The 55,899-nt window shown below is 70.7% G+C and carries 53 protein-coding genes (2 of these 53 cut by a window edge); 25 read left to right on the top strand and 28 right to left on the bottom strand.

Annotated elements, in window-relative coordinates:
- A protein-coding gene (locus ACWC1K_RS17975; RefSeq protein WP_450832389.1) for an ABC transporter family substrate-binding protein crosses the window boundary here: on the bottom strand, window positions 1–828 show its start. 1,323 nt of this gene lie to the left of the window's left edge; 828 of the gene's 2,151 nt are visible here — the first part of the coding sequence; its start codon is at window positions 826–828; its stop codon lies off the left edge, out of view.
- A gap of 332 nt (window positions 829–1,160) precedes the next feature.
- Here ACWC1K_RS17975 and ACWC1K_RS17970 point away from each other — a divergent pair, with 332 nt between their 5' ends.
- The 4 genes from ACWC1K_RS17970 to ACWC1K_RS17955 are packed head-to-tail and all read left to right on the top strand — an operon-like array spanning window position 1,161 to window position 5,019.
- Window positions 1,161–1,451: a hypothetical protein gene (locus ACWC1K_RS17970; protein ID WP_115906133.1), complete on the top strand. Its 291-nt coding sequence runs from the start codon at window positions 1,161–1,163 to the stop codon at window positions 1,449–1,451.
- A 19-nt stretch (window positions 1,452–1,470) separates the two neighbouring features.
- The gene (locus ACWC1K_RS17965) at window positions 1,471–2,292 is read left to right on the top strand and encodes a hypothetical protein (protein WP_099931099.1); all 822 of its coding nucleotides are present in this window, start codon (window positions 1,471–1,473) and stop codon (window positions 2,290–2,292) included.
- A 16-nt stretch (window positions 2,293–2,308) separates the two neighbouring features.
- Window positions 2,309–4,252, top strand: coding sequence for a fumarate reductase/succinate dehydrogenase flavoprotein subunit (locus tag ACWC1K_RS17960; protein ID WP_450832387.1), 1,944 nt, complete (start codon window positions 2,309–2,311; stop codon window positions 4,250–4,252).
- Entirely contained in the window at window positions 4,249–5,019 is a 771-nt protein-coding gene (locus ACWC1K_RS17955) for a succinate dehydrogenase/fumarate reductase iron-sulfur subunit (protein ID WP_450832385.1), read from the top strand. Before ACWC1K_RS17960 ends, ACWC1K_RS17955 begins: the two co-directional genes overlap by 4 nt.
- Before the next feature lie 22 nt (window positions 5,020–5,041).
- Here the strand turns inward: ACWC1K_RS17955 and ACWC1K_RS17950 are convergent, their stop codons facing one another.
- Window positions 5,042–6,199 carry a hypothetical protein gene (locus ACWC1K_RS17950; RefSeq protein WP_450832383.1) on the bottom strand — a complete coding sequence of 386 codons (1,158 nt, stop codon included), beginning with the start codon at window positions 6,197–6,199 and terminating at the stop codon, window positions 5,042–5,044.
- A gap of 101 nt (window positions 6,200–6,300) precedes the next feature.
- Between ACWC1K_RS17950 and ACWC1K_RS17945 the strand changes: the two genes are divergently transcribed.
- Window positions 6,301–7,824, top strand: a complete 1,524-nt coding sequence (locus tag ACWC1K_RS17945) for a hypothetical protein (RefSeq protein ID WP_450832382.1) — start codon at window positions 6,301–6,303, stop codon at window positions 7,822–7,824.
- A gap of 82 nt (window positions 7,825–7,906) precedes the next feature.
- On the opposite strand, the gene ACWC1K_RS17940 is transcribed toward ACWC1K_RS17945, so the two are convergent.
- The 7 genes from ACWC1K_RS17940 to ACWC1K_RS17910 form a co-directional block, all read right to left on the bottom strand.
- Window positions 7,907–10,573: a SpoIIE family protein phosphatase gene (locus ACWC1K_RS17940; protein WP_450832380.1), complete on the bottom strand. Its 2,667-nt coding sequence runs from the start codon at window positions 10,571–10,573 to the stop codon at window positions 7,907–7,909.
- 273 nt (window positions 10,574–10,846) lie between these two features.
- Window positions 10,847–11,278 carry an ATP-binding protein gene (locus tag ACWC1K_RS17935; protein ID WP_450832378.1) on the bottom strand — a complete coding sequence of 144 codons (432 nt, stop codon included), beginning with the start codon at window positions 11,276–11,278 and terminating at the stop codon, window positions 10,847–10,849.
- Between the two features lie 106 nt (window positions 11,279–11,384).
- Entirely contained in the window at window positions 11,385–11,825 is a 441-nt protein-coding gene (locus tag ACWC1K_RS17930) for a (deoxy)nucleoside triphosphate pyrophosphohydrolase (protein WP_450832376.1), read from the bottom strand.
- 18 nt (window positions 11,826–11,843) lie between these two features.
- The gene (locus tag ACWC1K_RS17925; protein ID WP_351462159.1) at window positions 11,844–12,044 is read right to left on the bottom strand and encodes an SPOR domain-containing protein; all 201 of its coding nucleotides are present in this window, start codon (window positions 12,042–12,044) and stop codon (window positions 11,844–11,846) included.
- A gap of 352 nt (window positions 12,045–12,396) precedes the next feature.
- Window positions 12,397–13,149, bottom strand: a complete 753-nt coding sequence (locus tag ACWC1K_RS17920; protein WP_351462160.1) for a GntR family transcriptional regulator — start codon at window positions 13,147–13,149, stop codon at window positions 12,397–12,399.
- 147 nt (window positions 13,150–13,296) lie between these two features.
- Window positions 13,297–14,415 (bottom strand): DUF4190 domain-containing protein, encoded by a 1,119-nt coding sequence (locus ACWC1K_RS17915; protein WP_450832375.1) that lies wholly within the window; start codon window positions 14,413–14,415, stop codon window positions 13,297–13,299.
- Between the two features lie 113 nt (window positions 14,416–14,528).
- Window positions 14,529–14,975 carry a MarR family winged helix-turn-helix transcriptional regulator gene (locus ACWC1K_RS17910; RefSeq protein ID WP_450832373.1) on the bottom strand — a complete coding sequence of 149 codons (447 nt, stop codon included), beginning with the start codon at window positions 14,973–14,975 and terminating at the stop codon, window positions 14,529–14,531.
- Between the two features lie 137 nt (window positions 14,976–15,112).
- Between ACWC1K_RS17910 and ACWC1K_RS17905 the strand changes: the two genes are divergently transcribed.
- Window positions 15,113–16,093 (top strand): SMP-30/gluconolactonase/LRE family protein, encoded by a 981-nt coding sequence (locus ACWC1K_RS17905; RefSeq protein WP_450832371.1) that lies wholly within the window; start codon window positions 15,113–15,115, stop codon window positions 16,091–16,093.
- 16 nt (window positions 16,094–16,109) lie between these two features.
- Here the strand turns inward: ACWC1K_RS17905 and ACWC1K_RS17900 are convergent, their stop codons facing one another.
- Window positions 16,110–16,934, bottom strand: coding sequence for an oxidoreductase (locus ACWC1K_RS17900; RefSeq protein WP_450832369.1), 825 nt, complete (start codon window positions 16,932–16,934; stop codon window positions 16,110–16,112).
- Between the two features lie 112 nt (window positions 16,935–17,046).
- On the opposite strand from ACWC1K_RS17900, the gene ACWC1K_RS17895 reads away from it, so the two are divergent.
- Both ACWC1K_RS17895 and ACWC1K_RS17890 read left to right on the top strand, forming a co-directional pair.
- Complete coding sequence (locus tag ACWC1K_RS17895) at window positions 17,047–17,967, top strand: LysR family transcriptional regulator (RefSeq protein WP_450832453.1); 921 nt, start codon at window positions 17,047–17,049, stop codon at window positions 17,965–17,967.
- A 110-nt stretch (window positions 17,968–18,077) separates the two neighbouring features.
- A complete protein-coding gene (locus tag ACWC1K_RS17890; RefSeq protein ID WP_450832367.1) occupies window positions 18,078–18,659 on the top strand; it encodes a Uma2 family endonuclease in 582 nt (193 codons plus the stop codon).
- A gap of 70 nt (window positions 18,660–18,729) precedes the next feature.
- On the opposite strand, the gene ychF is transcribed toward ACWC1K_RS17890, so the two are convergent.
- Window positions 18,730–19,818, bottom strand: coding sequence for a redox-regulated ATPase YchF (gene ychF / locus ACWC1K_RS17885; RefSeq protein WP_450832365.1), 1,089 nt, complete (start codon window positions 19,816–19,818; stop codon window positions 18,730–18,732).
- Window positions 19,819–20,018: 200 nt separating this feature from the next.
- Between ychF and ACWC1K_RS17880 the strand changes: the two genes are divergently transcribed.
- Window positions 20,019–20,606, top strand: coding sequence for a DUF6542 domain-containing protein (locus tag ACWC1K_RS17880; RefSeq protein WP_450832363.1), 588 nt, complete (start codon window positions 20,019–20,021; stop codon window positions 20,604–20,606).
- A 44-nt stretch (window positions 20,607–20,650) separates the two neighbouring features.
- On the opposite strand, the gene ppgK is transcribed toward ACWC1K_RS17880, so the two are convergent.
- Together ppgK and ACWC1K_RS17870 are read right to left on the bottom strand one after the other, a co-directional pair.
- Complete coding sequence (gene ppgK, locus ACWC1K_RS17875) at window positions 20,651–21,394, bottom strand: polyphosphate--glucose phosphotransferase (protein ID WP_450832362.1); 744 nt, start codon at window positions 21,392–21,394, stop codon at window positions 20,651–20,653.
- 29 nt (window positions 21,395–21,423) lie between these two features.
- Window positions 21,424–22,434, bottom strand: a complete 1,011-nt coding sequence (locus ACWC1K_RS17870; protein ID WP_450832361.1) for a 4-hydroxy-3-methylbut-2-enyl diphosphate reductase — start codon at window positions 22,432–22,434, stop codon at window positions 21,424–21,426.
- Window positions 22,435–22,548: 114 nt separating this feature from the next.
- Between ACWC1K_RS17870 and xseA the strand changes: the two genes are divergently transcribed.
- The 3 genes from xseA to ACWC1K_RS17855 all read left to right on the top strand — a co-directional run bounded on the left by xseA (window position 22,549) and on the right by ACWC1K_RS17855 (window position 24,787).
- Window positions 22,549–23,766 (top strand): exodeoxyribonuclease VII large subunit, encoded by a 1,218-nt coding sequence (xseA, locus tag ACWC1K_RS17865; protein WP_450832360.1) that lies wholly within the window; start codon window positions 22,549–22,551, stop codon window positions 23,764–23,766.
- 39 nt (window positions 23,767–23,805) lie between these two features.
- Complete coding sequence (locus ACWC1K_RS17860) at window positions 23,806–24,036, top strand: exodeoxyribonuclease VII small subunit (protein WP_115906151.1); 231 nt, start codon at window positions 23,806–23,808, stop codon at window positions 24,034–24,036.
- 160 nt (window positions 24,037–24,196) lie between these two features.
- Window positions 24,197–24,787, top strand: coding sequence for a malonic semialdehyde reductase (locus ACWC1K_RS17855; protein WP_450832358.1), 591 nt, complete (start codon window positions 24,197–24,199; stop codon window positions 24,785–24,787).
- Between the two features lie 98 nt (window positions 24,788–24,885).
- Here the strand turns inward: ACWC1K_RS17855 and ACWC1K_RS17850 are convergent, their stop codons facing one another.
- The gene (locus tag ACWC1K_RS17850) at window positions 24,886–25,407 is read right to left on the bottom strand and encodes a DUF4245 domain-containing protein (RefSeq protein ID WP_450832357.1); all 522 of its coding nucleotides are present in this window, start codon (window positions 25,405–25,407) and stop codon (window positions 24,886–24,888) included.
- 127 nt (window positions 25,408–25,534) lie between these two features.
- Between ACWC1K_RS17850 and glpX the strand changes: the two genes are divergently transcribed.
- Entirely contained in the window at window positions 25,535–26,569 is a 1,035-nt protein-coding gene (glpX, locus tag ACWC1K_RS17845) for a class II fructose-bisphosphatase (RefSeq protein ID WP_344405575.1), read from the top strand.
- Window positions 26,570–26,654: 85 nt separating this feature from the next.
- Here glpX and ACWC1K_RS17840 read toward each other — a convergent pair whose 3' ends face one another.
- Together ACWC1K_RS17840 and ACWC1K_RS17835 are read right to left on the bottom strand one after the other, a co-directional pair.
- Window positions 26,655–27,032 carry a WhiB family transcriptional regulator gene (locus tag ACWC1K_RS17840; RefSeq protein WP_115906155.1) on the bottom strand — a complete coding sequence of 126 codons (378 nt, stop codon included), beginning with the start codon at window positions 27,030–27,032 and terminating at the stop codon, window positions 26,655–26,657.
- A gap of 174 nt (window positions 27,033–27,206) precedes the next feature.
- Entirely contained in the window at window positions 27,207–27,908 is a 702-nt protein-coding gene (locus ACWC1K_RS17835; protein WP_450832356.1) for a DUF1707 SHOCT-like domain-containing protein, read from the bottom strand.
- Between the two features lie 179 nt (window positions 27,909–28,087).
- Here ACWC1K_RS17835 and ACWC1K_RS17830 point away from each other — a divergent pair, with 179 nt between their 5' ends.
- From ACWC1K_RS17830 to ACWC1K_RS17805, 6 genes are all read left to right on the top strand, one after another.
- Window positions 28,088–29,755 (top strand): fumarate hydratase, encoded by a 1,668-nt coding sequence (locus tag ACWC1K_RS17830; protein ID WP_450832354.1) that lies wholly within the window; start codon window positions 28,088–28,090, stop codon window positions 29,753–29,755.
- A gap of 716 nt (window positions 29,756–30,471) precedes the next feature.
- Complete coding sequence (locus ACWC1K_RS17825) at window positions 30,472–30,990, top strand: SH3 domain-containing protein (protein ID WP_450832352.1); 519 nt, start codon at window positions 30,472–30,474, stop codon at window positions 30,988–30,990.
- Between the two features lie 233 nt (window positions 30,991–31,223).
- Complete coding sequence (locus tag ACWC1K_RS17820) at window positions 31,224–32,024, top strand: DUF2690 domain-containing protein (RefSeq protein WP_450832350.1); 801 nt, start codon at window positions 31,224–31,226, stop codon at window positions 32,022–32,024.
- 78 nt (window positions 32,025–32,102) lie between these two features.
- The gene (locus ACWC1K_RS17815) at window positions 32,103–33,491 is read left to right on the top strand and encodes a class II fumarate hydratase (protein ID WP_450832348.1); all 1,389 of its coding nucleotides are present in this window, start codon (window positions 32,103–32,105) and stop codon (window positions 33,489–33,491) included.
- A gap of 72 nt (window positions 33,492–33,563) precedes the next feature.
- Complete coding sequence (fomD, locus tag ACWC1K_RS17810) at window positions 33,564–34,265, top strand: cytidylyl-2-hydroxypropylphosphonate hydrolase (protein WP_450832346.1); 702 nt, start codon at window positions 33,564–33,566, stop codon at window positions 34,263–34,265.
- A 307-nt stretch (window positions 34,266–34,572) separates the two neighbouring features.
- Window positions 34,573–36,669: a SpoIIE family protein phosphatase gene (locus tag ACWC1K_RS17805; RefSeq protein WP_450832344.1), complete on the top strand. Its 2,097-nt coding sequence runs from the start codon at window positions 34,573–34,575 to the stop codon at window positions 36,667–36,669.
- Between the two features lie 64 nt (window positions 36,670–36,733).
- Here the strand turns inward: ACWC1K_RS17805 and ACWC1K_RS17800 are convergent, their stop codons facing one another.
- A complete protein-coding gene (locus ACWC1K_RS17800) occupies window positions 36,734–39,109 on the bottom strand; it encodes a transglycosylase domain-containing protein (protein WP_450832342.1) in 2,376 nt (791 codons plus the stop codon).
- Window positions 39,110–39,383: 274 nt separating this feature from the next.
- Between ACWC1K_RS17800 and ACWC1K_RS17795 the strand changes: the two genes are divergently transcribed.
- From ACWC1K_RS17795 to ACWC1K_RS17775, 5 genes are all read left to right on the top strand, one after another.
- The gene (locus tag ACWC1K_RS17795; RefSeq protein WP_450832340.1) at window positions 39,384–40,301 is read left to right on the top strand and encodes an SPFH domain-containing protein; all 918 of its coding nucleotides are present in this window, start codon (window positions 39,384–39,386) and stop codon (window positions 40,299–40,301) included.
- Entirely contained in the window at window positions 40,298–40,540 is a 243-nt protein-coding gene (locus tag ACWC1K_RS17790) for a hypothetical protein (RefSeq protein ID WP_450832339.1), read from the top strand. The genes ACWC1K_RS17795 and ACWC1K_RS17790 overlap by 4 nt, the downstream gene beginning before the upstream one ends.
- A 128-nt stretch (window positions 40,541–40,668) precedes the next feature.
- A complete protein-coding gene (locus tag ACWC1K_RS17785) occupies window positions 40,669–41,193 on the top strand; it encodes a PadR family transcriptional regulator (RefSeq protein WP_351462185.1) in 525 nt (174 codons plus the stop codon).
- Entirely contained in the window at window positions 41,190–41,876 is a 687-nt protein-coding gene (locus tag ACWC1K_RS17780) for an ABC transporter ATP-binding protein (protein ID WP_450832337.1), read from the top strand. Before ACWC1K_RS17785 ends, ACWC1K_RS17780 begins: the two co-directional genes overlap by 4 nt.
- Window positions 41,873–44,206: an ABC transporter permease gene (locus tag ACWC1K_RS17775; RefSeq protein WP_450832335.1), complete on the top strand. Its 2,334-nt coding sequence runs from the start codon at window positions 41,873–41,875 to the stop codon at window positions 44,204–44,206. Before ACWC1K_RS17780 ends, ACWC1K_RS17775 begins: the two co-directional genes overlap by 4 nt.
- 50 nt (window positions 44,207–44,256) lie before the next feature.
- Here the strand turns inward: ACWC1K_RS17775 and ACWC1K_RS17770 are convergent, their stop codons facing one another.
- The 7 genes from ACWC1K_RS17770 to ACWC1K_RS17740 all read right to left on the bottom strand — a co-directional run bounded on the left by ACWC1K_RS17770 (window position 44,257) and on the right by ACWC1K_RS17740 (window position 51,163).
- Window positions 44,257–44,685 (bottom strand): hypothetical protein, encoded by a 429-nt coding sequence (locus ACWC1K_RS17770; protein ID WP_351462188.1) that lies wholly within the window; start codon window positions 44,683–44,685, stop codon window positions 44,257–44,259.
- 4 nt (window positions 44,686–44,689) lie between these two features.
- Window positions 44,690–45,082 (bottom strand): roadblock/LC7 domain-containing protein, encoded by a 393-nt coding sequence (locus tag ACWC1K_RS17765; protein WP_450832333.1) that lies wholly within the window; start codon window positions 45,080–45,082, stop codon window positions 44,690–44,692.
- A 58-nt stretch (window positions 45,083–45,140) separates the two neighbouring features.
- Entirely contained in the window at window positions 45,141–45,965 is an 825-nt protein-coding gene (locus tag ACWC1K_RS17760; protein ID WP_450832331.1) for a MarR family transcriptional regulator, read from the bottom strand.
- Between the two features lie 154 nt (window positions 45,966–46,119).
- On the bottom strand, window positions 46,120–47,472 hold the full coding sequence (locus ACWC1K_RS17755) for an AI-2E family transporter (protein ID WP_450832329.1): 1,353 nt from the start codon (window positions 47,470–47,472) through the stop codon (window positions 46,120–46,122).
- Window positions 47,473–47,631: 159 nt separating this feature from the next.
- Window positions 47,632–48,315: an aggregation-promoting factor C-terminal-like domain-containing protein gene (locus tag ACWC1K_RS17750; protein ID WP_450832328.1), complete on the bottom strand. Its 684-nt coding sequence runs from the start codon at window positions 48,313–48,315 to the stop codon at window positions 47,632–47,634.
- Between the two features lie 419 nt (window positions 48,316–48,734).
- Complete coding sequence (locus ACWC1K_RS17745; protein WP_450832326.1) at window positions 48,735–50,060, bottom strand: PhoH family protein; 1,326 nt, start codon at window positions 50,058–50,060, stop codon at window positions 48,735–48,737.
- 329 nt (window positions 50,061–50,389) lie between these two features.
- The gene (locus tag ACWC1K_RS17740; RefSeq protein ID WP_450832324.1) at window positions 50,390–51,163 is read right to left on the bottom strand and encodes an isoprenyl transferase; all 774 of its coding nucleotides are present in this window, start codon (window positions 51,161–51,163) and stop codon (window positions 50,390–50,392) included.
- A gap of 648 nt (window positions 51,164–51,811) precedes the next feature.
- Between ACWC1K_RS17740 and ACWC1K_RS17735 the strand changes: the two genes are divergently transcribed.
- Entirely contained in the window at window positions 51,812–52,966 is a 1,155-nt protein-coding gene (locus ACWC1K_RS17735; RefSeq protein WP_450832323.1) for a winged helix DNA-binding domain-containing protein, read from the top strand.
- A gap of 3 nt (window positions 52,967–52,969) precedes the next feature.
- Here ACWC1K_RS17735 and ACWC1K_RS17730 read toward each other — a convergent pair whose 3' ends face one another.
- From ACWC1K_RS17730 to ACWC1K_RS17715, 4 genes are all read right to left on the bottom strand, one after another.
- Entirely contained in the window at window positions 52,970–53,761 is a 792-nt protein-coding gene (locus ACWC1K_RS17730; protein ID WP_450832321.1) for a methyltransferase domain-containing protein, read from the bottom strand.
- 111 nt (window positions 53,762–53,872) lie between these two features.
- A complete protein-coding gene (locus tag ACWC1K_RS17725; protein ID WP_450832319.1) occupies window positions 53,873–54,745 on the bottom strand; it encodes an LLM class flavin-dependent oxidoreductase in 873 nt (290 codons plus the stop codon).
- A 41-nt stretch (window positions 54,746–54,786) separates the two neighbouring features.
- Window positions 54,787–55,365 carry a dihydrofolate reductase family protein gene (locus tag ACWC1K_RS17720; protein WP_450832317.1) on the bottom strand — a complete coding sequence of 193 codons (579 nt, stop codon included), beginning with the start codon at window positions 55,363–55,365 and terminating at the stop codon, window positions 54,787–54,789.
- Between the two features lie 95 nt (window positions 55,366–55,460).
- A protein-coding gene (locus ACWC1K_RS17715) for a prepilin peptidase (protein WP_450832315.1) crosses the window boundary here: on the bottom strand, window positions 55,461–55,899 show its 3' portion. Its footprint extends 323 nt past the window's final position; only the last 439 of its 762 coding nucleotides appear in the window; the start codon falls outside the window, past its right edge; the stop codon is at window positions 55,461–55,463.

Raw genomic sequence — 55,899 nt, 5'->3', positions numbered from 1 at the left:
GCCGTCGGTGAGCGCGGCGGGCCGCTTGTCGAGCGGTACGGCCTTCAGGTCGATCTCGGAGAGCTTGGCGGGCCGGCCCCACCAGCGCGGGTTGCGGACCAGGCTGACCTGGTTGTTCTTGTGGTCGACCGCCTTCACGGCGAAGGGCCCCGCGGTGACCTTGAGTGTCCTGCGCGCCCCGTCGTTGAAGGAGTCCGGCGTCCCCATGACGTCCTTGGGGTACAGCGGCGAGAACAGCGACTGCCAGTCGGCGTAGGGCCGCGCGAAGGTGACCTTGACCTCGAGGTCGTTCGCGCCGCGCTCGATCTTCTCGATGCGGTCGTAGCCGGCGTTGCGTGCGGTCCAGTAGGCGGTGTCCTTGCCGGACAGGGCGCGCCACTGGGCGGCGAAGTCGGCGGCGCCGATCTCGCGGCCGTCGCTCCAGACGGCCTGCTGGGCGATCTTGTAGAGCACGACCTGCTTGGGCTCGGTCTGGACGACCCTGGCGGACTCCAGGTAGTCGGAGTTGCGCTCCGGCCGCCCGTTCCGGTCCAGCCGGTACAGGGACGGGAGGACGGCCTGCGCGACGCGGTTGGTGACCGCGTCGGCGTCCGACTGGAACGTGTTCAGGGTCTCGGGCACGTCGTCCACGGCCCACCGCAGGGTGCCGCCGTCGGCCACCAGGTCCCGCCCGGCGGGCGCGATGTCGGGCCCGGCGAGCGGCTTGCCCGCCTCGTCCTCGGAGGCACAGCCCGCCAGCACGGGCACCACGAGCACGCCCGCCGCGAGGAAGGCGACCGAACGCGCGACCGCGCCGGGCCTGGTCCTCAGTCTCCCGTGGTGGGACATCTTCGCTACCTCCGAGGCCGCTCCAGCCGGTGACACGGGTGGGGGTCTGATCACATTTGGGCGTATTTTGGAGTTGATCAGATCTACGGCCCCACTGAAGAGGAAAGGGTTCGCCCACCGGGGGTGACACGGCGGCACAGCCGGGCAACCCCACTCGTACGGCCCAATGTGCGCCCCCGGCGCACACAGAGCGCTTGCAGGCGTGCACTGGAGGCGTGCAATCCGCCAATCGCTGCACATCCCTTCCCACCGACAGGTGTGACGCGCAACACTCGCAGGCGCATGAACGTTGCCACCTGGGGCCTGACGGCCCATGGAAGTGAGGTCACGTCATGTCCGTGCAAGACGACCTGACGACAATGCAGCGCTGCCTGGACGACCTGTCCCGGTCGGTCGGCCGCCTGGAGAAGCAGCTGGGCAGTGGCGGCCTCGACATACGCCGTGTCCGCGCCGACGCCGATCACCTGCGGGAGAGCGTCGCGCTCCTGCGCGAGGCGGCGTCGAGTCCGAGCGCACCGCGCAAGCCGGAACTCGTCACCATCCCCGACACCCCGTACGACCCCTCGCTGTGGATCGACACGGACGACGAAGGACTCGGCGCCCGCGACCGCCACGCCCCCTGAACCCGACCGGAGTCATGAGTTGGCCACTGGTACGGAACCACATCTGAACAGCGGCGGTGTACGCACCGGTACGCGCGCCGCGATCGACGCCCCGCATCTGCGGACCGACCGCTGGTGGCTGGCTCCGGCCGCCACCGCGGCCGGGTTGCTGGCCTTCATCGTGTACTCGACGTGGCGGGCCTTCGCGAACGCGGACTACTACTCGGCGCCGTATGTCTCCCCGTTCTACTCGCCGTGTCTTGCGGAGAACTGCAAGAACATGCCGTCGGGCCCGAACGCCGACCTCTTCGGGAGCTGGTGGGGCATCTCCCCCGCCATCATCATCCTGATCTTCCCGCTCGGCTTCCGCCTGACCTGCTACTACTACCGCAAGGCCTACTACCGGGGCTTCTGGGCCTCGCCCCCGGCCTGCGCGGTGGCCGAGCCGCACAAGAAGTACACCGGTGAGACCCGCTTCCCGCTGATCCTGCAGAACATCCACCGGTACTTCTTCTACGCGGCGATCCTGGTCGCGGGCGTGCTGACCTACGACACGGTGCTGTCCTTCCGCGACACGGACGAGAACTGGGGCCACATGGGCCTCGGCACCGTCGTGTTCCTGGTCAACATCACACTGATCTGGGCGTACACGATCTCCTGCCACTCCTGCCGGCACATCGTCGGCGGCAAGCTCAAGCACTTCTCCAAGCATCCCGTGCGCTACAAGGCGTGGCAGTTCGTCGGGAAGCTGAATGCCCGTCACATGCTGCTCGCCTGGGCGTCGCTGGTGAGCGTGGCGCTCGCCGACTTCTACGTCTATCTGCTGGCGTCCGGCGCCTTCGACGATCCGCGATTCTTCTGATGAGGGGTGCCTTCTGATGTCCGTGGTCGACCGCCAGGAGTGGGACGTGGTCGTGGTCGGCGCCGGGGGCGCCGGGCTGCGTGCCGCCATCGAGGCGCGCGAGCGGGGCGCCCGTACGGCCGTGATCTGCAAGTCGCTGTTCGGCAAGGCGCACACGGTGATGGCCGAAGGCGGCATCGCGGCGGCGATGGCCAATGTCAACGAGCACGACAACTGGCAGGTGCACTTCCGCGACACCATGCGCGGCGGCAAGTTCCTCAACCAGTGGCGGATGGCCGAGCTGCACGCGCAGGAGGCCCCGGACCGGGTCTGGGAGCTGGAGACCTGGGGCGCCCTCTTCGACCGTACGAAGGCGGGGAAGATCTCCCAGCGCAACTTCGGCGGCCACGAGTACCCGCGCCTCGCGCACGTCGGCGACCGTACCGGCCTCGAACTCATCCGCACGCTCCAGCAGAAGATCGTCTCCCTCCAGCAGGAGGACCACCGCGAGACCGGGGACTACGAGTCGCGCCTGAAGGTCTTCCAGGAGTGCACGGTCACGAGGGTCCTGAAGGACGGCAGCCGGGTCTCCGGAGTCTTCGCCTACGAGCGCGAGACCGGCCGTTTCTTCGTCCTGGAAGCCCCTGCCGTGGTGATCGCGACCGGCGGCATCGGCAAGTCCTTCAAGGTGACGTCGAACTCGTGGGAGTACACCGGCGACGGGCACGCGCTCGCGCTGCTGGCCGGGGCACCCCTGCTGAACATGGAGTTCGTGCAGTTCCACCCGACGGGGATGGTCTGGCCGCCGTCGGTGAAGGGGATCCTCGTCACGGAGTCCGTCCGCGGCGACGGCGGGGTGCTCAGGAACTCCGACGGAAAACGCTTCATGTTCGACTACATCCCCGACGTCTTCAAGGAGAAGTACGCGGAGTCGGAGGAGGAGGGCGACCGCTGGTACGAGGACCCGGACAACAACCGGCGCCCGCCCGAACTGCTCCCCCGCGACGAGGTCGCCCGCGCGATCAACTCCGAGGTGAAGGCGGGCCGCGGCTCCCCGCACGGCGGGGTCTTCCTTGACGTCTCGACGCGTATGCCCGCCGAGGTCATCCGGCGCCGGCTGCCCTCCATGTACCACCAGTTCAAGGAGCTGGCGGACGTCGACATCACCGCGGAGGCGATGGAGGTCGGGCCGACCTGTCACTACGTGATGGGCGGCATCGCGGTCGAGTCCGACACGGCCGCCGCGCGCGGGGTGCCCGGGCTGTACGCGGCCGGCGAGGTGGCCGGCGGTATGCACGGCTCCAACCGGCTCGGCGGCAACTCCCTCTCCGACCTGCTGGTGTTCGGACGCCGGGCGGGCTGGCACGCGGCCGAGTACGCGGCGGCCCTGGCCTTCGAACGCCCCGCCGTCGACGAGGTCCAGGTCGACACGGCGGCCGCCGAGGCGCTGCGCCCCTTCTCCGCCGAGGGCCCCGCGCCCGGCGCGGACGAGGGCCGCCCGCCGGAGAACCCGTACACCCTGCACCAGGAACTCCAGCAGACCATGAACGACCTCGTCGGCATCATCCGCCGCGAGGGCGAGATGGAGCAGGCACTGGAGAAGCTGGCGGATCTGCGGGTACGGGCCCGCCGGGCCGGTGTCGAGGGGCACCGCCAGTTCAACCCCGGCTGGCATCTCGCGCTCGACCTGCGGAACATGCTGCTGGTCAGCGAGTGCGTGGCCCGGGCGGCCCTGGAGCGCACCGAGTCCCGCGGCGGCCACACCCGCGAGGACCATCCGACGATGGACCGCAAGTGGCGCAACATCAACCTGCTGTGCCAACTGATCGACCCCACGGGCGGGCTGGCGGCGACGGACCCCGTGCAGGGCCAGATCGCCCTCTCCCGTGAGACCACCGAACCCATCCGCGCCGACCTGCTCGCCCTCTTCGACAAGGAGGAGCTGGTCAAGTACCTCGCCGAAGAGGAGCTGTACGAGTGAGCAGCTACGAGGCCCGCTTCAAGGTCTGGCGGGGCGATGTGAAGGGCGGCGGCCTGGAGGACTTCAAGGTCGACGTCAACGAGGGCGAGGTGGTGCTCGACATCATCCACCGCCTCCAGGCCACCCAGGCCCCTGATCTGGCGGTCCGCTGGAACTGCAAGGCGGGCAAGTGCGGTTCGTGCTCCGCCGAGATCAACGGGCGGCCACGGCTGATGTGCATGACACGGATGTCGGTGTTCACGCAGGAGGAGACGATCATCGTCACGCCCCTGCGCGCCTTCCCGGTCGTACGGGATCTGGTGACCGACGTCGGTTTCAACTACACCAAGGCGCGCGAGGTCCCCGCGTTCGTGCCGCCGGAGGGTGTGGGGCCCGGCGAGTACCGGATGATGCAGGAGGACGTGGACCGCTCGCAGGAGTTCCGCAAGTGCATCGAGTGCTTCCTGTGCCAGGACACCTGCCATGTCGTGCGGGACCACGAGGAGAACAAGACCGCGTTCGCGGGGCCCCGCTTCCTGATGCGGGTCGCGGAGCTGGACATGCACCCGCTGGACGCGGCCGCCGAGACCGGCCTGGACCGCAAGAAGACGGCCCAGGACGAACACGGCCTCGGCTACTGCAACATCACCAAGTGCTGCACCGAGGTCTGCCCCGAGGGCATCAAGATCACGGACAATGCGCTGATCCCCTTGAAGGAACGGGCGGTCGACCGCAAGTACGACCCGTTGGTGTGGCTGGGGTCGAAGATCAGGCGGCGGTCTTCGTAGGCCTCGGGCGGGACGGCCGGGTTCAGCGGACCCAGCCGTCCCGGTACGCCCTCCAGTCCGCCTCCGTCGCCGCGAAGTCGACGTAGAGCGCCACGCCGAAGCGGGCTCGGTCCGCGTCCGTGCGGGACAGGCCGAGGCGCACGCCGCGCACGGCGGCCGGGACGGTCTCCGCATGGTTCCAGTGGCCGAACCGGTTCTCGTGGTAGAAGGGCAGGCCCATCAGCAGGTCGGTGGAGGGTGGGGTGACCTCCAGGGCGAGCGAGGTCTGCTCGGCGACGTAGCCGCCGTACAGGCTCTGCAGCGGCTGCATGGTGTCGTACGACATCACGGCGATCTGGTCGACCCTGCGGGCGACCTGGCCGAAGAACCTCTGCGACCACCACTTCGGGTGTCCGGCGACCGTGCCCCAGAAGGCGTGGAAGCCGGGGAGCGGGTCGATCTGGTGGGCGGCGACGGACAGCAGGGCGTGGTGCGCGCGGGTGACGGAGCGGAGGGAGTCGAGGAGGGTGAGGTAGTCGCGGTCGCCGGAGTGGAGGGGCTCCAGGTCGAAGTGGACGCCGTCGAAGCCTGCCGCCAGGATCTCGCGGGTGGAGGCGACGACGGCCGCGCGGGTCGCCGGCCGTTCCAGGCGCATCCCCGTCGGGCCCTCGGTCGCGAGTACGTCGCCCAGCCAGGCCTGGACGCGGAGCCGCGGCGCTCGGCCGTGCAGGGTTTTGATGAACCAAGTCGCCTTGTTGTAAGCGGACTTGGGGAGGGTGCCGTTGTGCTCCAGCGGGCCTGCGTGCACGTACAGGTCGCGGATGCCGGTGGTTTTCAGGCGGTCGGCGAGGGCTGTGACGTCGGCGTCGGTCCTGCGGCCGTCGACCCAGGCGTGGCCGAGCCAGATGGCGTCGCGGTTTCGGGTGTACGTGCCCTTCCCGGGGTCGCCGGTGTAGTTCAGGCGCAGGGCGGATTCGGCGGCGAGGAGGGGGACGAGGAGGGCCAGGACCACGGCGAGGGTCAGACGTCGCCATCGGCGGGACGGCGGCTTTGCCGCCCCGGCTTCGCCAGGTGGCCCCAGTGGGGGGTTCTCGCCGTCGGCGGCTGCGGGGGTGTGCGTGGTCGCCGGCGGGTCCGCCAGGGTGGTTTCCTCCGTTCCGCTGCCCTTGTGGGCCCCCGTCCCGTTCCCCACGCGCTCCATCCCAGCTCCCCCTCGTCGAACCCGTCCCGTCCCGCCCCACCTCACCCACCCCTGACCCACCCCGGTCGCGCGGCCGCATTCCTGCTCATACGCTCCGAAATGTGACGTCACCCTTGATCCGGGGCCGGCCGCGGCGGGCCACCGCTCACATATCCGTGCGGGTGCTGCACACCGTGGTGGGCGGACTGGCCGCGGTGGTGTGGCTGGTGTTGCCATGGATGACGATCAACAGTGATGCGCCGGTTCCGGCCGCCCGTGCGCATCCGGCCGCCGCGAGCGCCGCCGCACCGGAGCAGGACGAAACGTCGGCCGCCGATCTGGTGCTGCCGCTCGTCGCGCTGGGCGCGGTGGTGGCTGTCGCGGGGTACGGCTTTGTGCGGCGCACCCGGCGCGCCCGGACGCGTACGACGCCCGGTGGTGGCGCGGCGCCCGCCGGGCCCGCCGCACCGCCCCTCTCCGAACTCGACGAACGGGTACGGGCCTTGCTCGTCGACGCCGACGACTGGGTGCGCACCAGCCGGGAGGAACTCGACTTCGCCGAGGCGCGGTCCGGGGCGGATGCCGTGGCGCCGTTCGTACGGGCCGTGCGGGACGCCGAGGCCGAGCTGTCCGCCGCCTTTCGGATGCGGCAGCAGTACGACGACGGTGTCCCGGAGGACGAGGCGTCCCGGCGGCATGCGCTCGCCGGGATGATCGGGCGGTGTCAGGAGGCGGGACGGCGGCTGGACGCGGAGTCGGCGGGGTTCGACCTGCTGCGTGCGCTGGGGACGGAGGAGGGCCTGGGCGAGGCGCTGGAGGCCGCGGAGGACCGGTTCCGTGCGCTGGCCGCGCGTACCGCGGGAGCCGGGGCGACACTGGCCGGCCTCGGCAGGCGGTACGGGTCCGCCGCGGTCGACGCGGTCACCGGGCGTGCCGAACAGGCCAAGGACCGCCTGGTGTTCGCCACGACCCGGCTGAACCAGGCCCGCCAGGCGGCCGACATGGGGGAGGCGGCGGATGCGGCACGTCATCTGCGGGCCGCCGAGGGCGCGACGGCCCAGGCCGAGGTGTTCGTGGCCGCCATCGAGCGGCTCGCGGCCGACCTGGCCTCGGCCGCGGAACTGGTGCCGGCGGCCCTGACCGGGGCGGAGGCGGAGCTCGCGGGCGCACGGACGGGCGCGGGGGACGTCCCCGCCGGGGAGCTGCACGCCCGTGCCGCGCACGCCGACCTCGTCCTGACGGCCGTACGGGAAGAGCTGACGGCCGGCCCGTACGACCCGCTCGACGCCCTCCGGCTGCTCGTACGGGGGCTCGCGCCGGTGGGCGCGGGGCGGACCGGGGTGCTGTCGGCCGCCGCGTCGCTGGTCGCCCGCAGTGCCGTGGCCGAGGCCGACGCCTTCGTCACGACACACCGGGGAGCCGTCGGCAGCACGTCGCGCACCCGCCTGGCGGAGGCGAAGCGGCTCCTCACCGAGGAGCCCTCGGCCCTGCTCACCGCCGACGCCCTGGCCCGCCGGGCCCGCGAACTCGCCGAACGCGACGTACGGCTGCACGGCAACCCGGCGACCGGGGCCGCCGAGCACGAGAGTGTGAGCTACGGCGGCCCACACACCCGGGCCCGAAGAGGGCGCGGCAGCGCCCTCTAGGGGCGCGGGGAACTGCGCGAGCAACCACAACGCACCGGCAGTCGCCGACAACAGGTACCCCACACCCCATAGGCGCCCCCGCTCAAAACAGACTCAGCAACGCCTCCGCCGGATCCGTCAGCCCCGCCTCCCCGTCCGGCAGCGGCAGTTCGAACCACACCGTCTTGCCGCGTGGTGTGCGGCGGGAGCCCCAGGCCGCGCTCAGGAGGCCGACCAGCTGGAGACCCCGGCCGCCCTCGTCGGTGTCGCGGGCGCGGCGGCGGCGGGGCTGGACAAGGCCGGAGTCCCAGACCTCGCAGACCAGGGTGCGGTCCAGCAGCAGCCGCAGTCTTATCTCGCCCTCGCCGTACCGCAGGGCATTCGTGACCAGCTCGCTGACCAGCAACTCCGTGGTGTCGACGAGGGGTTCGAGGTCCCAGGACAGCAGCTGGCCGCGGGCGTACTCGCGGGCCCTGCCCACGCTGCGCGGCTCGCGCGGCAACGTCCAGTCGCCGACGGAATCGGCGGGCAGGCCCTGGACGCGGGCCATCAGCAGGGCGATGTCGTCCTCGCCGTGGTGGGTGTCGAGGGTGTTGAGGACGTGGTCGCAGACGTCCTCCAGGGGCGCGGAGGGGTCCGTGAGCGCGCCGACGAAGGCCTGGAGGCCCTCGTCCAGGGGGTGATCGCGGCTTTCGACCAGTCCATCCGTGTAGAGCGCCAACAGTGCACCTTCGGGTAGTTCGACCTCCACCTCCTCGAAGGGCTCCCCGCCCACGCCCAGCGGCATGCCCGGCGGCACGTCGAGCATCAGCGCGTCCTCGCCGGGTTCGACCAGCACGGGCGGCAGATGGCCCGCGTTGGCGAAGGTGCAGCGGCGGGTGACGGAGTCGTAGACCGCGTAGACGCAGGTGGCGAGGTACACCTCGGAGAGGTCCGCCTCGCGGGGGCGGCGGGCCGCACGGGTGGCCTGCTGGACGCCGCCGGGCGCGCCGAGGCCCCGCGCGATCTCGTCCAACGCGCTCAGCACCTCAGCCGGTTCGAGGTCGAGGAGCGCGAGCGTCCGTACCGCCGAGCGGAGTTCGCCCATCGCCACCGCCGCCCGCAGACCGCGGCCCATGACGTCCCCGACCACCAACGCCGTGCGGTGGCCCGGCAGTTCGATCACGTCGAACCAGTCGCCCCCGACCTCGCTGGGGCGGTCGGCGGAGGAGTTGCCGGGCAGATAGCGGCAGGCGATGTCCAGGCCGGAGGCGACCGGGTCGCCCGGCGGGAGCAGCGAACGCTGCAGTATCAGGGCCCGTTCGTGCTCACGGCGGTACAGGCGCGCGTTGTCGATACAGACGGCGGCGCGCGCCGCGAGCTCCACCGCCAGATCCCGGTCCCGGTCCCCGAACGGCTCGCTGCCCTTCGTACGGGCGAACTGGACGAGTCCTACGACGGTGTCGTGGGCGACCATCGGCACGGCCAGCGTGGACTGGACGAGGCCGCCCTCCTCGGCGGGCACGAGCTGGGTGCGGGCGGTGCGCAGGGCATCCGCACAAGGGGAGTTGAAGGGGTAGTGGTGGACCGCGCCCACGGCGACGGGTGCGCCGCCCCCGACGAACGGCGCGTCGGAGACCGCGCTGGCGAAGGCGACCCGGCGCAGCTGCGCGCTGCCGTCGGCGAGGCCGGGCGGGGTCTCGTCGCCCGCCAGCAGCCCCTGGTAGAGGTCGACCGTGGCGAGGTCGCAGAAGCCGGGGACGACGACGTCGAGGAGTTCGCGGGCCGTGGTCTCCAGGTCGAGGGAGTTGCCGATGCGGGCGCCGGCCTCGTTCAGAAGGGCGAGATTGCGCCGCGCGGCAGCGGCCTCGCGGGCCGCCGCGCGGCGGGAGGTGATGTCGGTTCCGAGCCATGCGACGCCGATGGGGCGCCCGGAGCCGCTGTGCACGCGGTACAGGTTGATGGACCAGTGCCGGCGCTCCTCGGAACCGGGCACGAAGCCTGTGACGTGCATGTCCGTGATGGAATTGCCGGTCTCCAGGACCCGGCGCAGGGTCGCCGCGACCCGCTCGGCCTCGGGCCGCTGCAGATAGTCGTGGACGCCGCGGCCACGGTGGTCGTCGGGAGTGCCGCCGAAGGTGTTCGCGAACTGCTCGTTCACACGGCGGACCCGCAGGTCGGGGTCGATCAGCAGGAAGCCGAAAGGAGATTGACCGAAAATCGACTGCGAGGCGGCAAGATCGGTCTCGATGCTGCGCAGGGTGCGTACGTCGACCACGATGCAGACGGCGGCCTTCTCGCCCTCCTCGGTCCGCGTCGGCATCACATAGACCTCGGCGAGCCCCTCCCGCCCGATCTCCCCCGCCACCGCACCGGGCTGACGGAACGGGACCACTCCGGTCCACTCCCGCCCGTCGAGGATCTCGGCCATCTTGCGCTGACCCTGCTCCCGCAGATCGGGGTCGATGAACGCCTCGATGGGGTCCATGCCGACCGCGCGCTCGGCGGGGATCCCGAAGAGCTGCTCGGCGCGCAGACTCCACTGGTCGACCAGCCCGTCCGGGCCGATGGAGAAGGACGCGACCTTGATGTAGTCGTAGATGGAGCCGGGCGGACTGCTCTGCCACATCGCGTCACCGTGAGGTGTTCCCTCGGTCCCGTCGAAGGAGGACAGGCCCGCCCCGCCCGCCGTCCCGCTCGTCGCATCGGCCGCGGCATCACCCGCGGCCTCTGCCCTCGCGCCGTCCGACGGGTCCTCGGACTCCGTGGCCTTCGCTGGTATCTCGCTCACGCGAACCGTCCCCTCCAGCTCACCGCGTCCGGCACCGGTCACCGGGTGCGGCTGCCCGCAGTATCCAGCACTACGGCGCCGCACAACACGGTGTTCACGATCACAGCACGGTCCCGACGGTTTTCGGTCCCGGCTGCGACAACACTTCCAGTCTTCTAACCAGCAGACACCTCGTCGAATCACGTACGCGGGACACTGCCACCGGCCTGAACCGGTCGGTCTACAGGGCGGGGGTTCGCGTACAGCGTCGGGGGCCGGACCAGGGGGGTCGGGTCAGCCGGGCAGGGTGAGTTCGAACCACACCGTCTTGCCCGCCTCGCCGGGCCGGGTGCCCCAGCGGCGCGAGGAGTGGGCGACCAGTTGCAGCCCGCGGCCGCTCTCGTCCTCGGGGCGGGCGACGCGTTCGCGCGGCAGGTCGGGGAGCGGGTCGGAGACCTCCACCAGCAGGACGTCCGCCAGGCCCGCGGGCCGTACGAGGCGTACGCCGATGGGTCCGGTGGCGTGCCGCAGCGAGTTGGTCACCAGCTCGCTGACCAGCAGGGCCGTGAGGTCTCCGAGGGCGTCGAGCTCCCAGGCGCGCAGCTGGCCGCGGACGGCGGCGCGGGCGCTGCGGGCGGCTCCCGGTTCCGCGGGGAAGCTCCACTCGACGCAGTCGCCTTCGGTGTCGATCACGCCGATCACTTCCCAGGCCAGAAGCCCACCCATGTCCGGTTTCGTGGGGTTAATGGGCACATACCCGATATCAGGGATGCAGTACCGCCCACGACGGGAGCTTGCTCCGCGGGGGTGCTCCGCTGCGGGGGCGGGGCGCCTATGGGCTCGGGGGTACGTGCCTGTCGGCGACTGCGGGTCCGCGCCCCTGGGGGGCGGTCAGCTCACGGACCGCCGGGATGTCCTGGTCCAGCCAGGGCACGTCCCACAGTTCGTCCCGCGTGAGCCAGCGCAGTTCGTCGTGGTCCTGGAGGGGTTTGGGGTCCGGGGAACCCGGGCGCAGTCGGGCCGTCCACACCTGGAGGACGTACGGCGGCTTCAGGGGCCACTCGCCCGGTACGCGGGCCACGGGGTCGGCGTCCACGCCGAGTTCTTCGTGCAGTTCACGGGCGAGGGCCGCCTCGGGGGTCTCACCCGGCTCGACCTTGCCCCCCGGGAGCTCCCAGCGGCCGGCGAGTTCGGGAGGCGCGCTGCGGCGCGCGGCGAGCAGGCGGTCGCCGTCGTACAGGGCGGCGCCCACCACCACGATCCGTTCCGTCATGCGGGGAGCCTACGGGAGTCAGTTGACCGTGGCCGTTCCGTTCTGCCCGTTCTGGCCTATGCGCTCGACCCAGTACAGCTGCTTGTGCCCGCGGTCGTCGAGGCTGTCCGCGATCTTCTGGGCCTCGGCCCGGGTCGCGTACCGGCCGACGCGGTAGCGATTGCCGTTGTCGTCCTGCCGAATGACGAGCCAGGGAAGCGTGATCGTGCCGTCATTCATCGCGCCCCACCGCTCCTTCCCACCGCGGCCCGACCGCTCTTCGCCCGCGGTTCGTGCCGTGCCCCACCCTCTAAGGAAACCGCAATCCGCATATGCCCGAGCCTACGCCTTACCTTTACGCAGCGAACACGCCTTTTCACAAAGAGGTACGCAACCGGCCAGAGCGAGGGGGGCGCACGGACTCGGATGCGCCACGCGCGGGCATCGACGCATCCGGTCAGCGGCACGGCGGGCATGCGTGAGGCGACCTGCGAGAACGGCCAGATTCCAGCGGCGGACGGACAGGCTCCGAGGGCGCGCGGAAGGGGCCGCGGCGAGGGGGCGGCGGGGCCAACTGCCGTAAAGGTGTGCGCTACTTCACTGGGAGGTGGTACGCCACGCGGTAGCGATCGGCGGGGATGACCACGTCGGCCGTCTCCACGGGGCGGCCCGAGGCGAAGAACGTGCGCTGGATGACCAGCACGACATGACCGGGGACGCCGCCGAGGGTCACGAGTTCCTCGGCGAGGCCGGGGCGGGCGCCGACCTCCTCCGTGACGTTGTCCACGATCACGTCGATCGCGGCCATGCGCTCGACGACGCCCATGCCTCCCAGCGGGCCCTCCTCGGGGAGCATCACGGGGGTGCGGCCGGTGACCGCGAGGGGCTCCCAGGAGGTGGAGAGCATCATCGCCTCGCCGGCCTCGCGGAAGACGTACCTCGTGCACATCACGCGGTCGCCGGGCTTGATGTCGAGCCGCTCCGCGACGGAGCTGCTCGCCTCGGCCTGGGCGCTGCTGGACTCCCAGGTGCCGCGCCCCTCGCCGTCGGCCTGCTCCTGGCGGAAGGGGGTCGCCCCGCCGGCCGGGCGGAACCCGGAGCGGGCCACACTGCGGGGCACGGGGCGCTCGCGGACGTACGTCCCCGATCCGGAGCGGCCCTCGACCAGACCCTCCGCCATCAGCACCTTGCGCGCCTCCAGCGCGACGGTGTCCGAGACGCCGTACTCCTCGCGGATCCTGGCCTGTGAGGGCAGTCGGGTGTGCGGTGGCAGCGAACCGTTGACGATCTTCTTGCGGAGATCACCCGCGACACGCAGGTACGCCGGCTGCTCACCGAATGTCACTGGCCGCTCCCATCAGGTTGTACAGACAGCAACAGCGTGGCAACCGTAGGTTGTGCCATGCAAGCAAAGGCCAGAGAATCACTCGATGTGATGACATGTGCCCCCGGAGGGCTTTACGCAGGCACTTTCTCCCCGCTATAGCCGTGGTCACACCTCGAACTCGGTGCCACCTCCGGCACTGGTCCCGTCGTCGTCCGCGTCCCGGGATTCCGGAGGGACGGCGGCCAGGCCCAGAGCCTTGCGGGCGGTGACGGCGCGGTCGGGCGTGGAGAGCGCCATGACAAGGTCGTAGTGCTCGTAGAAGCCGTTGGCGTCACCGGCCTTCGCGGCGCGCGCCCACTCCTCCTGTCGCGCCTCGACCTCCTTGGCGACCTTCGCGACCGGCCTCCTCGCACCCGCCGGCCACGGATGGTCGTGCAGCATCCGGGCCTCCTCGGTGAGCGCGGCCGACATCTGTCCCGCCCACCTGCGGCTGGCCCGCAGATCGTCGTCGGGGCTGTCCGGCGGCTGCCGGTCAAGGGCCGCGTTCTCGACGTCGACGGCCTGGAGATAGGCGGCCTGGTCGGCGTCGAGGGTCTGCTTGTCGTTGCGCAGCGAACCCTTCAGGCCGGCCTTCTCGTCGGTGTTGCCGAACAGACAGGTGACCTCGCGGTCGCCGTAGCGCCAGCTCTGGCGGCTCGGCGTCAGGTAGTACACGTCGACGTCGTCGGGCACGGCCCAGACGTCCATGGCGTAGCCGTAGCGCAGCGCGTAGCACCTGGTGTCGGCGGCGTCCGTGATCTCGCCGTCGCCGGGGTAGTCGGCGCCGCCGGGCATCTTGAAGGTGGCGAAGACCTCGGCGTCGTGCAGGCCGGCGCAGGGCACCTTGTCGACGTCGTAGGCCATGCCCTCCAGGGATCCGCTCGGGGAGTCGAAGCACTCGCCCTTGGTGAGGGAGTAGGCGCTGCCGTGGTCGCGTGCGGCGTCCTTGACCCAGCCGTCGAGCGCGGCACCGCCGACCGGCACCGCCACCCACAGCACGAGCCCGAGGCCGGAGAGGACCGCACCGGTGACGGCCATCGCGCGTCCCCGCTCGCCGGTCCTCCTGATCTGGCGCAGCGCGACCAGTCCCAGCAGCAGCCCGAGGGCCGGAACACAGCAGAGGATGCCGAGGACCAGGGCGGCGATGGCGACCCCGTTGACCGGCGCGGGAGTGTTGTAGGGGCGGTAGCCCTGCCCCCAGGGCTGGTACGGGTACGGCCCGGGAGGCGGGGGTGGTGTGGACACGGCTACCGTGCTCCTGGTTCGGATGACTGACGCACAGAAACGGCGCACAGAACTGGCGTACGACTGGGCGCATGGTAAGCGTGCGGTGAGGAAAAGAGGACCCCCGGCCTCCGTTACGCCCGCCCGCGCTCCGTCTCCAGCAGGGCCACGCACCGCCCCAGCAGCCCGGCCAGCGCCTCGCGCTCCTCGTCCGTGAACTCGGCGGCCAGGGCCCGCTCGACGCGTACGGCACGGGCGTCCGCGTCGGCCATCACCGCACGGCCCTCGTCGGTGAGGCGGGTCTCCAGGACGTTCCTGTGCCACTCGTGGGGGGTGCGTTCGATCAGGGCGCGGTCCTGGAGGTTGTTCAGGACCGTGTTCATCGTCGGCGGGGTGACCCCGCACAGGCGGGCCAGGGCCGCGGCCGAGATGCCGGGGTTCTCGGAGAGGTGCAGCAGTGCCGAGTACTGCGCCACCGTCACGCCGGCCGGTTTGAGGACGGCCGCCTTGGTCGCGCTGAGAGCCTGTTCGGCCCGCTTGAGGTGGGAGCCGAGGCGCTCGGACACGGGCATGGACGTCATCTCCGCATGATAGCGGCCCCTTTCAACGATCAACATGCAGCCAACTGTTAATACATTGACGAGCATTAGAGTTCTAATCTACGTTCCTGCACACAAGCTAGTGAGTACCGAGTCGACCCGAAACGAGAGGCACCGACGTGTCCCGTTCGATCCACCGCCGTACCTTCCTGACCACCGCCGCCACGCTGGCCGGCGCCGTGGCACTCCCCGCGGCGGCCGCCCGGGCCGCCGCCGCGCCCCGTATCCGCACGGCCTTCACGCTTCCCGAGAACCGCGCCTACCCCGAAGGCATCGCGCTGGACGCGCGCACCGGTGACGCCTATGTCGGCTCGTACACGACGGGTGCGGTGTACCGGGCCCGGCGCGGCAGCCGTACGGCCGAGGTCTTCCTCCCGTCCGGCACCGACGGCCGTACCACCGCCAACGGCCTGAAGGCCGACCGGGCCGGGCGTCTGTGGGTCATCGACTCCACCGCCGGGGTGGACGTCTACGACCTGCGGACCCGCACCCTGCTCGCCCGCTTCACCGTCCCCGGCGGCGGCCCCTCCTTCGTCAACGACCTGGCCCTCGGGCCGGACGGCACGGCCTACCTCACCGACAGCTCCCGCCCGGTGGTCTACCGCGTCACCCCGGCCGACCTGGGCCGCGCCCGCGGCGGCAGCGCGACGCTCGACGCCGCCTACGACCTGAGCGCCGTGGCCCCCTCAGGGGGGCTCCTCCTCAACGGCATAGTCGCCGACCCGTCGGGGCGGTACCTGCTCGCCGTCGACATGACGGGCGGCGGCCTGTACCGGGTGGGCACAGCCACCGGATCCGTACGCCAGGTCGCACTGGACGGCGGCGACTTGAAGCACGGCGACGGTCTGGAGCTGGCGCACGGCACGCTGTGGGCCGCGCACAACGCCACCAACACCCTCAGCCGCTGGCGGCTGTCCCCGGACGGCACCTCGGCCCGCCTGGAGCGGCAGTTCACGGACCCCGCGCTGCAGACCCCGACCACCCTCGCCCGCACCCACGGCCGGCTGCTGGTCGTCCGCTCGCAGTTCGACAAGGGCGGGCCGATGGGCCCGGGGGTGCCCGAGGAGCCGTTCACCGTGGCGTGGGTCGACGGGATCTGAGAGCCGGTCGGGCGCGTCAGTCGCGGAAGCCCGTGCGGCGGGTGCGCTTCTCCCAGGCGAGGACGTCCTCGCGTACCTGGTCGAGGTGGTCGAGGACCGCACTCACGCCGTCGTCGCCGAGCGGCAGGCGCAGCGGTGGCTGCCCCGACTCCAGCGCGGCCAGGATGAGCGCCGCCGCCTTGGCCGGGTCGCCCGCCCGCTCGTCGAAGCCGGCGTCGACCATCGCGCGCGTGCCGCCGACGGTGGCGTACGCCCCGCCGTCGGCACTCGCCTGCGTCCCCTCGTACAGCGCCGTGCGGAAGGCGCCCGGCTCGACGACGAGGACCTTGATGCCGTACTCGGCGACCTCGCCGGCGAGCGCCTCGGACATGCCCTCCAGGGCGAACTTCGTCCCGCTGTACGCCGAGAAACCGGGGTAGGACGTCTGCCCGCCCATGCTGCTCATCTGCACGATCGCGCCCGAGCGCCGTGAGCGCATGTACGGCAGCACGGCGCGCACCAGGGCGGCCGGGCCGAAGACGTGCACGTCGAACAGGGCGCGCAGCTCGTCCTCCGTGGTCTCCTCGAAGGCACCGACATGGCCGCGGCCGGCGTTGTTGACCAGGACGTCGATGCGTCCGTGCCGCGCCACCACGTCCCGTACGGCGGGTTCGGCGGCAGCCGTGTCCGCGACATCGAGCCGCAGCGCCTCGACCTGGTCGGGATGGGCGGCCACGAGGTCGTCCAGCCCCTCGGGCCGCCGCGCGGCGCCCACCACGACGTCCCCGTCGGCGACGGCCGCCTCGGCGACGGCCCGCCCGAGTCCGCTGCTGGCACCGGTGATCAGCCACACCTTGTTCACGACAACCCACCCTCTCCGAGCAACGCTCCGAGTGCCTCCCTGAGCAACTCCTGAACCAGGCTGCTCCTGTGGCGAGTTGCCCGTCCAAGACCTACGGTGACAACCGATGGCTATGACGGCTGACGTACATGTGCGGGACCTGCGGTACTTCGTCACGGTCGCGGAGGAGCTGCACTTCACGCGCGCGGCCGAGCGGTTGTACGTCTCGCAGCCCGCGCTGAGCAAGCAGATCCGGGCGCTGGAGCGGCAGTTGGGGGTGGAGCTGCTGCGGCGTGACCGGCACGGCGTGGCGCTCACCGCGGAGGGCGCGGCGCTGCTGCCGCACGCCCGGCGGGTGCTGGACGCATGGGCGCAGGGTGCGTCGGTGGTGGCCCAGGCGCGGGCCGCGCAGCGCAGCACGCTGGTGGTGGGCATGAGCACCAGCCCCGGCCGCGGCGGTCTGCTGCCCGCGATCCGCTCCCGTTTCACGGCCTCGCATCCCGAGGCCGCCGTCCGCCTGCGCCAGGTCAGCTGGGACGACCCGACCGCGGGCCTGGCGGACGGCGACACGGACATGGCCTTCGTCTGGCTTCCCCTGCCCGGCCAGGACCGCTACGCCTGGACGGTCGTCGCCGAGGAACCCCGCCTGGTCGCCCTCCCGGACACCCACCCGCTCGCCTCCCGCCCCGAGATCGACTTCACGGACCTGGCCGGGGAGCCCTTCCTGGCCCTCCCGAAGAGCGCGGGACCGTTGCGGGACTACTGGCTGGCGGCCGAGGAACGTGACGGGCGTCTCCCCCGCATCGGCGCGGAGATCGCCAGCACGGAGGAGACCTACGAGGCCCTGGTCGCCGGCCTGGGCGTCTGCCTGGTGGCGGCGGGCAACGTCCCGCTGGTCACCCTGGGCGGCGTGGTGACCCGCCCGGTCCGCGGACTCGCACCCAGCCGCTATGTGCTGGCCTGGCGGAAGGGGGACCGCAGACCGCTGGTACGGGCGTACGCGGAGGCTTGCCGACAGGTGACGGAGCGGACCGGCGGCAATGAGACCGCGTGAGCGCCTGGACCCTCCGTATGCACACAGGGTCGCTGCCCCGTGGCAGGTCCGGGGGGTCACCCCTTGACGACCTCGTGGCCCGGGCCTCGCCGAGCCACTACGGTTTAGCCATGACCGGACTGCCCGACTGGATGCGCCCGCCGCGCGAGGAAGGCTGGTTCGCGGAGGACCTGGACCGACTCCCCGAGGCGCCCCGCCACACCGAGCTGATCGACGGAGCTCTCGTCTTCATGATGTCGCCCCAGCGATGGTGGCATGGCCACCTCGTCACCATGCTCACTGTCGCCCTCATGGGGCAGGCACCCAGCGATGTCAGCGTCGGCCGCGAGATGACCATAAAACTCGACGAGCGAAACCGGCCCGAGCCCGATCTGCTCCTGACGACGGCCGCCTACGACGGCGACCGCACATGGTTCACGCCTGATGAGGTGCGGCTCGTCATCGAGGTCGTCTCACCCGAGTCCGCGCACCGGGACCGCACGATCAAGCTCCGCAAGTACGCGGAGGCCGGCATCCCGCACTACTGGTGCATCGAGGACGAGAACGGCGCCCCGGTCGTGCATGTCTACGAACTCGACGAACCGACCGGCGTCTACGCGCCCGCCGGCATCTTCCGGGGCACCCTGAAGCGGCCTGTGCCCTTCGAGATCAGCCTGGATCTCGACCAGCTCACCCCGCCGAAGCGCAGGTAGCAGCCGGCTCAAGGTCGGCACGGGAACGCGGAAGGGGCCGGGCTCACGGAGCCCGGCCCCTTCCGGCCGCTCACACGTTGAAGCGGAACTCCACCACGTCGCCGTCCTGCATCACGTAGTCCTTGCCCTCCATCCGCGCCTTGCCCTTCGCGCGGGCCTCGGCGACCGAGCCCGTCTCCACCAGGTCCGCGAAGGAGATGACCTCCGCCTTGATGAAGCCCTTCTGGAAGTCGGTGTGGATGACACCGGCGGCCTCGGGGGCGGTGGCGCCCTTCTTGATGGTCCAGGCGCGGGATTCCTTGGGGCCGGCCGTGAGGTAGGTCTGCAGGCCGAGCGTGTTGAAGCCCACGCGCGCGAGGGTGGTGAGGCCCGGCTCCTCGGCGCCGACGGACTCCAGGAGCTCCATGGCGTCCTCCTCGTCGAGCTCGGCGAGGTCCGCCTCCAGCTTGGCGTTGAGGAAGATCGCCTCGGCGGGGGCGACCAGGGCGCGCTGCTCGGCCTTGAAGTCCTCGTCGACCAGCTCGTCCTCGTCGACGTTGAAGACGTAGAGGAAGGGCTTCGTGGTCAGCAGGTGCAGGTCGTGGAGGAGCTCCTCGTTGCCGGAGCCCTGGACGATGCCCGCCGAGAACAGCGTGTCGCCCTTCTCGAGGATCTCCTTCGCCGCCTCGACCGCAGCCACCTTGGGAGCCACGTCCTTCTTGATGCGCGACTCCTTCTGGAGGCGCGGGAGGACCTTCTCGATGGTCTGGAGGTCGGCGAGGATCAGCTCGGTGTTGATCGTCTCGATGTCGTCCTTCGGCGAGACCTTGCCGTCGACATGCACGACGTTCTCGTCCTTGAAGGCGCGGATGACCTGGCAGATCGCGTCGGACTCACGAATGTTCGCGAGGAACTTGTTGCCCAGGCCCTCACCCTCGGACGCGCCCTTCACGATGCCCGCGATGTCGACGAAGTCGACGGTCGCCGGGAGGATGCGCTGCGAGGAGAAGATTTCGGCCAGTTTCGTCAGCCGGGGGTCGGGGACGCCGACGACGCCCACGTTGGGCTCGATCGTGGCGAACGGGTAGTTGGCCGCGAGCACGTCGTTCTTGGTCAGGGCGTTGAACAGGGTCGACTTGCCGACATTCGGCAGACCGACGATTCCGATCGTGAGCGACACGTTGCGACTTCCCGTACGTGAGAGACATCAGGGGACTGGGGGCTGCGGGCCCGGTCCTTCTTCGGTGCACGGGCGGGCCGATCCACCAGTCTACGGCGTGCCGGTCCCCGTCCCGGCGCCCCGTCGAACGCTTGGCCAGGGTCCGTCCCTCGGCGTGTCTGAGGGGCGATTGCGCACATAAACCGACCTAAGTTGGTCCGGTGGAGCAACACGGGTCGGGACCACCGCACAACGGAACGCGACGCGGCAGGCCCCCGCTGCCCCCGCAGGCGAAGCGCGGTGGAAGCGGTGGCGGTGCGGGCGGCGATGCGCGACCTTCCGGACAGGGCCGCCCCGCCACCCGCCCGTCGGCACGGCAGCCCGGCCCGCCGCCGGCCGAGGCCGTACGGCGGCTGCCCAACCCGCGGCTGACCGGGCTGGGCAGCGGTCTGTTCTGCGGGGCGCTGATGTTCGCCCTTGGCTGTCTCGACCAGCTGCTGTTCGGGGCGTCGCTGACCCTGTACGGCGTGCTGTTCCTGCCGGTGTGCCTGCTGACCGCGGTCTGGGTGCGCAAGAGCGACCTGGCGACCCCACCCGTCGTCGTACCGATCGCTTTCGCGCTGGGTCTGCTGCCGGTGGCCGACAGCAGCGGCGGGCTGCTCGGCCGGCTGATGGGCCTGGTGACGGCACTGGCCACCCAGGCGGGGTGGCTGTACGGGGGCACCCTCGTCGCGGGCCTGATCGTCACGGGACGGAAGGCAGCCCTGATGCGCCGCCGGCGCGGCGGCCGCCGCCCGTCCCGGTACTAGGCCCCGCCCCGGTACCAGGCATCACCCCGGTACCGGGCCCGGCCTCAGCTCTCCGCGGCGTGCATCGCCGCGCCGACGATCCCCGCGTTGTTCTGCAGCTGCGCCGGGACGATCTCCGCCTTGATGCCGTCGATGAAGGGCAGGAACTTCTGGGACTTACGGCTGACTCCGCCGCCGATGACGATCAGCTCGGGTGAGAACAGCATCTCGACATGGGCGAGGTACTTCTGCACGCGGTGCGCCCAGTGCTCCCAGGTCAGCTCGCCGTCCTCCTTGGCCTTGCTGGAGGCGCGCGTCTCCGCGTCATGGCCGTGCAGCTCCAGGTGGCCGAGCTCGGTGTTGGGCACCAGGGTGCCGTCCACGAACAGGGCACTGCCGATGCCGGTGCCGAAGGTCAGCAGGATGACCGTGCCCCGGCGGCCGCGGCCCGCGCCGAAGTGCATCTCGGCGACGCCCGCCGCGTCCGCGTCGTTGACCACCGTGACCGGCAGGCCGCCCAGGCGGTCGCTGAACAACGCGCGCGCGTCGGTGTCGATCCAGCTCTTGTCGACGTTGGCCGCCGTGCGGATGGTGGACCCGCCGGTGACCACACCGGGGAAGGTGAGGCCGACCGGGCCGGTCCAGCCGAAGTGCTCGACGACCTGCTTCACGCCGTCCGCCACGCCGTCGGGTGTCGCCGGGTGCGGAGTGAGCACTTTGCAGCGCTCCTGAGCCAGGTCGCCCTTGTCCAGGTCCACAGGGGCACCCTTGATCCCGGACCCACCGATGTCCACACCGAAGATCTGCATGGCTCTACGTTACGACGGACGACTGACAGTCACTCCGGCGAGGTGCCGGTTCGCTCCGCGATCAGCGTCGCCGCCTCCTCGCGCAGGTCGCGGCGGAGCTCCTTGGGCAGCGAGAACGTGATGGACTCCTCGGCCGCCTTGACGATCTCGACGTCCTCGAAGCCGCGCTGCGCGAGCCACTCCAGGACCTGCTCGACCAGGACCTCGGGGACGGATGCGCCGGAGGTGACACCGACCGTGGACACACCCTCCAGCCAGGCCTCGTCGATCTCGTCGGCGAAGTCCACGAGGTAGGCCTCGCGCGAGCCCGCCAGCTTGGCGACCTCGACGAGCCGCTTGGAGTTGGAGGAGTTGCGGGAGCCGACGACGATCACCAGCTCCGCCTCGGCGCCCATCTGCTTCACCGCGAGCTGGCGGTTCTGCGTGGCGTAGCAGATGTCGTCGCTGGGCGGCGAGATCAGCTGCGGGAACTTCTCCTTCAGGGCGTCGACGGTCTCCATCGTCTCGTCGACGGAGAGGGTGGTCTGGGAGAGCCAGACGACCTTGGAGGGGTCACGGACCTCGACCTTGGCGACATCGCCCGGACCGTCGACGAGCGTGATGTGCTCGGGGGCCTCGCCGGAGGTTCCGATGACCTCCTCGTGGCCCTCGTGCCCGATCAGGAGGATGTCGTAGTCCTCGTTGGCGAAGCGGACGGCTTCCTTGTGGACCTTGGTGACGAGCGGGCAGGTGGCGTCGATGGTGGCCAGCTTGCCGCGCTCGGCCTCCTCGTGGACGACGGGGGCCACGCCGTGCGCGGAGAACATCACGATGTTCCCCTCGGGGACCTCCTCCGTGCGTTCGACGAAGATGGCGCCCTTCTTCTCCAGGGTCTGCACGACGTACTTGTTGTGCACGATCTCGTGCCGGACATAGATCGGAGCCCCGTACTGCTCCAGGGCTTTCTCGACGGCGATCACGGCGCGGTCCACACCCGCGCAGTAGCCCCGGGGGGCGGCGAGCAGGACACGGCGGCCAGGCGAAGCAGTCATGCGGTCCATCGTAAGGCCGCGGCCGCGGGGGCGAAGATCGGCCTGAACGGCCTCGTCCTCAAACGCCGGACGGGCTGAAAGACCCGGCCCGGAGTTGTCAGTCCTGGCCGTTACCCTCGCGGCATGGCTCTCAACACGTCCGCAGAAGCGCCCCTGCCCGTCGGTGAGGTGTCGCGGCTCATCGGTGGGTGGATCGACCGGCTGGGGGCCGTCTGGGTCGAGGGGCAGATCACTCAGCTCTCGCGGCGGCCCGGCGCCGGAGTCGTGTTCCTGACCCTGCGGGATCCCTCGTACGACATCTCCGTCAGCGTCACCTGCTACCGGCAGGTGTTCGACGCGGTCGCCGATGTGGTGAGCGAGGGCGCGCGGGTCGTCGTCCTCGCGAAGCCGGAGTGGTATGCGCCGCGGGGGCAGCTGTCCCTGCGGGCCGCCGAGATAAGGCCCGTGGGGGTCGGTGAACTCCTCGCGCGGCTGGAGCAGTTGAAGAAGTCCCTGGCCGCCGAGGGGCTGTTCGCGCCCGAGCGGAAGAAGGCCCTGCCCTTCCTGCCGCAGCTCATCGGGCTGGTCTGCGGCCGCGCCTCGGCCGCCGAGCGGGACGTCCTGGAGAACGCCCGGCACCGCTGGCCCGCCGTCCGCTTCGAGGTGCGCAACGTCGCCGTGCAGGGCGTGCACGCCGTCCCGCAGGTCGTGCAGGCCGTCAAGGAACTGGACGAGGCCGGCGAGGTGGACGTCATCATCGTCGCGCGCGGGGGCGGGAGCGTGGAGGACCTCCTTCCGTTCTCCGACGAGCAGCTCGTGCGCGCGGTCGCCGCGTGCCGTACGCCGGTCGTGTCGGCGATCGGGCACGAGCCGGACAATCCACTCCTCGACTACGTGGCCGACCTGCGGGCCTCCACCCCGACCGACGCCGCCAAGAAGGTCGTACCGGATGTCGGGGAGGAGTACGAGCGGGTGCGGCAGTTGCGCAACCGGGCACGGCGGTGCGTCGAGGCGTTCCTGGAGCGGGAGGAGCGCGGGCTCGCCCAGGCGCTTGCCCGGCCCTCGATAGAGGATCCGCACCGGATGATCGACGAGCGGTCCGACCATGTCTCCTCGCTGGTCGACCGTTCGCGGCGCACGCTGGGGCATCTCCTGGACCGCGCCCACTCCGAGCTGACGCACACGCACGCGCGCGTGGTGGCCCTCTCCCCCGCCGCCACCCTGAAGCGCGGTTACGCCGTGCTGCAGAGGGCCGACGGGCATGTCGTCCGGGCCCCGGACGAGGTGACGGCGCAGGAGACACTGCGGGCGCGCGTGGCGGAGGGCGAGTTCACGGTGGTCCGGGCCGACCGGGAACGCTGAGAGCACAGCACGGTGGGAGTCGATGCATAGGGTGGGCGGATGACCAGCAAGGTGGATGAGGCGCTCGGCTACGAGCAGGCACGGGACGAGCTGATCGAGGTCGTACGACGGCTCGAGGCGGGCGGTACGACGCTGGAGGAGTCCCTGGCGCTCTGGGAGCGGGGCGAGGAGCTGGCCAAGGTGTGCCGGCGCTGGCTGGACGGGGCGCGCGCCCGGCTGGATGCGGCCCTCGCGGAGGAGGAGGCCGCGGAAGAGGCCGGCGGCGAGTAGCGCACGACAAGGAGCGATGGCGGCGGTCCGCTGTGAAGCGGATCACCCCGCCCCGTTTATTGTTGAACCTTGAACCTTCCTTCGCGTACCGTCGGTCTCGTCAGTCGATCCGGACCACGGTCCGGATCGGATCCCGGCGCCACCCCGAGGAAGTTCCCGCATGTCTCTCGTTCTTGACCCCGCCGCCCAGGACCTGCTCTTCCGCGAGGCCCGTACCGCGAACACCTTCACCGACGAGCCGGTGACCGACGAGCAGATCCAGGCGATCTACGACCTGGTCAAGTACGGCCCGACCGCCTTCAACCAGTCGCCGCTGCGCATCACCCTGGTCCGCTCCGCCGAGGCCCGTGAGCGCCTGGTGAAGCACATGGCCGAGGGCAACCAGCCCAAGACCGCCACCGCCCCGCTGGTCGCGATCCTCTCCGCGGACAACGAGTTCCACGAGGAGCTGCCGGAGCTCTTCCCGCACTTCCCGGCCGCCAAGGACGTCTTCTTCTCCGAGCGCCCTGCCCGTGAGGGTGCCGCCGGCCTGAACGCCGCACTGCAGGCCGCGTACTTCATCATCGGCGTCCGCGCCGCCGGTCTCGCCGCCGGCCCGATGACCGGCCTCGACTTCGCGGGCGTCCAGAAGGAGTTCCTGGACGACGACCACACCCCGCTGATGGTCGTCAACATCGGCAAGCCGGGCGAGGACGCCTGGTTCCCGCGCTCCCCGCGCCTCGCGTACGACCAGGTCGTCACGACGGTCTGAGCGACCCCGCACGACGCACGGGTCCGAGCGACCCTGCAGGACAAAGGCCCCCGGCGACGAGCCGGGGGCCTTTCCCGTCGCGGTCTCTCAGCGAAGACCTACGCCAGCTTCAGCGCCCGCGCCATCTCCGTCAGCTGCTGGAACGAGCCCGTGCCCGCGACCACCGTCGTGGAGCCCTTGCCGGGCAGCACGAGGGCGTCGTAGCGGCCGCCGGTGTAGCGGGTCCAGGTGCGGCCGGCGATCTCCTGGGTGGCCTTCGTCGCGTCCGACCCCTGGGTGGCCTGGTCGATGAAGGTCGAGGGCTTCTGAGTGGACTGCTCGATCTGCACGTACTGGCCGTCGGGCGTGTGGAAGCCCAGGTGCCAGGCGTCGAACTGGTCGCCCTGGAAGCGGACCGAGGTCGCCTTCCAGTCCTTGGACAGGCCCTCGGGTGCGGCCACGGGGTAGGCGGCGGCGCGGCGCGCCGTGAGCAGTTCGACGCGGTAGTCGACCCGCGGGAGGTCAGGAGGCGAGTCGTCGTGCGGGATGAACACGTAGATGAGTGCCGCCGCGATCCCGATGAGGCCCAGGGAGAGGATCATGTCCCGGACCGTCTTCTGCTTGCCGTTCGAACCTGCCACGCCCCCTATCGTCGCAGGTGCCCGGCTCGCTCATCCGTGGGGTCCCCTGCTCATTTTGTCGGACTGACGATAGAGTCGAAGGTCGAACCCTCATCCGGCCGTCGTCGTATCAGAAAGGTGCGCCTCGATGACCGAGCATCATCACTTGCCGTCCGAGCTCGAAGTCCCCAGCGAAGCCCCCGACCGCAACCTCGCCCTCGAACTCGTCCGGGTGACCGAAGCCGCCGCGATGGCCGCCGGCCGCTGGGTCGGGCGCGGCGACAAGAACGGCGCCGACGGTGCCGCGGTGCGCGCCATGCGGACCCTCGTCTCCACCGTGTCGATGAACGGCGTGGTCGTCATCGGCGAGGGCGAGAAGGACGAGGCCCCGATGCTCTTCAACGGCGAGCGCGTCGGTGACGGGACCGGGCCCGAGTGCGACATCGCCGTCGATCCGATCGACGGCACCACCCTGACGGCCAAGGGCATGCCGAACGCGATCGCCGTGCTGGCGGCCGCGGACCGCGGGTCGATGTTCGACCCGTCCGCCGTCTTCTACATGGACAAGCTGGTCACCGGGCCCGAGGCCGCCGACTTCGTCGACATCGACGCGCCGGTGTCCGTGAACATCCGTCGCGTCGCCAAGGCCAAGCGCTCCACGCCGGAGGACGTGACGGTGGTGATCCTCGACCGGCCGCGGCACGAGGGCATCATCAAGGAGATCCGGGAGGCCGGCGCGCGCATCAAGCTGATCTCCGACGGCGACGTCGCCGGATCGATCTACGCGCTGCGCGAGGGCACCGGCGTCGACATGCTGCTCGGGATCGGTGGTACGCCGGAGGGGATCATCTCCGCGTGCGCCGTGAAGTGTCTGGGCGGGACGATCCAGGGCAAGCTGTGGCCCAAGGACGACGAGGAGCGGGCGCGGGCGATCGAGGCCGGGCACGATCTCGACCGGGTGCTGACCACCGACGACCTTGTCGCCGGCGAGAACGTGTTCTTCGTCGCGACCGGGATCACGGACGGGGAGCTGCTGCGGGGCGTCCGGTATCGGTCGGAGACCGCCACCACCGAGTCGATCGTCATGCGGTCGAAGTCGGGGACGGTGCGGCAGATCAACTCCGAGCATCGGCTGAGCAAGCTGCGGGCCTACAGCGCGATTGATTTTGACCGCGCCAAATAGCTCGGGGAGTTCGGTGCGTTGTTGAAACGAGTGGGGCGCCCCCGGTGCGGTGGGGGCGCCCCATCGGTGTGCGTACGGGGGCCGGTCAGCCCGCTGCCGCTATACGGCCCTGCGCGCGCGCCGTCTTCTTGAGCTCCATCTCGCGGCGGCGCCTGCGCGCCAGGACCACGCGGCGTTCGGCGGCCGTGAGGCCGCCCCAGACGCCGTAGGGCTCCGGTTGCAGCAGCGCGTGCTCGCGGCACTCGACCATGACGGGACAGCGGGCGCAGACGCGCTTGGCCGCCTCCTCGCGGGAGAGCCGGGCGGCGGTGGGTTCCTTGGAAGGTGCGAAGAACAGGCCGGCCTCGTCGCGCCGGCACACCGCCTCGGTGTGCCATGGAGCGTCTTGGTCCCTGTCCCGCACTGGCACCCGCTGGGCCGGAACGGCAGCTACCTGCAGGGACGAATGCGGCGGTTGCAGCACGGTCTACTCCTGACGACGGCTTCGCGAGCGAGCGACGATGCAGCAAGGCCTACCCGCTGTGCGCGAGCCTATGCACTGAGTTCCGAACCGCTGGATTTCGCGTGCTCGTGAGCGCCTCGGGCGGGCGACCGCGGGTGGACCAATTCACTGCGGGCGCGCCCGAATTCGCAACCGTCAACGATTCAGGTGTTTGCGCAAACTCTTGTCGACCTTGTGCTGGACGCGGTCGAGGATGTCCGCGACCAGCTTGCCCCGCTTCGGCCGCGCCTCGACGCTGCCCATCACGGCCCAGCCGTCGACGTAGACCACCGGGGCGTTCGGATCGGTCGAGTCGAGGTTGTCGACCTCGAAGCTGCCGAGCACACCGCCACCCGTGCCGCGCAGCGACACGTTCTCCGGGACGCGGATCTCGACGCTGCCACAGAACGAGAAGGTCTTGACCGCGACCTGCTGGTACTCGAAGAGGGCCTCGCTGAGGTCTATCTCCACGCTGCCGAAGATCGCGTACGCATGGATACGGCGCCCCGCGCGCCAGCGGCCCTTGCGGACGGCGTTACTGAACACCGCCACGACGTTGTCGTCGGGGTCGGCCGGGATCGCGCCCACCGTGGGGCGGCTCGGGGCGGCGGCGAAGGCGGGGGCCGCGCGGTGCTGGTGGGCCGCGGGCAGGTCCCGTATGAAGACCTCCAGTTCACCGACCGTCTTGGCGGCGAGGACGCCCTCGACCCGCTCGGCATGCTCGTCCGCGGTCAGGCGGCCCTCGGCGAGGGCGTCGCGCAGGAGGTCGGCGATGCGGTCACGGTCGGCGTCCGAGGCGCGCAGTTCGGAAACCCGCGGTGCCGTGTCCTGGTCTCGGTCACTCTTCTGAAGGTCCACGGCAGCAGCGTACCGAAACGCGATAGATCGCGACTACCCCTCATCGGGACCTGTGGAAAACGCGTGCGCCCCTCGAACTGAGCCTTACCTCACAGGCTCGGTGTCAGCGGCAGGTTCTACGCTGGTGAGCGCCCGCCAATGACGGCGGGCGCCGTCTGCCGAGTGAGGAATGGGCTGAGATGCCTGAGTTCGCGTACACCGATCTGCTCCCCATGGGAGAGGACACCACCCCGTACCGGCTGGTGACCTCCGAGGGTGTGTCCACCTTCGAGGCCGACGGGCGGACGTTCCTCAAGGTGGAGCCGGAGGCGCTGCGCAAGCTGGCCGAGGAGGCCATTCACGACATCCAGCACTATCTGCGGCCCGCGCACCTGGCCCAGCTGCGGCGCATCATCGACGACCCCGAGGCGTCGAGCAACGACAAGTTCGTGGCGCTGGACCTGCTGAAGAACGCGAACATCGCGGCCGCGGGCGTGCTCCCCATGTGCCAGGACACCGGCACGGCGATCGTCATGGGCAAGCGCGGACAGAACGTCCTCACCGAGGGCGGCGACGAGGCGGCGCTGTCGAAGGGCATCTACGACGCGTACCTCAACCTCAACCTGCGCTACTCGCAGATGGCCCCGCTGACCATGTGGGACGAGAAGAACACCGGTTCCAACCTGCCGGCGCAGATCGAGCTGTACGCCACCGACGGCGGTGCGTACAAGTTCCTGTTCATGGCGAAGGGCGGCGGCAGCGCCAACAAGTCGTTCCTGTACCAGGAGACGAAGGCCGTTCTGAACGAGGCCTCCATGATGAAGTTCCTGGAGGAGAAGATCCGTTCGCTGGGTACGGCCGCCTGCCCGCCGTACCACCTGGCGATCGTCGTCGGGGGTACGTCCGCCGAGTACGCGCTCAAGACCGCGAAGTACGCCTCCGCGCACTACCTGGACGAGATCCCGGCGGAGGGCTCGGAGCTCGGCCACGGCTTCCGGGACAAGGACCTGGAGCAGAAGGTCTTCGAGCTGACCCAGAAGATCGGCATCGGCGCGCAGTTCGGCGGCAAGTACTTCTGCCACGACGTGCGTGTGGTGCGGCTGCCGCGGCACGGCGCCTCGTGCCCCGTCGCGATCGCCGTGTCCTGCTCCGCCGACCGCCAGGCCCTCGCGAAGATCACGGCGGAGGGCGTCTTCCTGGAGCAGCTGGAGACGGACCCGGCGCGCTTCCTGCCGGAGACGACGGACGAGCACCTGGACGAGTCCTCGGACGTCGTCAGGATCGACCTGAACCAGCCGATGGACTCGATCCTCGCCGAGCTGACGAAGTACCCGGTCAAGACCCGTCTCTCCCTCTCCGGTCCGCTGGTCGTGGCCCGCGACATCGCGCACGCCAAGATCAAGGAGCGCCTTGACGCGGGCGAGGAGATGCCGCAGTACCTGAAGGACCACCCGGTGTACTACGCGGGTCCGGCGAAGACTCCCGAGGGGTACGCGTCCGGTTCCTTCGGACCGACCACGGCCGGGCGGATGGACAGCTACGTCGAGCAGTTCCAGGCGGCCGGCGGATCCAAGGTCATGCTCGCCAAGGGCAACCGCAGCAAGCAGGTCACCGAGGCGTGCGATGCGCACGGCGGCTTCTACCTCGGCTCCATCGGCGGTCCGGCCGCCCGGCTCGCCCAGGACTGCATCAAGAAGGTCGAGGTCGTCGAGTACGAGGAGCTCGGCATGGAGGCGGTGTGGAAGATCGAGGTCGAGGACTTCCCGGCGTTCATCGTGGTGGACGACAAGGGCAACGACTTCTTCCAGGATCCGGCGCCGGCGCCGACGTTCACGTCGATTCCGGTGCGCGGGCCTGGGCTGGCGTAGTGCCTGCGGGTGCGGCGGGGGACGGATCTCGCCCCCGCCGCCCCTACCCGTCCCGTCCCCAGGGGCTGCCGCCCCTTCGACCCCGCCAGGGGCTCCGCCCCTGAACCCCGGCGGGGACCGCGTCCCCCGCACCCCTCGCGGGGCTCCGCCCCCGCACCCCGTTTCGGGGCTCCGCCCCGGACCCCGATCGGCCTGAACGGCCTCGTCCTCAAACGCCGGACGGGCTGAAAAGACTCAAACGCCGGACGGGGCGCAAGGCCCCGCCGAGCGGGGTGGAAGACCCAAACGCCGGACGGGCCGAAAGGCTCAGACTCCGCACGGGCCGAAAGGCTCAAACTCCGCACGGGTTGAAGACCCAAACGCCGGACGGGCCGAAAGGCTCAGACTCCGCACGGGCCGAAAGGCTCAAACTCCGCACGGGCCGAAAGGCTCAAACGCCGGACGGGTTGAAGACCCAAGCGCCGGACGGGCTGAAAGACCAAACGCCGGACGGAGCGCAAAGCGCCGCCGGACGGAGTGGAAGACCCCGCCGGACGGAGTGGAAGACACAGTCCCGGGACGGCGTCGGTATGTCGTGATTCTGCGGTAACGCCTGGATGTCGTCCCAGTTCGTCCCAGGAACGGGTGGGACGGCATCTTTGGGAGCTTCGTCGGAAACGCTCCGTGCTGACTGGATCACAGCCCGTGATCCGCAGGTCATCTCGGAGGGACCAACCATGATCCGACGCACACTGCGCAACGGCCTTCTGGCCGCGTTCGCGGTCGTCGCCGTCTTCCCGGTGGCGGCCGTCGCCTCCGCCGGGCCGGCCGCGCAGGCCCACGCGCTGAACTCCACTCCCCCGCACATCTCCGTGCCGGCATGGCAGCCGGCCCCCGCGCCGTCCACGCTGCCCGCCCGGCCCAAGGCGCCGAAGTGCCACCACGCGAAGGGCCGTGCCGCGCGTCACCACCGCCAGATCCGGCACATCCGGCACCTCCACGGCATCCGGCACATCGTCAGGAACCACGCCTGGGGCCATGTCGCCACCCACCGCCTGCCGCTGAACGTCCGCTCCGGGCCGGGCACCGGCTACCGCGTCGTCGGCTCGCGGCCGGTGGGCTCCAGCGTGGCCATCACCTGCAAGGTGCAGGGCTCCGGCGTCCGCGGCAACCACCGCTGGTACCGGCTCGCCCACCACAGGGGCTACGTCTCCGCCCGCTACGTGCACAACCTCGGCACCGTCCGCTGGTGCTGACGGCCCCCAAGCCGCACCGGTCGTGATCCCCGGTACCTCCCGGCGGGCCGCACAGGCCCGCCGGGAGCTGCCGTCCGGTTATCCGCCGATCACACCCCCACTCGGCGTAATCGCAGGTCAACTCAGTCAACTCCCCTTCATATTCCGGTGATCGCGGTATGGCCGGGCGCCGCCGCCGGGAACACATCAGGGCGGTCACCCCGGCATGGCGAGGGAGCGAGATGGAGAGCCACGTGACGGTCCAGAGGCAGCCGCTGCCCGACGCGTCGCAGGACGACGGGCGGCTCCTGACGGAGCGGCTGCGTGCCCTCAAGCAGCGGACGGGGCTGAGCCTGGCCGCACTGGCCGGTGTCACCCCGTTCAGCAAGTCGACCTGGCACCGCTATCTGAACGGCGATCAGTTCCCGCCCCGGGCGGCCGTCGTGGCGCTCGGGCGGCTCGCCGACGCCGACCCCGGCCCGCTGCTCGCCCTCTGGGACTCCGCGGCACGTGCGCAGGCCGACGGGGCGACCGTCGCGAAGCGGCAGCCGGTCCCGTCCGTGCCGCCCGATGCCGTACGGCGCCGCCGCATCCCGCGGCCGAGCCGTGCCGTCGTCGCCCTCGCCACCATGGCCGCCACCGTGGCGGTCACCGCGGCCGCGGCGGACGTCCTGGACCCCGGCCACACAGCGGCGCCCAGGGCGGCCGCCTCCTGCCACGGCAGCGACTGCCAGGGGGAACTCCCCACCTCCGAGACCTGCGCCCGGGACGCGCGCACCGAGAGCACGGTCGCCAGGGGCGCCGAGGTGGTGCTGCTGCGGTTCTCACCGTCCTGCGCCACGGTCTGGTCCGAGCTGCGCACCCGCACGGGCGGCGCGCGGGAGATCTGGATCAGGTCGGGCCAGGACGAGCTGTCCGCGGAGTACCAGGGCGACAAGTCCGACGGGTTCAGCAGCCCGATGCTGGCCGCGCCGGACCCGCGCGGGGCCCAGGCGTGCGCCGAGGTGGCCGAAAAGCCCGTGTGCACCGGCCGGTTCGGAGTGCCGGGCCGCTGACGAGGGCTCGGCCCGCGCAACGACCCCCGGCCGGCTCAAGGCCCGGAACATCCCCGCCTCCCCGATCGCTATACGGGCATGAGCGACGACTACCGCATCGAGCACGACTCCATGGGCGAGGTCCGCGTCCCCGCCGACGCCAAGTGGCGCGCCCAGACGCAGCGCGCCGTCGAGAACTTCCCGATCTCCGGCCAGCGCATCGAGCGCGCCCACATCGAGGCCCTGGCCCGGATCAAGGGCGCCGCGGCGAAGGTGAACGCGCGGCTGGGGGTGCTCGACAAGGACATCGCGGAGGCGATCCAGGAGGCGGCCGAGGAGGTCGCCCGGGGTGACTGGGACGAGCACTTCCCTATCGACGTCTTCCAGACCGGTTCCGGCACCTCGTCGAACATGAACACCAACGAGGTCATCGCCACCCTCGCGACCGAGCGGCTCGGCAGGGACGTACACCCCAACGACCATGTGAACGCCTCCCAGTCGTCCAACGACGTCTTCCCCTCCTCCATCCACATCGCCGCCACCGCCGCCGTCACCCGCGACCTGATCCCCGCCCTGGAACACCTCGCCGACGCCCTGACCCGCAAGTCCGAGGAGTTCGCGGACGTCGTGAAGTCCGGGCGGACGCATCTGATGGACGCGACGCCGGTGACCCTGGGGCAGGAGTTCGGCGGCTACGCGGCTCAGATCCGCTACGGCGTCGAGCGGCTGTACGCCGCCCTCCCCCGCCTCGCCGAGTTGCCCCTCGGCGGGACGGCGGTCGGCACCGGCATCAACACGCCGCCCGGCTTCTCCGCCGCCGTCATCGAGGAGGTCGCCCGCGTCACGGGGCTGCCGCTGACCGAGGCCCGCAACCACTTCGAGGCGCAGGGGGCGCGGGACGGGATCGTCGAGACCAGCGGACAGCTGCGGACCGTCGCCGTCGGGCTGACCAAGATCGCCAACGATCTGCGGTGGGCCGCCTCCGGACCGCGCACCGGGCTCGCCGAGATCAACCTTCCCGATCTCCAGCCCGGTTCGTCGATCATGCCCGGCAAGGTCAACCCGGTCATCCCGGAGGCCGTGCTCATGGTCGCCGCCCAGGTCACCGGCAACGACGCCACCGTCGCCGCCGCCGGAGCCGCCGGCAACTTCGAGCTCAACGTGATGCTGCCGGTCATCGCCAGGAACGTCCTGGAGTCGGTCCGGCTCCTGGCCAACGTCTCGCGGCTGCTCGCCGACCGGACCGTGGACGGCATCACCGCGAACCGGGAGCGGGCCCGCGAGTACGCCGAGTCCTCACCCTCCGTGGTCACTCCGCTCAACAAGTACATCGGCTACGAGGAGGCCGCCAAGGTCGCCAAGAAGGCCCTCGCGGAGCAGAAGACGATCCGCCAAGTCGTCCTGGAGAGCGGGTACGTGGAGCGGGGCGACCTCACGGCGGAGCAGCTCGACGAAGCACTGGATGTCCTGCGGATGACGCATCCGTAACCATTCGTCGCACCGTCGCGAACCGTGACGCGCGCCGCAGCGTCGTATGCCGGGGGCACCTAATATCTGTGCATGGCAGAGGGTGGAGCGATGAGAGCGGAAGCGGACGCGGCTGCGGCGGTGCGGACGGGGTTCTGGACCCCCGGGACACAGGTCCTGTGGCGCTACCGGGAGAACGCGGGCGAACGCTTCCACATCGCACGCCCCGTCACCGTCGTCCGGGACGACGAGGAACTGCTCGCCGTCTGGCTGGCACCCGGCACCGAGTGCGTGAAGCCCGTCCTCGCCGACGGCACCCCGGTGCACGTCGAGCCCCTCCAGTCCCGCTACACCAAGCCCCGTACCGTCCAGCTCGACCACTGGTTCGGCACCGGGGTGCTGAAGCTGGCACGGCCCGGTGAGCCCTGGTCGGTGTGGCTGTTCTGGGAGCCGGGCTGGAAGTTCAAGAACTGGTACGTGAATCTGGAGTCGCCGCTCGTGCGTTGGGACGGCGGGGTCGACTCCGAGGACCACTTCCTCGACATCTCCGTGCACCCGGACCGCAGTTGGCACTGGCGTGACGAGGACGAGTTCGCGCAGGCCCAGCAGGACGGACTGATGGACGCGTCGGCCGCCGAACAGGTGCGCGGGGCGGGCCGGTCCGCGGTGGAGGTGATCCGCTCCTGGGGCCCGCCGTTCAGCGACGGCTGGCAGCACTGGCGCCCGGATCCGTCCTGGGCTGTACCGTCTTTGCCGGAGGACTGGGACCGTACGCCCGCGCATGTGTCCACGTGAGACTCTTGATGCGCCCCCGGTCCACAACCGTAGGATCGTCCTCCGCAAGGTGCAGTGGCAACTGCCGGAGCACGCGCTGGGCTTGACCGATCGTCACCGAGGGGCGGCAGGACGTGAGCGAGGGGTACGAGGGCAACACCGGAACGGCCGGTGAACGGTTCTCCGGTGGCACGACAACAGCCTCTGACCACGCGGGAATTCCGTTCCGGGGACACGTATTCCGGGTATCGGGATTCCTGCGGGACGAACTGCGCTCGCGATGCGCAGCCCCGGACGGACGGATTCGACACGCGTGACGGAGCACCCCATGTCCTTCGAGCGCCCGCAGCCGGGCGCCGACCCCGCGGACCCCCGCGGGGCGCTCCTGCACACCCAGACGCCCTCCCCCACGGCCGCTTTACCCGCACAGGCGCGCACCGGGGAGACCCCGTCGACACCGGGTACGGCCACACCGTGCAGCAAAGCAAGCCAGGGAAAGGACCCGGTCTCGCCCCCCTCCGACACCACCGGCCCCGAGCACTCGCAGCCCGCCGCCGCAGAAGCCGTGGAACCCGGCACGCACCGTCCGCGCCCCGTGCCCGAGGCCATCCCGGACCAGCCGGACGGCGAGCGGGACCGGCCGCAGAAGTCCGGCGCCCAGGAGCGCCGTACCGGGCAGGGAGTGACGCCCCCCGGGCAGCCCACGCCGATGCGGCGGGACGGCGACCGGCTGCGGTTCGTCGGCGCGGCGACCAGGCGGATCGCCCGCGGCATCGACCTCGACGAGATCGTCATGGGCCTGTGCCGGGCCACCGTGCCGACCTTCTCCGACGCGATCCTCGTCTATCTGCGCGACCCGCTGCCCGTCGGCGACGAGCGGCCCACCGGCCCGCTCGTGCTGCGTCTGCGGCGCACCGACCGGATCCCCGCGGAGCGGGACACCGAGGGCGGCTTCTCGCCCGCCCTGCAGCCGGAGCCCCCGGAGATGACGGGGCTCGACGCGGTCGGCGCCGAACTGTGCGAGGTGCGGCCGGGCAGCGCGCTCGCCGAGGTGCTGCGCGGGGTCCGCCCGGTCTTCACGGACGCGCCCGCCGCCCGCGCCGCCCTGCCCGAACTCCTGGGCGACGGAGGGGAGTTCGCCGTACCCGGCGGACAGCGCGCGATCCTCGCCCCGCTGCGCGGCCGGCGCCGGGTGATCGGCGCCGCGCTCTTCCTGCGCCGTCCGGAGCGCATGGCCTTCGAGGCCGACGACCTGCTGGTCGCCGCCCAGCTCGCCACGCACAGCGCCCTCGGCATCGACAAGGCGGTGCTGTACGGCCGCGAGGCGTACATCGCCGACGAGCTGCAGCGCACCATGCTCCCGGAGACCCTCCCGCGGCCCACGGGCGTACGGCTGGCGTCCCGCTATCTGCCCGCCGCCGAGACCGCGCGGGTGGGCGGCGACTGGTACGACGCCATCCCGCTGCCCGGCAGCCGGGTCGCGCTGGTGGTGGGGGACGTGATGGGCCACTCCATGACGTCCGCGGCCATCATGGGCCAGCTGCGGACCACGGCCCAGACCCTGGCGGGCCTCGACCTGCCCCCGCAGGAGGTCCTGCACCACCTCGACGAACAGGCCCAGCGCCTGGGCACCGACCGCATGGCGACCTGCCTCTATGCCGTGTACGACCCGGTCTCGCACCGCATCACCATCGCCAACGCCGGCCATCCGCCGCCGGTCCTGCTGCACCTGGGCGGCCGCGCCGAGGTGCTGCGGGTGCCGCCGGGGGCGCCGATCGGTGTGGGCGGCGTCGACTTCGAGGCCGTGGAGCTGGACGCACCCGCCGGGGCGACCCTGCTCCTGTACACCGACGGCCTGGTCGAGTCCCGGCTGCGGGACGTGTGGACCGGCATAGAGCAACTGCGCGAGAAGCTCGCCGCGACCGCACAGCTGACCGGCCCGGACCATCCGCCGCCGCTGGAAGCACTCTGCGACGAGGTCCTGGACATGCTCGGCCCGGGCGACCGGGACGACGACATCGCGCTGCTCGCCGCCCGCTTCGACGGGATCGCGCCGAGCGACGTGGCGTACTGGTTCCTGGAGCCGGAGGACGCGGCACCCGGCCGGGCCCGCAGGCTGGCCCGGCGCGCGCTGTCCCGCTGGGGCATGGAGGACCTCAGCGACTCCGTGGAGCTCCTCGTCAGCGAGGTCGTCACGAACGCCGTCCGCTACGCCTCCCGGCCGGTCACGCTACGGCTGCTGCGCACCGACGTACTGCGCTGCGAGGTCGGCGACGACGTACCGCAGCTGCCACGGCTGCGGCAGGCACGGGCGACGGACGAGGGCGGTCGCGGCCTGTACCTGGTGAACAAGCTGGCCCGGCGGTGGGGGGCGACGCGGCTGAGCACCGGGAAGGTGGTCTGGTTCGAGCTGAACCAGAGCTGAACCAGAGCTGAGCGAGGCATGCAGAGGGCGCCCGGCGTTCGCCGGGCGCCCTTTGCTGTTGCTGCTACTGGCCGTTCGGATTGAGCGGGTCCGTCGGGGCCGTCGGGGTCTGCGTCGGCGTCTGCGTGGGTGTTTGCGTCGGCGTCTGCGTGGGCTTCTGTGTCGGGGTCTGCGACGGCGTCTGAGACGGCGTCTCGGACGGCTTCTGAGTGGTCGGTGACTGGCTGGGCGTCCGGCTCGGCGACTGCGTGACCGTCGGCGTCCAGGTCGGCTGGACCGCCGCGCCCTGCGTGGTGTCCAGATCGAACTTGAGGCCCGTGGCGGAGACGCCGAAGGTGTACGCCGCCCAGATCTGCGCCGGGAACGTTCCACCGTTGACGCGGGGCAGTCCGCCCGCGTGGTACATCGAGACCTGGGCACCCGTCTTCTTGGACTCCCCGAACAGGCCCACCGAGGTGACCAGGTCGGGCGTGTAGCCGGTGAACCAGGCGGAGCGGTTCTCGTCGGACGTACCGGTCTTGCCGGCGACCTTGCGGCCGTCGCGGTTGGGGTTGGCCTCGACCGACGTCTTGGCCGTACCGTCGTCGACCACACCGGTCAGCACCGAGGTGACCGTGTCGGCGGCCTGGGTGCTGATGACCTGGTCGCCGATCGGATCCGGCAGGGTGACCGAATGCCTGCTGTTCTCGACGGACTTGATGATGCTCGGGGTGACCTGCTTGCCGTGGTTGTCGAGGGTCGCGTAGACCCCGGCCATCTGCAGCGGGCTCGCGCCCATCGTGCCGAGGGTCTGTGCAGACACCGGCTTGAGGTGGGCCGTGTCCATGCCCATCTGGCTCGCGACCTTGAGCACCTTGTCCATGCCGACGTCCTCGCCCATCTGCGCGAAGACGGAGTTGACGGACTGGTTCATCGCCGTCTGGACGGTGATGGGGCCGTAGCTCTGATCGTCCTCGTTCTCGGGGGCGAAGCCGACCTTGTTGCCGTTGCTGTCCACGACCTGGCGCTTGCTGGTGCCGTCGTAGATCGTGTTCGCGCCGATGGCCTTGCCGCTCTGCGTCTCGGCGGCCGAGTCCAGGGCGGCGGCGAGGATGACCGGCTTGAAGGTCGAGGCGGGCTGGTAGTCCGTGCGGGTCGCGTTGTTGCGGAAGTGCTTGTAGTAGTCCTTGCCGCCGTACATCGCGACGACCGCGCCCGTCTTCGGGTTCACGGACACGGCGCCCGCCTGGACGTCCGCGTCGACCGAGCGCTTCTTCGGGTCGAGTTTGCTGTTCAGCTGCGTCTTGGCGGCCTTCTCCAGCGCCGCCTGCTTCTTCTTGTCGATGTTGAGCGTGATGGTCCAGCCGCCGGCCTTCACCATCGTCATGGCGTCGTTGTAGTTGTCGGCGGTGCCCTGGGCCACCAGCCGCTTCGCCAGCTGGTTGTTGGCCGCGTCCACCAGGTAGCCGGTCTGCCCGCCCATGCCCGGCGCCGCCCTGGGCGCCAAGGGGGTCGGGAACCTCATCTCCGCGCGCTTGGTCTTGTCCAGCCAGTTCTTCTCGACCATGTTGTCGAGGACGTAGTTCCAGCGGGCCTGCACCAGCTTCCTGCCGGTGTCGGTCGCGATCGCCCAGTCGTACTGGTTCGGCGCCTGGAGGAGCGCGGCGAGATACGCCCCCTGCTGGACCGAGAGCTTCTGGGCGTCGACGTGGTAATAGGCCTGCGCGGCGGCCTGGATGCCGTACGCGCCGCGGCCGTAGTAGCTGGTGTTGATGTAGCCGGCGAGGATGAAGTCCTTGCTCTTCGTCCGGTCCAGCTTCAGCGAGATGACCAGTTCCTTCAGCTTGCGCGAGATGGTCTGGTTCTGCGTCAGGTAGTAGTTCTTGACGTACTGCTGGGTGATCGTCGAACCGCCCTGCGCGCCCTTGCCGGAGAGTGTGTTGAGGATGCCTCGCGCGGTGCCCTTGAGGTCGACGCCGTTGTCCTCGTAGAAGGTCTTGTTCTCGGCGGCGACGAAGGTGTGCTGGACGGCCTTGGGCACCTTCGACAGGTCGACGATCTCGCGGTTGCGCTGGCCGTCCCGGGTCAGCAGCTTGCCGTCGCTGTACTTGTAGACATTGCTCTGCAGCGTCGCGTCGCCGTTGCCGTCCTCGGGGACGGTGATCATCATGTACAGCGCGACGAAGGCGCCCATGCCGAGCAGGCACAGCGCGAAGAAGGTCCCGACGATCTTCTTCCAGGTGAACAGCCGGCGTATGAAGCTCCTGCCGTCCTTGCCCTTGCCCGCCTTGCCCTTGCCCGCCTTGCCCTTGGCGGCCCTGCGCGCCGCGGCACGGCCGCCTATGACGGTGGGCTCGGGCCCGGAGAGGTCCGCCGGTTCCGCCGTACCGGACGAGCGCGTCGGGGGCGCCGCGCGGCGGCCACCACGCTGTCGCGCTCGTCTCTCTTCCGCTCGTCCCATGGGTCCGTTCCGCTCCGCTTCGTTCATGTGTGCTCGTCTGCCACACAGGTTCGCCCGCACAGGTCAGCTCAGAAAGCTAACACCGGGAGATGTGACAAAGGTCGGTGGATCCGCTCTTTTGCGGACGTGACAATCAGCACCCGCCCCGATGGAACCGACGGCCGAGAGGGGTTCAGGGTTGCCCTGCGGGGTAAAGTGATATCACTTAGATAGGTGCATGCTCTCGTTTGAGGGCATGCCGATCAGACCGCACCACGACAACGGGGGACCACCCATGCCCATACACGACACCACTCCCGAGGCCGACATACCGGAGATGCCCGCGCCCCGCGTCCGGGAGTTCGCCGCGCACAGCATCGGCGGCGCGCTCGCGCTGCTGCTCGGGCTGCTCGGACTCCTGATCGCCGTCGTCCTGTTCGCGGCCGCGCAGGCACATCCGGCCTTCGCGGCCGGGGGTGCCGTCGTCCTCGTCGCGGCGGTGATCTCGCTGCGCGGGCTGAACACCGTGGCGCCCGGTGAGGCGCGGGTCGTCCAGCTCTTCGGGCGCTACCGGGGGACGATCCGGCAGGACGGTCTGCGCTGGGTGAACCCCTTCACCTCCCGCACGAAGATCTCCACGCGGGTGCGCAACCACGAGACCGCCGTCCTCAAGGTCAACGACGCCTACGGCAACCCGATCGAGCTCGCCGCGGTCGTGGTGTGGAAAGTGCGCGACACCGCTCAGGCCACCTTCGAGGTGGACAACTACCTGGAGTTCGTCGCCACGCAGACCGAGGCGGCCGTGCGCCACATCGCCATCGAGTACCCCTACGACGCCCATGACGAGGGCGGGCTTTCGCTGCGCGGCAACGCGGAGGAGATCACCGAGAAGCTCGCCGCCGAGCTGCACGCGCGCGTGGAGGCGGCCGGGGTGCAGATCATCGAGTCGCGCTTCACGCATCTCGCGTACGCTCCCGAGATCGCCTCGGCGATGCTTCAGCGGCAGCAGGCCGGGGCGGTCGTCGCGGCCCGGCGGCAGATCGTGGACGGAGCGGTGGGGATGGTCGAGGCCGCGCTCGCCCGGATCGCCGAGCAGGACATCGTGGAACTGGACGAGGAGCGGAAGGCGGCGATGGTGTCCAACCTGATGGTGGTGCTGTGCGGGGACCGCGCCCCGCAGCCCGTGCTCAACACCGGGACGCTCTACCAGTGACGGAACCTTCCGAGGGGCCTTCGCCCCGGCGCCGGCCGCAGCAGCGCAAGCAGGTGCTGCTGCGGCTGGACCCGTTGGTGTACGAGGCGCTGGCGCGGTGGGCCGGGGACGAACTGCGGTCCGCGAACGCCCAGATCGAGTTCCTGTTGCGCAAGGCGCTGCACGAGGCCGGGCGCCTCCCGGGAGGGGCCGGACCGATCCCGCGCCGCGGGCGGCCGTCCGCAGATCCCGAGCACTGAAGGTTCGTGTAGCAGAACCGTGACAATCGGCTCCCACCTGCGGAGCTGTGAGCCGGCTGTACGCCCCGCCATGATCTCAACACAAGGCGTATACACAAGGCGTATACACCATGTGTAGAGTCGTGGACATGTCCATCGGTCACACCCTTCTAGGGCTCCTGGAGTCCGGGCCCCGCCACGGCTACGACCTCAAGCGGGCCTTCGACGAGAAGTTCGGTCACGACCGGCCGCTGCACTACGGCCAGGTCTACTCGACGATGTCCCGCCTGCTGAAGAACGGGCTCGTCGAGGTCGACGGCATCGAGGCGGGCGGCGGTCCCGAGCGCAAGCGGTACGCGATCACCGACGCCGGGATCACCGACGTGGAGCGCTGGCTCGCCACGCCGGAGGCGCCCGAGCCGTATCTGCAGTCCACGCTGTACACCAAGGTCGTCCTCGCGCTGCTCACCCACCGCAACGCGGCCGACATCCTCGACACGCAGCGCTCCGAGCATCTGCGGATGATGCGGATCCTCACCGACCGGAAGCGGAAGGGGGACCTGGCCGACCAGCTCATCTGCGACCACGCCCTGTTCCATCTGGAGGCCGACCTGCGCTGGCTGGAGCTGACCGCAGCGCGTCTCGACAAGCTGGCGGAGGCGGTGGCCAAGTGACTCCCGCAGGTTCCCTGCTCGTCGCCGACGAGCTGCGCAAGTCGTACGGGCCGACCACCGCGCTGGACGGTGCCGAGTTCTCCATCCACCCCGGTGAGGTCGTCGCCGTGATGGGCCCCTCCGGGTCCGGCAAGTCGACGCTGCTGCACTGTCTCGCGGGGATCGTGACGCCCGATTCGGGGTCGATCCTGTACGCGGGGCGCGAGATGGCGACCATGAGCGATGCCGAGCGCAGTGCGCTCAGGCGCTCCGAGTTCGGCTTCGTGTTCCAGTTCGGCCAGCTCGTACCGGAGTTGACCTGTGTCGAGAACGTCGCCCTGCCGCTCAGGCTGAACGGCACCTCCCGCAAGGAGGCCGAGCGCACCGCCCTGACCTGGATGGAGCGGCTGGAGGTCGACGACCTCGCGAAGAAGCGGCCCGGTGAGGTCTCCGGCGGTCAGGGGCAGCGCGTCGCCGTCGCCCGGGCGCTGGTCACCAGCCCCCGTGTGCTGTTCGCCGACGAGCCCACCGGCGCGCTGGACTCGCTCAACGGCGAGCGCGTGATGGATCTGCTCACGGACGCGGCCCGGTCCACCAACGCCGCCGTCGTCCTCGTCACGCACGAGGCCCGGGTGGCCGCGTACTCGGACCGCGAGATCGTCGTACGGGACGGCAAGTCCCGGGACATGGAGCGGGCCGTATGACTCTGCGGGGGTGGGCCGGGGATCTGGCCATGGGGATGCGGTTCGCCTTCGCGGGCGGCCGTGAAGGGTGGACGCGGGCCGTGCTGACGGCTGTGGGCGTCGGGCTGGGGGTGGCGCTGCTGCTGATCACGACGGCGATCCCGAGCGCACTGTCCGCCCGGGACAAGCGGGGCACCGACCGGGACGACTTCACGTACAGCGCGAAGACGCTGCCGAAGTCGGACCACACGCTGATCATCGCCAACGCGGAGACGTCCTTCCGCAGCAAGGACATCCGCGGCCGGTTCGTGGAGCCCGAGGGGGTGAAGGCGCCGCTGCCGCCGGGCGTGGCGAAGTTCCCGGCGAAGGGCGAGATGGTCGCCTCACCGGCGCTGAAGGAGCTGCTGGAGTCCGACTCCGGCAAGCTGCTGCGCGAGCGCTACCCCTACCGGATCACCGGGACGATCCAGAACTCCGGACTGATCGGACCCGCCGAACTCGCCTTCTACGCGGGCGCCACCGGCCTGGAGAACCATCTCTCCAACGGCTACGTCGAGCGCATCGACTACTTCGGACCCTCCGCCAACCGCACGCCGGACAAGCTGGACCCGGTCCTGATCCTGCTCATCATGATCATCTTCGTGGTGCTGCTGCTTCCGGTCGGTGTGTTCATCGCGGCGGCCGTCCGCTTCGGCGGCGAGCGCCGGGACCGGCGCCTCGCGGCGCTCAGGCTGGTCGGCGCCGACGGCCGAATGGCCCGTCGGATCGCCGGCGGTGAGGCCCTCGCGGGGGCGCTGCTCGGGCTGGTGCTCGGCACCGTCTTCTTCGTGGCGGCCAGGCAGTCGGCGAGCGTACTGGTGGTACGGAACATCAGCGTCTTCCCCAGCGACCTCAACCCCTCCCCCGCACTCGTCGCGCTGGTCGCCGTCGCCGTACCGGCCGCGGCCGTCCTCGTCACCCTGTTCGCGCTGCGCGGGGTCGTCATCGAACCGCTCGGTGTGGTCCGTACGGCCAAGCCCCCGCGCCGCCGGCTGTGGTGGCGGCTGCTGCTGCCGCTGGGCGGCCTCGCGCTGCTCTACCCGATGATCGGCCAGGGCAACGACAACGGCCGCTTCAACGAGTGGATGGTGATCGGCGGCACCGTGCTGCTGCTGGTCGGCGTCACCGCGCTGCTGCCGTGGGTCGTCGAGGCCGTGGTGGCCCGGCTGAACTCCGGCTCGGTCTCCTGGCAACTGGCCGTCCGCAGGCTGCAGTTGAGCAGTGGCTCGGCCGCCCGCATGGTCAACGGCATCGCGGTCGCGGTGGCCGGGGCGATCGCGCTGCAGATGCTGTTCGCCGGGGTCGAGCACGACTACACCAAGCAGACCCGCAACGACCTGAACCGGGCGCAGATGCAGGTCTCCCTGCACAGCGAGGTCCCGCTGGCCGAGGTGAGCCGGGCGCTTTCCGGAACCGAGGGGGTGCGCCACGCATCGGCCCTCTCGCTGGGCTCCGCTGCGGACCGGGCGAAGAATCCGGAGAACTCGCTGGAGGTCGCCGTCGGCAGTTGCGCGGAGCTGCGCGAGGTGGCGCGGCTGGCCTCCTGCCGGGACGGCGACGTGTTCCGGATCACCGGCGGCGAGTACGGCGACAAGGCGAAGGAGTTCCTCATACCGGGCCGCACGCTGTACTTCGACCCCCGGTACGACGACCACCCGAGCCACACGGCCGCCTGGAAGGTGACCTCCGGCACCCTGACCGCCGAGGGACGCCCGGACCCGACCGGCTACGAGCGCGGCGGTCTGCTCTTCACGCCGGGCGCACTGCCCGAGTCCGCGCAGGCCGGCCTGAGCCCCATGGTGTACGTGTCGCTGGACCAGTCGGTGCCGGACGCCCGTGACCACGTGCGCAATGCCGCGGCCCGGCTGGATCCGCTGTCGGAGACGTTCAATCTGGCGGCCAGCGAGCAGTCGCTGCAGTTCAAGCCCATCCGCAACGGCCTGTTCGTCGGGGCCACCTGTGTGCTGCTGCTGATCGGCGCGAGCCTGCTGGTCTCCCAGCTGGAGCAGCTGCGCGAGCGCAAGAAGCTGCTGTCCTCGCTGGTCGCCTTCGGCACCCGGCGCCGCACGCTGAGCCTGTCGGTGCTGTGGCAGACGGCGATCCCGATCGCGCTGGGCCTGCTGCTGGCCTCGGTGGTCGGGCTGACGCTGGGCGCGGTACTGCTGCGGATGACCGGTGAGACGGTGACCGTGGACTGGGCGAGCGTGCTGTCGATGACGGGCATCGGCGCGGGTGTCGTAGTCGCCGTGACCCTCCTCAGCCTGCCCCCGCTGCTGCGGCTGATGCGCCCGGACGGGCTGCGCACCGAGTAGACGGCCCGGGCTCAGGGCCCCTCCCCGACGCGGGGAGGGGCCCTGTCCGTTCACAGGCCGTACTCCCGCACCACCCGCCGTACCTGAGCGAACAGCATGCCCACATTGACCGACTTGCGGCAGACGACGACGGCGACGACGTCCTGCTGCTCGTTCATGCGCACGAACAGGTGGGTGAGGTTCTCGCTGTTGACGAGGATCTCCTGGAAGAAGTGGTTGTCGCTCTGGATCCCGCGGCGCTCCTTGAAGACGTCCTCGATCATCACGACCGTGCGTCCCTGGAACAGGTCGAGGGTCGCGCCGGCCAGCAGGTCCAGGACCTCCGGCGGGTGGTTGTCGACGGTCTCGTACGACAGCAGCATGCCGGTGGACATGTCGACGACGCCCGAGGCGACACAGTCGGGGGCGTCGGTACGGAGGGATTTGACCAGGCCCATCACCTGGTCGGAGAAACCTGGGGTCATTCGCTTCGTCGCCATCCCTTCAGACTCCTTCAGCTGTCTTGTTCTGGTGCGTGAGGATCGAGCCGATGCGGTCCAGGGCGGGCTGAGTCACCCGGTGCAGGCGGTCGACGTCCATGCCCTCGTCGCCCAGCACGACCATCAGGGCGGTGTCGCCGACGGGGTAGCAGGCGGCACAGCCGTGGCTGCCGTACGTCACGGTCCGGCGCAGCGTGCCGCGGGCGGTCGCCTGGGCGGTGCGGCGGGCGAGGCCGAGGCCGGCCGCGGCGAGGGCGGCGAGGCCTTCCGGGTCGATGGAGTCGGCGGTGTCGGCGGCGATCAGCAGTCCGTCGGCCGCCGCGACCGCGGTGTCGGTGATTCCGGCCACCTGCTCCCGAAGGCCGCGCATCTCAAGCGCCAGGGCTTCGTGATCCATATGCTCAACTCCCCTATTTCTCTTTGCGTTTCATGTGTTTCGCGGCTGCTGGGCCGGCTCATTTCGGAGTTCCGTTCCGCAGCCGGAAGAAGCCGCCCGGTCTGCGCCGGGGCAGGTCGACGGGTGCCGGCGGTTGCGGCGGGGGCGGTACGGGCGGTGGCGGGGTGCGGTGGCGGATGCCCTCGGGGAGTGCGCGGACCGGGATCGGCGCGGGCACGGCGGGGCACTCCAGGAGCCCCTCGCCGAGCATGCGCGCGACCTCGACGGTGACGGTGTAGACGCCGCGCCCGGAACGGAAAGCCAGGTCGCGGGCGGTACGGCGGCCGTCGGCATGGTCGAGCAGCGCGCGTTGCAGTGCGCTGAGCGGGCCGCCGGAGTGCGGGCCGGGCACGGGGCGTTCGCGGTCGGGATGAACAGGGCGGGGCAGGGCCGCGAGGGCGGCGAGTTTACGGGCGGCTTCCTCCAGGAGCCGGGCGGGCGGCTCGCCCACGGCGACCGGAGCGGGCGGTTCGGAGCCGCCCCCGGCGCGTTCGCAGCCGTCGATGCGGCCCGCGAGGATCGCGAACGCCGCGTCCTGCAGCGCCATCGCGCACACCACCCTGAGCTGGGCGGCACCGGCGTACCCGTGGGCGATCAGCCCGGCGGCCGGCCAGCGTGCGCCCCCGGCCTCCCGGACCAGCGCGGCCCACTGCTCGCCGTCCACCCGCCCGGACCGCAGCAGCAGTGTCTCCGGCCCCGGCGCCCCCGGCGACTCGGCGGCGACGACGAGCCCGTCCCTGAGGTGCAGGACGCCGCCGGGCGCCCCGGACACACGCAGGACACCGGTCCACCCGTCCCGCCCGCAGGCGGCGAGGGCCCGCGTCAACAGGTCGTAGCCCGACATCACGCGGGAAGGTGTATCAGTCCGAACGCATATTCCGGGTGCCGGTTTCCGACCTGTCTCCAGGTGACGGAAGTTGAACCGTGGGCTCGTTCAAATCGCTTTGTTCGGTGCGCATTTGATCGAGTAGGAGGCCCGTTTCAGGCACCGTCGGAGGTCAGGCGCCGGCGTCTTCGGTGACGTCGCCGGGGGCTGTGCCCCCGGACCCCCCTTCGGCCTGAACGGCCTCGTCCTCGATCGCCGGACCGGCTGGTTGTTGCTGATCGGCGGGGAGAAGTCCGGCCGAGTACGCCCGCAGATACCCCACCACCGTGTTCGTCACCGCCACCAGCGGAACGGCGACCACCGCGCCGCCGATGCCGGCGACCATGCCGCCCGCCGCGACCGACAGGACCACCGCGAGGGGGTGGACGCGTACCGCGCGGCCGAGGATGAACGGCTGCAGGATGTGGCCCTCGATCTGCTGGACCGCGAGGACCACGAGGAGCGTCATCACCGCCGTGAACACGCCCTGGGTGACCAGTGCGACGACCACGGCCAGCGCGCCGGAGGCCACCGCGCCGACCAGCGGGATGAAGGAGAACAGGAAGATGAAGACGGCCAGCGGGACGGCCATGGGGACGTCGAGGAAGTAGATGCCCAGGCCGATGAAGATGGCGTCGATCAGGGCCACCAGCACCGTGCCGCGCACATAGGCGGTCAGCGTGCCCCAGGCCCGCGGGCCGGCGCCCGCGACACCGGGGCGGGCCGCCGCCGGCACCAGCTTCAGCGTCCACTCCCAGATGCGCCGGCCGTCGTAGAGCAGGAAGAGGGTCGAGAAGAAGGTCAGCAGGATGCCGGTGAGGGCCTCGACGACGACCTGGACGCCTTCCAGTCCCGCGGAGGTGATCTGGTCGGTGTTCGCGCCGACCGCATCCCGCAGGTTCTTGGCGATCTGGTTGATCTGCTTGTCGGTGACGTGGAAGGGGCTCTTCAGCAGCCAGTTGCGCAGGTCGTCGATGCCGCTCTGGATCTGGTTGGAGAGGTTGTCGATGTTCTCCATGACCTGCCAGGTCACGAACCAGCCGATCAGCCCCATGACGACGAAGCCGAGGATCGCGGTGAGCGCGGTGGCGGGACCGCGCGGCACCCCGTGGCGCTTGAGGCGGGCCACCGTCGGCTGCAGCAGCGCCGTGATGAGCAGGGCGACGACGAAGGCGAAGACGACGAGTTGTACGGCGCTGATGACCCGCATCAGCACCCAGACCGTGCCCGCGAGCACCAGCAGCCGCCAGCCGGCCTCGGCGGCGACGCGCACACTCCACGGCACGGCCTGCACGGGGTCCGGGCGGACGACGGGCGCGGGCGGTGCCTCGGCGGTGTGGTCCGCCGGCGGCGTCGCTGTCCTGGGCGGCGAAGGCGTCGGGTCGTCCGACTCCCGCTCCACCTCGGCGCGGCGCTCGTCCAACCGCTCGCTCACCTCGGTCAGACCGGCGCCGATACGGCCGAGCCACCCTGGCACTCGCGACATGATCCGTCCTCTTCCCCCGTGTCCCCGGGTGCTCCCCACCACTCCCCCCTGGAGTCGTCGCATCGACCGTACAGGGCAACAGCCCCTCCCCCTATGACGGGGAGGGGCTGCCGAAGGTTGAGAGGCCGGACCGCGGGTCTCGGCGGCTGCGCGCCGGGCCTAGTACCAGTGGTTGGCGGCCCAGAAGGACTGCGCCGCGCACGGGCTGCCGTAGCGGCTGTTCATGTAGTTCAGGCCCCACTTGATCTGCGTGGCCGGGTTGGTCTGCCAGTCGGAGCCGGCCGAGGAGTACTTCGAGGCGGGCAGCGCCTGGAAGAGGCCGTAGGCGCCGGAGGAGGCGTTGACCGCGTGGTAGTTCCAGCTGGACTCGTGGTCCACGATGTAGCTGAAGCACTGGAACTGGCCGCTCGGCACCATCTGCCGCGCCATCGCCTGGATCTCGGCGACGGAGTACGAGCTCTGGATCGGGAAGTCACCGGCGCTGCGGCTGGCCTTCTCCTTGGCCTCGGCGCGCTCCTTGGCCTCCTTGGCGGCCTTCTCCGCCGCTGCCTTCTTGGCGATGGCGGTGTCGGCGGCAGCCTTGCGGGCGGCCTCCTCGGCGTCCTTCTTGGCGCTCGCGTCGGCCTGGATCGCCTGGGCGTCGGCCTGCTGCGTCAGGGAGGCGGTCTGGACCTGGGCCTGCTGGCCCGCGGGTATGTCCGCCAGGAGCGTCGCGTCGCTTGCCGTCGCCTCGGCGTCGTTGGGCACGGCGGTGCTGCCCGAGGCAACTCCGACAACGCTTCCGACGGCGGTGACCGCGGTGGCCGAGGCCACTGCGAATCCCCGGACCGAAATCCGGCTCACACGGTTTCCTTCCAGCATCGCCCGCTTCGGTGACCCTGGCGGACGCAATCTTGCCCCTGGCACTGGCCTCCCAACTACGGGGTCACGGGAGGTACGGGCCCGGTGGGCAACTCCCGCGAGGGGAGCGCCGCGTGGTGCTCGGGCGGCATACGACGACGCTGTGGAGTTAGCTGTGGTGCTCAAGTGGTTCCGTACCGCTGGGGGTACAGGTGTGTCGTATGCGGGGCCTGACAGGAGTGAGACTCTGCCGTAACCGGACGCCGGGTGGCAATTCTGAGTTGCGTGTGAAAGCTCACATCCCGTTTGACCCCAGGGATTTCGAGAAACAGCAACACGCGAAGGCGCCGCCCCGCTAGGCTCACGGCCTTTGCGGGACGGCGCCAACCGACCTTGAATTACCTCAGAGTTGACCTTCCGCCTCAGATCTGTCCGTCTTCGAGCATTTCGGTCACAAGCGCCGCGATCTGGGACCTCTCGGACCTGGTCAGCGTCACATGCGCGAAGAGCGGATGCCCCTTCAGCTTCTCGACCACGGCGACGACACCGTCGTAGCGTCCGACGCGCAGATTGTCCCTCTGTGCCACGTCATGGGTGAGAACCACCCGTGAATTGGCGCCGATTCGGGACAGAACGGTCAGCAGGACATTCCGTTCCAGTGACTGCGCCTCGTCCACGATCACGAATGCGTCGTGCAGCGAGCGTCCACGGATGTGGGTGAGCGGAAGGACCTCCAGCATTCCGCGCGCGGTGACCTCTTCGATGACCTCGCGGCTGGTGACCGCGGACAGCGTGTCGAAGACCGCCTGCGCCCAGGGGCTCATCTTCTCGGCCTCGGAGCCGGGGAGATAGCCGAGTTCCTGCCCGCCGACCGCGTACAGCGGCCGGAAGACCATCACCTTCTGGTGCTGGCGCCGCTCCAGCACCGCCTCGAGTCCCGCGCACAGCGCGAGCGCCGACTTTCCGGTGCCGGCCCGGCCGCCCATGGACACGATCCCGACGTCCGGGTCGAGGAGCAGATCGAGCGCGATCCGCTGCTCCGCGCTCCTGCCCTTGATGCCGAAGGCCTCCCGGTCGCCGCGCACCAGGCGGATGTTGCCCTCGGCGGTGACCCGGCCGAGCGCCTTGCCGCGCTCCGACTGGATGGTCAGCCCTGTGTGCACGGGAAGGGCGGACGCTTCGGGCACATACACGTGCCCTTCCTCGAAGAGGATGTCCACCTGCTCGCCGGGCAGGGTCAGTTCGGACATTCCGGTCCAGCCGGAGGAGTCCGTGATGGCGAGTTCGGCGCGGTACTCCTCCGCGAGGAGGCCGACGGACGAGGCCTTGATCCTGAGCGGCAGGTCCTTCGACACGACGGTGACGTCGAACCCCTCGGCCTGCAGATTGCGGGCGACCGCGAGGATGCGGGAGTCGTTGTCCCCCAGGCGATAGCCGGTCGGCAGCACGCTGGGGTCCGAGTGATTGAGCTCGACACGTACGGTCCCGCCGAGTTCCCCGATCGGGATGGGGGCATCGAGGCGGCCGAACTTCACCCGGAACTCGTCGAGCAGCCTGAGGGCCTGCCGGGCGAAGTAGCCGAGCTCGGGATGGTGCCGCTTGGCCTCCAGCTCCGTGACCACGACGATGGGGAGCACTACCTCGTGCTCGTCGAAGCGGCTCAGGGCGTTCGGGTCGGCCAGCAGGACGCTGGTGTCGAGAACATAAGTGCGCCGGTCTGGCTTGTGGCGCTTTGTGCTGGTCACCACGGAAGGACGTACCCCCTCGGATGAGGTCGGGGAGCGACGGAGTGGAGCTGGGCCGGTCGACGGCCGCGATGCACGGGCCGAAAACCGGCCCTCCGCCTTGTCTTCCGTGCTGGAACCGCACGGTCGGGCTGGTGCAAAGGGCCTCCCGGGCGGACGGCCCCGTGCCGCCCGCTGAGATCCGACACCCGTGGTTCGGGCATCGACCTGACTGGCTTATGCCCTCGAACATGCGTCACCATGCCGACGCATATGACGGCACCCTGGTGAACTCCTTGTTACGGATGCCCCAAATCGGGGTACTCGCGCGCCCTTCGGAGGGGTACGGCGTGTCAGCCGCCGTAACGCCGGTGTCGCGCCGCGTAGTCACGCAGGGCGCGCAGGAAGTCGACCTTGCGGAAGGCCGGCCAGAAGACCTCGCAGAAGTAGTACTCGGAGTGCGCGGTCTGCCAGAGCATGAATCCGGACAACCTCTGCTCACCGCTGGTACGGATCACCAGGTCGGGGTCGGGCTGGGCGCCGGTGTAGAGGTGGCGGCCGATCATGTCGACGTCGACGGCCTCGGCGAGGTCCTCCATCGAGGTGCCCTTGTCGTGGGCGTCGAGGAGCATCGAGCGCACCGCGTCCGCGATCTCCTGGCGGCCGCCGTATCCGATGGCGACGTTGACCATTATCCCGTCGATGCCGGCGGTGGCCTCCTCGGCCTCCTTCAGGGTGGTCTGCATCTGCGGCGGGAGCAGGTCGGGGGTGCCGACGTGGTGCACGCGCCAGCGGCCGTCGGCGGCGAGGGTCTTCACGACGCCCTCGATGATCCCGAGGAGCGGGCCGAGCTCGTCCTGGGGGCGGTCGAAGTTGTCCGTCGACAGCAGCCACAGAGTGACGACCTCGACGTCCGTCTCGCTGCACCAGCCGAGGAACTCCTCGATCTTCTCGGCGCCGGCCCGGTGGCCGTGCTCGGTGGAGGAGCCGGCGGCCTTCGCCCAGCGTCGGTTGCCATCCATGATGACGCCGATGTGCTTGGGCACCTGAGCGTGGTCCAGGTGGCCTTCCACCCGGCGTGCGTACAGCCTGACCAGCAGGCCGCGCAGCTTGTCGCGCAGGTTCACGTGATTGTCAGCCCCTCCGTACGGATCGGACAGGCGCGGCCCAGGAGTGTGGAGGGCGATCCTGTCCGTATGGCGGTCCCCGGAGGCGAAGCCTACCCCCGGCTCCCCCACGGCTCTCCCAAGGGGTGGTGGGGGGGCACAGAAAACGGGCCGGTCCGTGGGGGGGAGACGGACCGGCCCGAGGGGGGGTTTCCACCATAACCCTTCGTAAGTGCTGCTGGGTGCATCGGCGTGCCACAACTACTCTCCGAATTCGAACGACGACGCGCCGATGGCCATGGAGAGGCGCTTTCCTGGCGGGCACATGGCCGGATCACGGCGGATTTCCAGGGGAAACGTGCGGGAAGCGGAGTGATCCGGAGGGTTTGCCGCCTCTTGGGCCCCGTTCGGCGAGTTGTCCCCGCATCCCCCAGCCGGGTGACCCGGCCCACGAACCTCGATTTGACGGGGATACAGCACCGCGCAGCCCCCTCCACTGCGCGGTGCCGCCGCGCAGCTTTGCTCACGCGAATTACCTTGGTCTGAACCTACGTGACGCATGGGACTGAAATCGACTCGAGGGGATAACGATGTGGAAACCGCCCGCCTCCGCGCACGAACCGTCCCTATAGGACAGAAACTGTCCTGCTTCGGTCCTACGGTCGTCTCATGACCCTGAGGATCAGCTGGAACGAGGCCAGCGCGCGCCGACTGGAACGGCAGTTCCTGGCCAACCCCGCCGAGCCGGGCGCATCGGTCGCCGAGGTGGTCGGCGCCATGCTCGCCGCGCATGCGCAGGTGCTGTCCGCGGCCGAGGTGTCAGTGGGGGTGCGGACCGCCAGGACGACCCGGGTCGATGTGCGCGCGGCGCTGTGGGACGAGCGGACGCTGGTGAAGACGCACGGCCCGCGCGGGACCGTGCATCTGCTGCCCGCACGCGCACTTCCCCTGTGGTGCTCGGCGTTGCCCGCCGTACCCTCCACCGCGAGCCCGTTCGCACCGGGCGTACGGGTCACCGAGGAGCAGGCACAGCAGATCGTGGCGGCGATCGAGGACGCCCTGGAAGGGGTGTCCCTGACGATCGACGAGCTGAGCGAGGAGGTCGTCGCCCGTACCGGTTCCTGGGCGGGCGACCGGGTGATGCCCGCGTTCCAGGACCTGTGGCCGCGCTGGCGGCAGGTGCTGCACCGGGCCGGCCAGTCCGGCGCCCTGTGCTTCGGCCCCAGCCGCGGCCGCAAGGTGACGTACACCCGCCCGCCGCACTTCACACCGCTGCCGCCGGACGAGGCGGTGCGCGACCTCGCACGGCGCCATCTCCGCGCGTACGGCCCGGCGACCCCGCAGCACTTCGCCAAGTGGCTGGCGGCGCCCGCGGGTTGGGCCGTCAAGCTGTTCGGCGCGCTCGCCGCGGCCGGGGAGATCGAGGAGCTCTTCTTCGAGGGGGAGCGGGGGTCCTGGGTCGTGGCGGGCGACACGGAGTTCCCCGAGGGGCGGCTGCCCGGGGTCCGTCTGCTGCCGTACTTCGACGCGTACGGCATCGCCGCGCAGCCCCGGGAGCTGCTGTTCCCGGGGGCCGCCCGCGACCGTGCGCTGGCGGGCGGCCAGGCGGGCAACTACCCGGTGCTGCTGGTGGACGGCGTGGTGGCAGGGGTGTGGCACCAGCGGCGCCGTGGACGTCGTACGACCGTCACGGTGGAGCCGCTCGGACGGCTGACGGCGCGGCAGAAGCGGGAGCTGGGCGAGCAGGTGGAGCGGGTCGGTGAAGTGCTGGAGGCGGAGCCGGAGTTGGTGATCGGCGAGGTGACGGCGGGAGCGCACGCCTAGGGCTCATCGGCGGTACGGCTTGCGGGCCTCGACCAGGTGGCGGGTGCTGTGCGCGACGAAGGGGCCCTCGGACTCGATCTGTTCATGCAGGGCGCGGAGCCGGTCCTCGTACGCCTCGACGGTGAAGTCCGGAACCATCCAGATCACCTTGCGCAGGAAGTGGACGACGGCTGCGATGTCGTGGAACTCGACGCGGAGCCGTTCGGCGCGCAGGTCGACGACCTCCAGGCCGGCGGCCTCGGCGCCGGCGCGTTCGTGGTCCGGGTGGCGGGTGCTGCGGGATGCGTCGGGCTGGGGGCCGAGGAAGTACTCGACGAGTTCGAAGACGCTGTTCGGGCCGACGTGCTGGGCGAAGTAGGTGCCACCGGGCTCCAGGACGCGCGCGATCTCCGTCCAGTGCGGGGTCACCGGGTGCCGGCTGCCGACGAGGTCGAAGGCGCCGTCCGCGAAGGGCAGCGGGGCGTCCTCGGGCACGGAGACGACCACGGTGCCGTGCGGGCGGAGCAGGGCGGTGGCCTTGGCGGCGTTCGGCGGCCAGCCCTCGGTCGCGGCGGTGAGCACCGGTGGCTTCTCGGCCCGGCCGAGGGCGAAGTGCAGGACCTCTCCGCCGCCGGTCTGGATGTCGAGCGTGGCTGTGGCCGTGGCGAGGCGGCCTGCCAGGGAGGTGGCGTAGCCCCAGGAGGGCCGCTGCTCCGTGGCGCGGCCCTTGAACCAGGAGAAGTCCCAGCCTTCGGTGGGTTGGGCTGCGCCTTCGGCGAGGAGGGCCTCGAAGCGGTGGGGTTCCCTGCGGGGCATGAGTGATCTGCGGTGGGGCGGCATCTGCGGCTCCGTCGTGGCTGGTCGCGCAGTTCCCCGCGCCCCTGTGGGCGCGCTACGGAACCGTCGTGGACTTTGCGCACCCTGCGGTCATGGGACCAGCGGTCTGACCTCTTGTGCCGCGAACCGTACAAAGCCCTCGGGGTCCGGTTCGTCGCCCGTCGGCTGGAGGATCACCCTGTCGGCGCCTGCGTCCGCGAGGCGTTGTACGGCCTTGGCCACGGCGCCGGCGTCTCCTGCGACCCCGAGGTCGGGGACGGACTCCAGGCCCTCGTCGGCGAGTTCGGCGCGCAGTCGGGCGGCGGCGTCGGGGCCGGTGGCGGTGAGGAGGTACACGACCACCTGGTGCGGGTCGGTGCGACCGGTGGACTCCCGGCCCTCGTCGATGAGCCGGCGGGCCCGCCGTACGCCGTCGGCCGTGGTCGAGGCGGTGAGGATCGTGCCGTCGGCGGCCTCCCCGGACAGCCGCAGCGAACGCGGCCCGGTGGCGCCGGCCAGCACGGGCACGGGACCGGAGGGCGGCCAGTCGAGCGCGACGTCGTCGAGCCGGACGTAGCGCCCCTCGGTCGTCACCCGCTCCCCGCCCAGCAGGGCCCGCAGCGCGACAAGGTGTTCACGCAGCAGGGTGACGGGCGACTCGACCCGCGCCCCGACCTGCCCCATCCAGTCCTGCACCCCGTGCCCGACGGCGACGACGGCGCGCCCCGGGAACATCCGGTGCAGCGCGGCGGCCTCCATGGCGGTGATGGCGACGTTGCGCAGCGGCACCGGCAGCAGCCCGACGCCCACCCGCAGCCGCTCGGTCCAGGCGAGGGCGGCAGCGGCGGTGGAGATCCCGCCCTCCCGGAAGCAGTCCTCCCAGAGCCAGAGCTCTTCGAGGCCACTCTCGTCCGCGAGGCGGGCGACGTCCCTCAGGCGCTCGGGAGGCAGTTGGGGGCGGAACACGGCACCGAGTCCAGTCATGTGTTCTTCCTATCCGGGCGGAAACGAACCGGACAACTGCTTTATTCACCGCCGCCGTCGGTGTCCGGCTCGTAGTGCAGGAGTACGACGCCGTTGCCGAAGACATGGCTGTCGGTGAGCCGGAGCGACGCCGCGATGTCGGCCTCCGGGAAGAGCCGTGTGCCGTGCCCCACCAGGGCGGGATGGACGTACACCCGGTACGCGTCGATGAGTCCGAGGCGCAGGAACTCCTCGGCGATCTCCGCCCCGCCGAGCCAGAGATCCGCGTCCGCCTGCTCCTTGAGCGCCCTGACCTCCTCGGGGACGACCTCCCGGAAGACGGTGGTGTTCCACCCGGCATCCTCGATCGTCCGGGAGTACACGGCCTTCGGGATGTCCCGCCAGATCCCGGCGAACTCGGCGGTGACGGCGGAGATGCCGGGGTCCGCGTCCGCGGTGGGCCAGTAGGAGGCCATGATTTCGTAGGTGCGGCGACCGCTGAGCAGGCCGCCGAGTTGTCGGATGGTGTCGTTCATGTGCTGGTGGAGCTCGTCGTCGACGCGGTGCCAGGAGATGTCGTGGTCGGGGCCCTCGGTATAGCCGTCGAGGGAGATGCCCATCGTCCACACGATCTTCGCCATCGGCCACCTCGCCTGGTCTGTTCCTGGTCCGTCCCGCGCCGGTCGTGGTTCTCACCGTACGCGCGGATCGTCCACCGGCGCGGTGTAGCGCGCCGTCAGGCGGCCGCGCATGCGCCCAGCAGCAGCCCCGTGAACGCCCCGCCGATCATGAACGGGCCGAACGGAATGGCCGCCTTGCGGCCGGCGCGGCGCGCGACGACCATCCCGAGGCCGTACACCGAGCCGTAGAGAAGACCCGCGAAAGCCCCCGTCAGCAGGATCTGCCAGCCGTACCAGCCGAGGGCCGTGCCCAGGGCGAGGGCGAGTTTCACGTCGCCGAAGCCCATGCCGGACGGGTGGACGAGGAAGAGGACGAGATAGGCGGCGCCCAGGGTCAGGCCGCCGAGGAGGGCCGTGGGCCAGGATCCGGTGGCGGCGGGGAGGGCGGCGGCGACCCCCAGGAGAGCGGCGGTCGCGGCGGCCAGCGGCAGCGTCAGGACGTCGGGGAGGCGGTGGACCCGGTGGTCGACGAGGGTCAGCAGGACCGCCACGGGG

The sequence above is a fragment of the Streptomyces sp. NPDC001492 genome (genome assembly GCF_053597275.1).
Note: the sequence above shows the minus strand (reverse complement) of the source record. Positions and strands in the feature narration are given on the sequence as shown.

What these genes read in the sequence shown, in the direction of transcription:
- ACWC1K_RS17970 (WP_115906133.1), top strand. Translation starts at nt 1,161, where the DNA reads ATGTCCGTGCAAGACGACCTGACGACAATGCAGCGCTGCCTGGACGAC.
- ACWC1K_RS17960 (WP_450832387.1), top strand. Translation starts at nt 2,309, where the DNA reads ATGTCCGTGGTCGACCGCCAGGAGTGGGACGTGGTCGTGGTCGGCGCC.
- ACWC1K_RS17950 (WP_450832383.1), bottom strand. Translation starts at nt 6,199, where the DNA reads ATGGAGCGCGTGGGGAACGGGACGGGGGCCCACAAGGGCAGCGGAACG.
- ACWC1K_RS17935 (WP_450832378.1), bottom strand. Translation starts at nt 11,278, where the DNA reads ATGGGTGGGCTTCTGGCCTGGGAAGTGATCGGCGTGATCGACACCGAA.
- ACWC1K_RS17930 (WP_450832376.1), bottom strand. Translation starts at nt 11,825, where the DNA reads ATGACGGAACGGATCGTGGTGGTGGGCGCCGCCCTGTACGACGGCGAC.
- ACWC1K_RS17925 (WP_351462159.1), bottom strand. Translation starts at nt 12,044, where the DNA reads ATGAATGACGGCACGATCACGCTTCCCTGGCTCGTCATTCGGCAGGAC.
- ACWC1K_RS17910 (WP_450832373.1), bottom strand. Translation starts at nt 14,975, where the DNA reads ATGACGTCCATGCCCGTGTCCGAGCGCCTCGGCTCCCACCTCAAGCGG.
- ACWC1K_RS17895 (WP_450832453.1), top strand. Translation starts at nt 17,047, where the DNA reads ATGACGGCTGACGTACATGTGCGGGACCTGCGGTACTTCGTCACGGTC.
- ACWC1K_RS17890 (WP_450832367.1), top strand. Translation starts at nt 18,078, where the DNA reads ATGACCGGACTGCCCGACTGGATGCGCCCGCCGCGCGAGGAAGGCTGG.
- ppgK (WP_450832362.1), bottom strand. Translation starts at nt 21,394, where the DNA reads ATGCAGATCTTCGGTGTGGACATCGGTGGGTCCGGGATCAAGGGTGCC.
- ACWC1K_RS17870 (WP_450832361.1), bottom strand. Translation starts at nt 22,434, where the DNA reads ATGGACCGCATGACTGCTTCGCCTGGCCGCCGTGTCCTGCTCGCCGCC.
- xseA (WP_450832360.1), top strand. Translation starts at nt 22,549, where the DNA reads ATGGCTCTCAACACGTCCGCAGAAGCGCCCCTGCCCGTCGGTGAGGTG.
- ACWC1K_RS17860 (WP_115906151.1), top strand. Translation starts at nt 23,806, where the DNA reads ATGACCAGCAAGGTGGATGAGGCGCTCGGCTACGAGCAGGCACGGGAC.
- ACWC1K_RS17855 (WP_450832358.1), top strand. Translation starts at nt 24,197, where the DNA reads ATGTCTCTCGTTCTTGACCCCGCCGCCCAGGACCTGCTCTTCCGCGAG.
- glpX (WP_344405575.1), top strand. Translation starts at nt 25,535, where the DNA reads ATGACCGAGCATCATCACTTGCCGTCCGAGCTCGAAGTCCCCAGCGAA.
- ACWC1K_RS17830 (WP_450832354.1), top strand. Translation starts at nt 28,088, where the DNA reads ATGCCTGAGTTCGCGTACACCGATCTGCTCCCCATGGGAGAGGACACC.
- ACWC1K_RS17825 (WP_450832352.1), top strand. Translation starts at nt 30,472, where the DNA reads ATGATCCGACGCACACTGCGCAACGGCCTTCTGGCCGCGTTCGCGGTC.
- ACWC1K_RS17815 (WP_450832348.1), top strand. Translation starts at nt 32,103, where the DNA reads ATGAGCGACGACTACCGCATCGAGCACGACTCCATGGGCGAGGTCCGC.
- fomD (WP_450832346.1), top strand. Translation starts at nt 33,564, where the DNA reads ATGGCAGAGGGTGGAGCGATGAGAGCGGAAGCGGACGCGGCTGCGGCG.
- ACWC1K_RS17805 (WP_450832344.1), top strand. Translation starts at nt 34,573, where the DNA reads ATGTCCTTCGAGCGCCCGCAGCCGGGCGCCGACCCCGCGGACCCCCGC.
- ACWC1K_RS17800 (WP_450832342.1), bottom strand. Translation starts at nt 39,109, where the DNA reads ATGGGACGAGCGGAAGAGAGACGAGCGCGACAGCGTGGTGGCCGCCGC.
- ACWC1K_RS17795 (WP_450832340.1), top strand. Translation starts at nt 39,384, where the DNA reads ATGCCCATACACGACACCACTCCCGAGGCCGACATACCGGAGATGCCC.
- ACWC1K_RS17785 (WP_351462185.1), top strand. Translation starts at nt 40,669, where the DNA reads ATGTCCATCGGTCACACCCTTCTAGGGCTCCTGGAGTCCGGGCCCCGC.
- ACWC1K_RS17775 (WP_450832335.1), top strand. Translation starts at nt 41,873, where the DNA reads ATGACTCTGCGGGGGTGGGCCGGGGATCTGGCCATGGGGATGCGGTTC.
- ACWC1K_RS17770 (WP_351462188.1), bottom strand. Translation starts at nt 44,685, where the DNA reads ATGGCGACGAAGCGAATGACCCCAGGTTTCTCCGACCAGGTGATGGGC.
- ACWC1K_RS17765 (WP_450832333.1), bottom strand. Translation starts at nt 45,082, where the DNA reads ATGGATCACGAAGCCCTGGCGCTTGAGATGCGCGGCCTTCGGGAGCAG.
- ACWC1K_RS17760 (WP_450832331.1), bottom strand. Translation starts at nt 45,965, where the DNA reads ATGTCGGGCTACGACCTGTTGACGCGGGCCCTCGCCGCCTGCGGGCGG.
- ACWC1K_RS17755 (WP_450832329.1), bottom strand. Translation starts at nt 47,472, where the DNA reads ATGTCGCGAGTGCCAGGGTGGCTCGGCCGTATCGGCGCCGGTCTGACC.
- ACWC1K_RS17735 (WP_450832323.1), top strand. Translation starts at nt 51,812, where the DNA reads ATGACCCTGAGGATCAGCTGGAACGAGGCCAGCGCGCGCCGACTGGAA.
- ACWC1K_RS17730 (WP_450832321.1), bottom strand. Translation starts at nt 53,761, where the DNA reads ATGCCCCGCAGGGAACCCCACCGCTTCGAGGCCCTCCTCGCCGAAGGC.
- ACWC1K_RS17725 (WP_450832319.1), bottom strand. Translation starts at nt 54,745, where the DNA reads ATGACTGGACTCGGTGCCGTGTTCCGCCCCCAACTGCCTCCCGAGCGC.
- ACWC1K_RS17720 (WP_450832317.1), bottom strand. Translation starts at nt 55,365, where the DNA reads ATGGCGAAGATCGTGTGGACGATGGGCATCTCCCTCGACGGCTATACC.